General features: G+C 71.1%; 54 protein-coding genes and 4 tRNA genes (2 of these 58 running past the window's edge). 32 read left to right on the plus strand and 26 right to left on the minus strand.

The window, feature by feature from the left end; genetic code table 11:
• The 8 genes from purB to purQ form a co-directional block, all read left to right on the plus strand.
• Positions 1-353 carry the 3' end of an adenylosuccinate lyase gene (gene purB / locus AC4BGB_RS13905; protein ID WP_490547475.1) on the plus strand. 1,066 nt of this gene lie to the left of the window's left edge, so only the last 353 of its 1,419 coding nucleotides appear in the window; its start codon lies off the left edge, out of view; its stop codon occupies positions 351-353.
• Between the two features lie 464 nt (positions 354-817).
• Positions 818-958 (plus strand): hypothetical protein, encoded by a 141-nt coding sequence (locus AC4BGB_RS13910; protein WP_490547476.1) that lies wholly within the window; start codon positions 818-820, stop codon positions 956-958.
• A 102-nt stretch (positions 959-1,060) separates the two neighbouring features.
• Positions 1,061-1,966, plus strand: a complete 906-nt coding sequence (locus AC4BGB_RS13915) for a phosphoribosylaminoimidazolesuccinocarboxamide synthase (protein ID WP_490547477.1) — start codon at positions 1,061-1,063, stop codon at positions 1,964-1,966.
• Between the two features lie 7 nt (positions 1,967-1,973).
• A complete protein-coding gene (locus tag AC4BGB_RS13920) occupies positions 1,974-2,426 on the plus strand; it encodes an SRPBCC family protein (protein WP_490547478.1) in 453 nt (150 codons plus the stop codon).
• Positions 2,426-2,620 carry a hypothetical protein gene (locus tag AC4BGB_RS13925; RefSeq protein WP_490547479.1) on the plus strand — a complete coding sequence of 65 codons (195 nt, stop codon included), beginning with the start codon at positions 2,426-2,428 and terminating at the stop codon, positions 2,618-2,620. The genes AC4BGB_RS13920 and AC4BGB_RS13925 overlap by 1 nt, the downstream gene beginning before the upstream one ends.
• 121 nt (positions 2,621-2,741) lie before the next feature.
• Entirely contained in the window at positions 2,742-3,368 is a 627-nt protein-coding gene (locus tag AC4BGB_RS13930) for a hypothetical protein (protein WP_490547480.1), read from the plus strand.
• Positions 3,369-3,488: 120 nt separating this feature from the next.
• Complete coding sequence (gene purS / locus AC4BGB_RS13935; RefSeq protein ID WP_490547481.1) at positions 3,489-3,734, plus strand: phosphoribosylformylglycinamidine synthase subunit PurS; 246 nt, start codon at positions 3,489-3,491, stop codon at positions 3,732-3,734.
• Positions 3,731-4,402: a phosphoribosylformylglycinamidine synthase subunit PurQ gene (gene purQ, locus AC4BGB_RS13940; protein WP_490547482.1), complete on the plus strand. Its 672-nt coding sequence runs from the start codon at positions 3,731-3,733 to the stop codon at positions 4,400-4,402. The genes purS and purQ overlap by 4 nt, the downstream gene beginning before the upstream one ends.
• A 100-nt stretch (positions 4,403-4,502) precedes the next feature.
• On the opposite strand, the gene AC4BGB_RS13945 is transcribed toward purQ, so the two are convergent.
• Positions 4,503-5,882, minus strand: coding sequence for a glycoside hydrolase domain-containing protein (locus AC4BGB_RS13945; RefSeq protein WP_490547483.1), 1,380 nt, complete (start codon positions 5,880-5,882; stop codon positions 4,503-4,505).
• 333 nt (positions 5,883-6,215) lie between these two features.
• Here AC4BGB_RS13945 and purL point away from each other — a divergent pair, with 333 nt between their 5' ends.
• A complete protein-coding gene (gene purL / locus AC4BGB_RS13950; RefSeq protein ID WP_490547484.1) occupies positions 6,216-8,486 on the plus strand; it encodes a phosphoribosylformylglycinamidine synthase subunit PurL in 2,271 nt (756 codons plus the stop codon).
• Positions 8,487-8,572: 86 nt separating this feature from the next.
• Here the strand turns inward: purL and AC4BGB_RS13955 are convergent, their stop codons facing one another.
• Both AC4BGB_RS13955 and AC4BGB_RS13960 read right to left on the minus strand, forming a co-directional pair.
• A complete protein-coding gene (locus AC4BGB_RS13955) occupies positions 8,573-9,376 on the minus strand; it encodes an ABC transporter permease (protein WP_490547485.1) in 804 nt (267 codons plus the stop codon).
• Complete coding sequence (locus AC4BGB_RS13960) at positions 9,373-10,401, minus strand: ABC transporter ATP-binding protein (protein ID WP_490547486.1); 1,029 nt, start codon at positions 10,399-10,401, stop codon at positions 9,373-9,375. The genes AC4BGB_RS13955 and AC4BGB_RS13960 overlap by 4 nt, the downstream gene beginning before the upstream one ends.
• Before the next feature lie 62 nt (positions 10,402-10,463).
• On the opposite strand from AC4BGB_RS13960, the gene AC4BGB_RS13965 reads away from it, so the two are divergent.
• From AC4BGB_RS13965 to AC4BGB_RS14020, 12 genes are all read left to right on the plus strand, one after another.
• Positions 10,464-11,408, plus strand: a complete 945-nt coding sequence (locus AC4BGB_RS13965; protein ID WP_490547487.1) for a helix-turn-helix transcriptional regulator — start codon at positions 10,464-10,466, stop codon at positions 11,406-11,408.
• 98 nt (positions 11,409-11,506) lie between these two features.
• Entirely contained in the window at positions 11,507-11,875 is a 369-nt protein-coding gene (locus tag AC4BGB_RS13970; RefSeq protein WP_490547488.1) for a sterol carrier family protein, read from the plus strand.
• Positions 11,876-11,956: 81 nt separating this feature from the next.
• Positions 11,957-13,150 carry an AI-2E family transporter gene (locus tag AC4BGB_RS13975; RefSeq protein ID WP_490547489.1) on the plus strand — a complete coding sequence of 398 codons (1,194 nt, stop codon included), beginning with the start codon at positions 11,957-11,959 and terminating at the stop codon, positions 13,148-13,150.
• A 9-nt stretch (positions 13,151-13,159) separates the two neighbouring features.
• Positions 13,160-14,515, plus strand: coding sequence for a dipeptidase (locus AC4BGB_RS13980; RefSeq protein ID WP_490547490.1), 1,356 nt, complete (start codon positions 13,160-13,162; stop codon positions 14,513-14,515).
• A gap of 1 nt (position 14,516) precedes the next feature.
• Complete coding sequence (locus tag AC4BGB_RS13985; RefSeq protein WP_490547491.1) at positions 14,517-15,305, plus strand: inositol monophosphatase family protein; 789 nt, start codon at positions 14,517-14,519, stop codon at positions 15,303-15,305.
• Between the two features lie 33 nt (positions 15,306-15,338).
• Positions 15,339-15,464, plus strand: coding sequence for a hypothetical protein (locus tag AC4BGB_RS13990; RefSeq protein ID WP_490547492.1), 126 nt, complete (start codon positions 15,339-15,341; stop codon positions 15,462-15,464).
• A gap of 36 nt (positions 15,465-15,500) precedes the next feature.
• Positions 15,501-16,175 carry an ABC transporter ATP-binding protein gene (locus AC4BGB_RS13995; protein ID WP_490547493.1) on the plus strand — a complete coding sequence of 225 codons (675 nt, stop codon included), beginning with the start codon at positions 15,501-15,503 and terminating at the stop codon, positions 16,173-16,175.
• Between the two features lie 13 nt (positions 16,176-16,188).
• On the plus strand, positions 16,189-17,670 hold the full coding sequence (locus tag AC4BGB_RS14000) for a DUF6297 family protein (RefSeq protein ID WP_490547494.1): 1,482 nt from the start codon (positions 16,189-16,191) through the stop codon (positions 17,668-17,670).
• 49 nt (positions 17,671-17,719) lie between these two features.
• Positions 17,720-19,294 (plus strand): amidophosphoribosyltransferase, encoded by a 1,575-nt coding sequence (gene purF, locus AC4BGB_RS14005; RefSeq protein WP_490547495.1) that lies wholly within the window; start codon positions 17,720-17,722, stop codon positions 19,292-19,294.
• Positions 19,291-20,373 carry a phosphoribosylformylglycinamidine cyclo-ligase gene (purM, locus tag AC4BGB_RS14010; RefSeq protein ID WP_490547496.1) on the plus strand — a complete coding sequence of 361 codons (1,083 nt, stop codon included), beginning with the start codon at positions 19,291-19,293 and terminating at the stop codon, positions 20,371-20,373. Before purF ends, purM begins: the two co-directional genes overlap by 4 nt.
• Positions 20,374-20,541: 168 nt before the next feature.
• A complete protein-coding gene (locus AC4BGB_RS14015) occupies positions 20,542-20,748 on the plus strand; it encodes a DUF3073 domain-containing protein (protein WP_490547497.1) in 207 nt (68 codons plus the stop codon).
• Between the two features lie 418 nt (positions 20,749-21,166).
• The gene (locus tag AC4BGB_RS14020; RefSeq protein WP_027861851.1) at positions 21,167-21,379 is read left to right on the plus strand and encodes a BldC family transcriptional regulator; all 213 of its coding nucleotides are present in this window, start codon (positions 21,167-21,169) and stop codon (positions 21,377-21,379) included.
• A gap of 317 nt (positions 21,380-21,696) precedes the next feature.
• On the opposite strand, the gene AC4BGB_RS14025 is transcribed toward AC4BGB_RS14020, so the two are convergent.
• A complete protein-coding gene (locus AC4BGB_RS14025) occupies positions 21,697-22,650 on the minus strand; it encodes a patatin-like phospholipase family protein (RefSeq protein ID WP_490547498.1) in 954 nt (317 codons plus the stop codon).
• A gap of 147 nt (positions 22,651-22,797) precedes the next feature.
• Here AC4BGB_RS14025 and AC4BGB_RS14030 point away from each other — a divergent pair, with 147 nt between their 5' ends.
• Together AC4BGB_RS14030 and AC4BGB_RS14035 are read left to right on the plus strand one after the other, a co-directional pair.
• The gene (locus AC4BGB_RS14030; RefSeq protein ID WP_490547499.1) at positions 22,798-23,859 is read left to right on the plus strand and encodes a CDP-glycerol glycerophosphotransferase family protein; all 1,062 of its coding nucleotides are present in this window, start codon (positions 22,798-22,800) and stop codon (positions 23,857-23,859) included.
• Between the two features lie 69 nt (positions 23,860-23,928).
• A complete protein-coding gene (locus AC4BGB_RS14035) occupies positions 23,929-24,423 on the plus strand; it encodes a DUF1360 domain-containing protein (protein ID WP_490547500.1) in 495 nt (164 codons plus the stop codon).
• A 15-nt stretch (positions 24,424-24,438) separates the two neighbouring features.
• Here the strand turns inward: AC4BGB_RS14035 and AC4BGB_RS14040 are convergent, their stop codons facing one another.
• Positions 24,439-25,056, minus strand: coding sequence for an SGNH/GDSL hydrolase family protein (locus AC4BGB_RS14040; protein ID WP_490547501.1), 618 nt, complete (start codon positions 25,054-25,056; stop codon positions 24,439-24,441).
• 162 nt (positions 25,057-25,218) lie between these two features.
• Here AC4BGB_RS14040 and AC4BGB_RS14045 point away from each other — a divergent pair, with 162 nt between their 5' ends.
• Complete coding sequence (locus AC4BGB_RS14045) at positions 25,219-26,004, plus strand: hemerythrin domain-containing protein (RefSeq protein WP_490547502.1); 786 nt, start codon at positions 25,219-25,221, stop codon at positions 26,002-26,004.
• A gap of 122 nt (positions 26,005-26,126) precedes the next feature.
• Here AC4BGB_RS14045 and AC4BGB_RS14050 read toward each other — a convergent pair.
• The 9 genes from AC4BGB_RS14050 to AC4BGB_RS14090 all read right to left on the minus strand — a co-directional run bounded on the left by AC4BGB_RS14050 (position 26,127) and on the right by AC4BGB_RS14090 (position 31,797).
• A tRNA-Phe gene (locus AC4BGB_RS14050) sits at positions 26,127-26,203 on the minus strand.
• Between the two features lie 115 nt (positions 26,204-26,318).
• Positions 26,319-26,579: a hypothetical protein gene (locus AC4BGB_RS14055; RefSeq protein ID WP_490547503.1), complete on the minus strand. Its 261-nt coding sequence runs from the start codon at positions 26,577-26,579 to the stop codon at positions 26,319-26,321.
• Positions 26,576-28,165: a phytoene desaturase family protein gene (locus AC4BGB_RS14060; protein WP_490547504.1), complete on the minus strand. Its 1,590-nt coding sequence runs from the start codon at positions 28,163-28,165 to the stop codon at positions 26,576-26,578. Before AC4BGB_RS14060 ends, AC4BGB_RS14055 begins: the two co-directional genes overlap by 4 nt.
• Complete coding sequence (locus tag AC4BGB_RS14065) at positions 28,162-28,599, minus strand: SRPBCC family protein (protein WP_490547505.1); 438 nt, start codon at positions 28,597-28,599, stop codon at positions 28,162-28,164. The genes AC4BGB_RS14060 and AC4BGB_RS14065 overlap by 4 nt, the downstream gene beginning before the upstream one ends.
• A gap of 128 nt (positions 28,600-28,727) precedes the next feature.
• Positions 28,728-28,801, minus strand: a tRNA-Asp gene (locus AC4BGB_RS14070).
• A gap of 75 nt (positions 28,802-28,876) precedes the next feature.
• A tRNA-Glu gene (locus AC4BGB_RS14075) sits at positions 28,877-28,949 on the minus strand.
• Between the two features lie 57 nt (positions 28,950-29,006).
• The gene (locus AC4BGB_RS14080; RefSeq protein WP_490547506.1) at positions 29,007-29,354 is read right to left on the minus strand and encodes a metallopeptidase family protein; all 348 of its coding nucleotides are present in this window, start codon (positions 29,352-29,354) and stop codon (positions 29,007-29,009) included.
• Between the two features lie 123 nt (positions 29,355-29,477).
• Positions 29,478-30,626: a fatty acid desaturase family protein gene (locus tag AC4BGB_RS14085; RefSeq protein WP_490547507.1), complete on the minus strand. Its 1,149-nt coding sequence runs from the start codon at positions 30,624-30,626 to the stop codon at positions 29,478-29,480.
• A gap of 10 nt (positions 30,627-30,636) precedes the next feature.
• Complete coding sequence (locus AC4BGB_RS14090) at positions 30,637-31,797, minus strand: ferredoxin reductase (RefSeq protein ID WP_490547508.1); 1,161 nt, start codon at positions 31,795-31,797, stop codon at positions 30,637-30,639.
• Between the two features lie 86 nt (positions 31,798-31,883).
• Here AC4BGB_RS14090 and AC4BGB_RS14095 point away from each other — a divergent pair, with 86 nt between their 5' ends.
• Entirely contained in the window at positions 31,884-33,053 is a 1,170-nt protein-coding gene (locus AC4BGB_RS14095) for a PucR family transcriptional regulator (RefSeq protein WP_490547509.1), read from the plus strand.
• A 133-nt stretch (positions 33,054-33,186) separates the two neighbouring features.
• Here AC4BGB_RS14095 and AC4BGB_RS14100 read toward each other — a convergent pair whose 3' ends face one another.
• The 3 genes from AC4BGB_RS14100 to AC4BGB_RS14110 form a co-directional block, all read right to left on the minus strand.
• The gene (locus tag AC4BGB_RS14100) at positions 33,187-34,737 is read right to left on the minus strand and encodes an amidohydrolase (protein ID WP_490547510.1); all 1,551 of its coding nucleotides are present in this window, start codon (positions 34,735-34,737) and stop codon (positions 33,187-33,189) included.
• 150 nt (positions 34,738-34,887) lie between these two features.
• Positions 34,888-35,829, minus strand: a complete 942-nt coding sequence (locus AC4BGB_RS14105; protein ID WP_490547511.1) for an ATP-binding protein — start codon at positions 35,827-35,829, stop codon at positions 34,888-34,890.
• A 100-nt stretch (positions 35,830-35,929) separates the two neighbouring features.
• Positions 35,930-37,309: a mycothione reductase gene (locus AC4BGB_RS14110; protein WP_490547512.1), complete on the minus strand. Its 1,380-nt coding sequence runs from the start codon at positions 37,307-37,309 to the stop codon at positions 35,930-35,932.
• Between the two features lie 105 nt (positions 37,310-37,414).
• On the opposite strand from AC4BGB_RS14110, the gene AC4BGB_RS14115 reads away from it, so the two are divergent.
• Both AC4BGB_RS14115 and AC4BGB_RS14120 read left to right on the plus strand, forming a co-directional pair.
• On the plus strand, positions 37,415-38,890 hold the full coding sequence (locus tag AC4BGB_RS14115) for an NAD(P)/FAD-dependent oxidoreductase (protein ID WP_490547513.1): 1,476 nt from the start codon (positions 37,415-37,417) through the stop codon (positions 38,888-38,890).
• Positions 38,891-38,960: 70 nt separating this feature from the next.
• Positions 38,961-39,692 (plus strand): hypothetical protein, encoded by a 732-nt coding sequence (locus AC4BGB_RS14120; RefSeq protein ID WP_490547514.1) that lies wholly within the window; start codon positions 38,961-38,963, stop codon positions 39,690-39,692.
• Positions 39,693-39,716: 24 nt separating this feature from the next.
• On the opposite strand, the gene AC4BGB_RS14125 is transcribed toward AC4BGB_RS14120, so the two are convergent.
• From AC4BGB_RS14125 to AC4BGB_RS14140, 4 genes are all read right to left on the minus strand, one after another.
• Positions 39,717-40,388: a PaaI family thioesterase gene (locus AC4BGB_RS14125; protein ID WP_490547515.1), complete on the minus strand. Its 672-nt coding sequence runs from the start codon at positions 40,386-40,388 to the stop codon at positions 39,717-39,719.
• 43 nt (positions 40,389-40,431) lie between these two features.
• Positions 40,432-40,899, minus strand: a complete 468-nt coding sequence (locus AC4BGB_RS14130; RefSeq protein WP_490547516.1) for a hypothetical protein — start codon at positions 40,897-40,899, stop codon at positions 40,432-40,434.
• An 84-nt stretch (positions 40,900-40,983) separates the two neighbouring features.
• The gene (locus AC4BGB_RS14135) at positions 40,984-41,598 is read right to left on the minus strand and encodes a maleylpyruvate isomerase N-terminal domain-containing protein (protein WP_490547517.1); all 615 of its coding nucleotides are present in this window, start codon (positions 41,596-41,598) and stop codon (positions 40,984-40,986) included.
• 24 nt (positions 41,599-41,622) lie between these two features.
• A tRNA-Lys gene (locus AC4BGB_RS14140) sits at positions 41,623-41,695 on the minus strand.
• A gap of 449 nt (positions 41,696-42,144) precedes the next feature.
• Between AC4BGB_RS14140 and AC4BGB_RS14145 the strand changes: the two genes are divergently transcribed.
• Positions 42,145-45,726 (plus strand): M14 family zinc carboxypeptidase, encoded by a 3,582-nt coding sequence (locus AC4BGB_RS14145; protein WP_490547518.1) that lies wholly within the window; start codon positions 42,145-42,147, stop codon positions 45,724-45,726.
• Positions 45,727-45,857: 131 nt separating this feature from the next.
• Here the strand turns inward: AC4BGB_RS14145 and AC4BGB_RS14150 are convergent, their stop codons facing one another.
• Positions 45,858-47,645 carry an endonuclease/exonuclease/phosphatase family protein gene (locus AC4BGB_RS14150; protein WP_490547519.1) on the minus strand — a complete coding sequence of 596 codons (1,788 nt, stop codon included), beginning with the start codon at positions 47,643-47,645 and terminating at the stop codon, positions 45,858-45,860.
• A 261-nt stretch (positions 47,646-47,906) separates the two neighbouring features.
• On the opposite strand from AC4BGB_RS14150, the gene AC4BGB_RS14155 reads away from it, so the two are divergent.
• Positions 47,907-49,328 carry a DUF4389 domain-containing protein gene (locus AC4BGB_RS14155; protein WP_490547520.1) on the plus strand — a complete coding sequence of 474 codons (1,422 nt, stop codon included), beginning with the start codon at positions 47,907-47,909 and terminating at the stop codon, positions 49,326-49,328.
• Between the two features lie 86 nt (positions 49,329-49,414).
• Here AC4BGB_RS14155 and AC4BGB_RS14160 read toward each other — a convergent pair whose 3' ends face one another.
• Genes AC4BGB_RS14160 through AC4BGB_RS14175 form a run of 4 tightly spaced genes read right to left on the minus strand, consistent with a single transcriptional unit; the run spans position 49,415 to position 53,638 of the window.
• Positions 49,415-49,873, minus strand: coding sequence for an arsenate-mycothiol transferase ArsC (locus AC4BGB_RS14160; RefSeq protein WP_490547521.1), 459 nt, complete (start codon positions 49,871-49,873; stop codon positions 49,415-49,417).
• Positions 49,870-50,988, minus strand: coding sequence for an ACR3 family arsenite efflux transporter (gene arsB, locus AC4BGB_RS14165; protein WP_490548443.1), 1,119 nt, complete (start codon positions 50,986-50,988; stop codon positions 49,870-49,872). The genes AC4BGB_RS14160 and arsB overlap by 4 nt, the downstream gene beginning before the upstream one ends.
• 8 nt (positions 50,989-50,996) lie before the next feature.
• A complete protein-coding gene (locus tag AC4BGB_RS14170) occupies positions 50,997-52,292 on the minus strand; it encodes an MFS transporter (RefSeq protein ID WP_490547522.1) in 1,296 nt (431 codons plus the stop codon).
• Entirely contained in the window at positions 52,289-53,638 is a 1,350-nt protein-coding gene (locus AC4BGB_RS14175) for an NAD(P)-binding protein (RefSeq protein WP_490547523.1), read from the minus strand. Before AC4BGB_RS14175 ends, AC4BGB_RS14170 begins: the two co-directional genes overlap by 4 nt.
• Before the next feature lie 98 nt (positions 53,639-53,736).
• On the opposite strand from AC4BGB_RS14175, the gene AC4BGB_RS14180 reads away from it, so the two are divergent.
• The 3 genes from AC4BGB_RS14180 to AC4BGB_RS14190 all read left to right on the plus strand — a co-directional run.
• On the plus strand, positions 53,737-54,579 hold the full coding sequence (locus AC4BGB_RS14180; RefSeq protein ID WP_490548444.1) for a helix-turn-helix domain-containing GNAT family N-acetyltransferase: 843 nt from the start codon (positions 53,737-53,739) through the stop codon (positions 54,577-54,579).
• 177 nt (positions 54,580-54,756) lie between these two features.
• Complete coding sequence (locus AC4BGB_RS14185; RefSeq protein ID WP_490547524.1) at positions 54,757-55,476, plus strand: GAF and ANTAR domain-containing protein; 720 nt, start codon at positions 54,757-54,759, stop codon at positions 55,474-55,476.
• A gap of 97 nt (positions 55,477-55,573) precedes the next feature.
• A protein-coding gene (locus AC4BGB_RS14190) for a GAF and ANTAR domain-containing protein (RefSeq protein WP_490547525.1) crosses the window boundary here: on the plus strand, positions 55,574-55,786 show its start. The gene runs 507 nt beyond the window's last position; only the first 213 of its 720 coding nucleotides appear in the window; its start codon is at positions 55,574-55,576; its stop codon lies off the right edge, out of view.

The raw sequence follows: 55,786 nt of genomic DNA on the forward strand, positions 1-55,786 counted from the left end.
TGGTGCAGCGCGAGCTGGACCGGTACCTGCCGTTCCTGACCACGACCAAGGTGCTGATGGCGGCCGTGCGCAACGGCGTCGGCCGCGAGGAGGCGCACGAGGCGATCAAGGAGCACGCGGTAGCGGTCGCCCTGGAGATGCGCCAGGGCCTGGTCGTCAACGACCTGTTCGAGCGGCTCGGCGCCGACCCCCGGCTGGGGCTGGACCGTGGCCAGATCGAGTCCCTGGTGGCGGAGCCGATCGAGTTCACCGGCGCGGCCCGCGACCAGGTCGCTGCCGTCGTACGCCGGGTCGAGGCCGCTCTTGCGACCGACCCGGAGGCCGCGAGCTACACGCCGGGCGCGATCCTCTGACGGACGGCTCTCCTGCGGTCGGCGCTGCGCGAGGCGGTCCGAAATCGAAGATGGCCCGTAATTGTGGCCGAACGGGGGTGGTGCTCGTCCCTGACGTCCCTTACCTTCGGGGCTGCTTGATTCCAGCAGCGACTCGGCCCCGACTGTCGGTGGGCCATTCTTGAGGAGAAAAGTGCACCTGGCTCGAAGTGCTGACTTGGCCGTCGTGGCGTGCAACGCCGCCTCGGGGTGGGCCGAGCGCGAGCCTCGGTGGAGGTCCTGGAACCGAGCAGCAAGGGGGGCGGTGCGCTGAGTCTGCCCAGCGCGCACGTGCCTGAGGGCCGCTCCGGGGACCGGAGCGGCCCTCTCCCTCTTTCACCACCCTGAGCAGTGTCCGGTTTATGTACAAATCAGGGCGTATGTCATAGGCTGGCGACAGGAGCTCGGGCCATCGGGGCCCGAACCGAGGGGGAGGGAAACCCATCATGTCTTTCAACAGCCGCATCGTCCGAGGCGTAGTCGCCACCGTCGCCGTTGCTATCGCGGTCGCGTCCGTCCCCGCTTCCGGCATCGCCTCTGCGGCCGCCGGCGGGAAGTCGTCGGTCACCCGCGCGATCCTCAGGTAGGTCTGTGACCCGAGGGTCTTCGTGGGGTGTGTCGGCGCAAGCCGACACACCCCACAGTCGTCTGCGGACCGGGTGGACCTGACCGCTTTGTAGGGTGGCACCGTGCACAACATTCCCCCGGCGCCGGAGATCGAAGGCGCGGTCCACGTCCACTCCGGCAAGGTCCGTGACCTCTACCGGTTGCAGGACGGCAGTCTGCTCATGGTCGCCAGCGACCGGATCTCGGCCTACGACTTCGTCCTCGACACCACCATCCCCGACAAGGGCGAGATCCTCACCCGGATGTCCCTGTGGTGGTTCGCCCAGCTCGCGGACCTCGTGCCCAACCACGTGAAGTCCACCGACGTCCCCGAGTCGGTCAAGGGGAGGGCGATCGTCTGCGAGGAGCTGGCGATGTATCCCGTGGAGTGCGTGGCGCGGGGCTACCTGACCGGGTCGGGCCTGCTCGACTACCAGTCCACCGGCCAGGTGTGCGGGGTCCCGCTGCCCAAGGGGCTGGTCGACGGGAGCCGGCTGCCGTCCCCGATCTTCACCCCGGCCACCAAGGCGGCCCTCGGTGACCACGACGAGAACGTCTCCTTCGACAGCGTCGTCGGCGACATCGGTGCGGCCGCGGCCGAGGAGCTGCGCGACCTGACGCTCGCGGTCTACGCGCGCGCCGAGGGCCTGGCCCGTGAGCGGGGCATCATCCTGGCCGACACCAAGCTGGAGTTCGGGTCCCGGCTCGGACCGCAGGTGGGGGACAGCGCCGCGGTCGGCACCACGGTGCTCGCCGACGAGGTGCTCACCCCCGACTCGAGCCGGTACTGGCCGGCCAAGGACTGGGCGCCCGGGCGCACCCAGGACTCCTACGACAAGCAGATCGTGCGCAACTGGCTGCTCTCCCCGGAGAGCGGCTGGGACCGGTCCTCGGGCGAGGCGCCGCCGCCGCTGCCCGCCGAGGTGGTCGAGCGCACCCGCGCCCGCTACGTCGAGGCGTTCGAGAAGCTCACCGGCGAACGTTTCTGATGCGGCCATGAGCCGGGACGGCGCCCTGAGGACCACGGTCGAGTACGACGTGCCGGTGGCGGTGGCCTACGAGTACCTCGCGGACCCGCGCAACCGGCCGCAGTGGCAGTCCTCCCTGCGCGCGGTCGAGCTGATCGACGAGGGCGCGCCGAGAGTCGGCATGCGCTGGCGAGACCTCACCGCGGCGCGGATCGCGCCGGAGATGGAGATCACCGAGATGGTTCCCGACCTGCTCTGGGCCGAGACCGGACGCTGGCACGGGATCGAGGCGGACCTCGAGCTCGGCTTCGCTGCGAGCCCGGCTCCCGGCGAGACCGGCTGCCGGGTGACGGCCTCCTTCAGCGTGCACGGTCGCGGTCCGCTGCGACCCGTGGGCTGGGTGGCGACCCGGGCCGGACTGCCCGCCGTACGCAGTGATCTGCGGCGGGCCGCGCGCCTGGTCTCGGGGAGGGCGGGCTGATGGGGCGGATGATCGGGATCGCGCTGAGCCTGCTGATGGTGGTGGCGGGCATCGTGTTCACCCTGCAGGGCCTCGGGGTGTTGGAGGGCAGCCCGATGACCGGGGTCGAGTTCTGGGCGATCGTGGGCCCGGCGATCGCCGGGTTCGGCATCGCGCTGGCGATCGTCGTACTGCGTGGACCGTCCTCGCGCTGATCGACGGCAGCTCCCAGCCCGCACACAGGTTCTGCACGCCGTCGGCCCAGATCCGGTGGGCATCGTGTGAGGTGACCCGGTGGAGGTTCACCGGGCGATCCGAGCACTTGGAGGTTGCCAGATGAACGAGAACACCAACCCGTCCCCGAAACGCGAGCGGTCGCCGCGCAGGCGGACCATCGTGCTGACCTCGGCGGTCGGCGTGGCCGGGCTCGTGATCGGTGGCGTCACCGCCGGGGCCATCTCGGCCGCGTCCGCCGACTCCGGGAGCCCCCGTGAGAACGCGTCGTACTCCGCCAACCACCACGGTGGCCAGGACCGAGGCGAGGCGCGGGGCCCGCACGGAAACGAGGAGCCGCTCACCGGCACGAAGAAGACCAAGGTGGAGGACGCGGTCAGGGCGAAGTACCCCGACGCCACCATCGAGCGGGTCGAGACCGACTCTGAGGGCGTCTACGAGGCGCACATCGTCGACGACGACAAGCCGCTGGTCGTGAAGCTCGACAAGGACTTCAAGATCACCGGCACCGAGGAGCTCGGCGGCCCAGGCGGTCACGGACGCCCCGGCCGCGGTGGCCCCGGTGGTCCCGGCTGTGACGAGGACGGCGCCGGTCCCGGTGGCCCCGGGAAGCAGCAGGGCGAGCCCGGGGGCCCGAAGGACGGCCAGAAGGACGGCCAGAAGGACGGCCAGAGCGGGGCCCGCACCCCGGACGCCCCGTCCGGTGGCTCCACCGCGCTGAACTCGTGAGCGCAGGCGGCGCCGCCAGGGTGCAGGCACGCGCGCAGGTTTCCCCGGTCCGTCCGGGGAGACCTGCGCACCGTCGTTAGACTGGCGCCGCCCCGTACCCCGAAGCGAAAGGGGCCACCCGTGTCCCGTGTCGTCGTCGACGTCATGCCCAAGCCCGAGATCCTCGACCCGCAGGGCAAGGCGGTCCAGGGTGCCCTGCCCCGGCTCGGCTTCGAAGGGGTCAACGAGGTGCGGCAGGGCAAGCGCTTCGAGCTCGAGCTCGAGGGCGAGGTCACCGAGGCGCGGCTGGCGCAGGTGCACGAGATGGCCGCCACGCTGCTCTCCAACCCGGTGATCGAGGACTACGAAGTCCGGGTCGTCCAGTGAGGATCGGCGTCGTCACCTTCCCCGGCTCGCTCGACGACGTCGACGCGCAGCGCGGCGTACGCCTCGCCGGCGCCGAGCCCGTCGCGCTGTGGCACGGCGACCACGACCTCAAGGGAGTCGACGCGGTCGTGCTTCCCGGGGGCTTCTCCTACGGCGACTACCTGCGCTGCGGCGCCATCGCCCGGTTCGCGCCGGTGATGACCGAGGTCATCTCCGCGGCGAAGGGGGGCCTGCCGGTGCTGGGCATCTGCAACGGCTTCCAGATCCTGTGCGAGTCCCACCTGCTGCCGGGGGCGCTGATCCGCAACTCCAGCCGCAAGTTCGGCTGCCTCGACCAGGTCGTGCGGATCGAGAACAACACCACCGCCTGGACCACGGCGTACGACGCCGGCCAGGAGGTCACCATCGTGCTCAAGAACGGTGAGGGCTCCTTCGTGGCCGACCAGCACACCCTCGACGTGCTCGAGGGGGAGGGGCGCGTGGTCGCGCGCTACGTGGGGGCGAACCCCAACGGCTCCCAGCGGGCGATCGCCGGCATCACCAACGAGGCCGGCAACGTGGTGGGGCTGATGCCGCACCCCGAGCACGCGATCGAGGAGCTGTGCGGTCCGGGCACCGACGGGCTCGGGTTCTTCGCCAGCGCCGTCGCCGCCCTCCAGGACGCCTGAACCTGACCCGCCCCGGCCCGGCCTGACAGACCAGACGGGCCCGGCGGACCAGCCGGGCGAACCGGCTGGGCCCCGGGCCCTGACTGAGGACTGCCTGGGCTCAGGCGCGTCCGGCCCGCAGCGCGGCCCACGTCTTGGTGGCCGTGACCTTGGTCGAGCTGATGCCGTGGCGCCGCTGGTAGGCGCCGACGGCCTTCGCCGTGGCCTTGTTGTAGCGGCCGGTGACCTTCAGGCGCGGCTTCCCGGCTGCGTTCAGGGCACGCTGCACCCGGATCACGTCGGAGCCGAGGTTGCCGCGCTTGAGCACCCGGCCCTGGCCGCCGGCCGAGAGCAGCCGCACCCAGTCGCTGCGGGAGACGTACTTGCGGGCGGAGGTGCCGGCACTGCGCTGGAAGGCGTGCAGCGCCGAGATGGTCTGGGCGTTCCAGCGGCCGGTGACCTGGTAGCGGTAGAACCCACGCTGCTTGAGCAGGCACTGCAGCGGGACAGTGAGACCCGTGGCGACGGTGCTGCTGCTGGCGACGTAGGAGCGCCGGTTCATCGACTTCACGGTGCACTTGGCGTCGGTGGTCGCGGTGCCCGTGTAGCGCAGGCCGTTGGCGACCGGTGCCGCCGGGGCGGGCGCCGGTGCCGGTGCGGCGACGCCGGGGATGCGCGGCGTACGCAGGTCGAGGTAGTTGCGGTCGATGTTGATCTTCACGCCGCCCCAGGTCTCGTTGTGGCCGCCCTGGAACTGCTTCGCGCGGCCGTAGGGCTTCCACCCGTCGCTGCGGATGTAGGTCGAGGTGGTGTTGGCCTTGCCGTCCCAGTCCGCGATCCAGATCTGGTCGGGCATCACGATCTTGTTGCCGGCCTTGACCCGGGCGTCGTCGAGCATCTTGATCCCGGACGCGGCGCTGGAGTAGAAGCCGGAGGCGTACTTGTAGCGGTGCAGCTCGGTCGTCCAGGCGCTGGTGAACCACAGCGCGGACTGCATGCACGCCGAGGTGGTCTTGGCGCTGAATGCCTCGAGGTCGTAGAAGATCGTGCTGCCGGGGACGATCCCGAGCTCGCGTGCCCGGGTCACGGCCCGGCGTGCCTCGAGGGCGCCCTGGGCGCGAGCCGCCGCGTAGGTGTTGGTGGTGCTCGGGTTGATCGTCGGGTCGATCTTCTTCCCGTAGCGCGGGTAGCGGTGCGAGCAGGAGGCCTGCGGGCCGAGGGTGATCGGCATCAGCCGCCACCCGGCGGCGAGCTGGTTCTTGACCCAGGTCGGCGTCAGGTTGGTCTGCCGCTGGCAGGCGCGGGAGGCCCCGGAGATGTAGATGCCGGCCGCGCGGAAGGGCGACTTCTTGATCCAGGTGCTCATCGCGGCCTGGCTCGGCGCCTCGCACTGGTCGAACCCGAGTCCGCGGTAGTTGCCCGGGGTCACCGGGTTCGCGGCGTGCGCGGGGACGCTGAGCATGGTGCCCGACACGGCCAGCGCGACAGCGGTGGCAGACACGGCCACCAACCAGCGGCGTGCCCGAGTGGCGGTGCTCCGGAGTGGGGCAAGGGGAAGCATCAGAATCTCCTGGAATGTCGGAAAACTTCGTCACCCTAACCCCGCTCGTCACACCAGTAACAGGCATTCTTGTGAATTACAAATATGTAATTCATTTCCGGAAAGAATGTCGCAGGCACCCATTTCCTGGTGGTCGCCGCGGGTCGGCCGGGCACGGATCCGGCGTAGCGGTCACGGCCGCTGCCTCCCGCATCCGGTCCCGTGGCGGGCCGGCACCGCCGGCCCGGACAGGTCCGGCGAAAGGCGGATGGCCGGCGCTCATAGGATGAGCCGGTGCAACTGGACACCGTCACGACCGCCGCCAAGGACCCCGAGCGCGACCAGCCATGGGCGGAGCTGGGCCTCAAGGCCGACGAGTACGGCCGGATCCGCGAGATCCTCGGCCGCCGTCCCACCAGCTCCGAGCTGGCGATGTACTCGGTGATGTGGAGCGAGCACTGCTCCTACAAGTCCTCCAAGGTGCACCTCAAGCAGTTCTCCGAGATCCCGCAGGAGACCCGGGCCGGCAAGATGCTGGCCGGCATCGGCGAGAACGCCGGGGTCATCGACGTCGGCCAGGGCTACGCGGTCACCTTCAAGGTGGAGAGCCACAACCACCCCTCCTACGTGGAGCCCTACCAGGGCGCCGCGACCGGCGTCGGCGGCATCGTCCGCGACATCCTCGCCATGGGCGCGCGCCCGGTCGCGGTGATGGACCCGCTCCGGTTCGGGCCGCTGGACGCTCCCGACACCCACCGGGTGCTGCCCGGGATCGTCGCGGGCGTGGGCGGGTACGGCAACTGCCTCGGCCTGCCCAACATCGGCGGCGAGGTCGTCTTCGACGCGACGTACGCCGGCAACCCGCTCGTCAACGCCCTGTGCGTCGGCGTGCTGCGCCACGAGGACCTCCACCTCGCGAAGGCGAGCGGCGTCGGCAACCAGGTGATCCTGTACGGCGCCCGCACCGGCGGCGACGGGATCGGCGGGGTGAGCGTCCTCGCCAGTGAGACCTTCGACGAGTCCGCCGACGGCAGCTCCGGTCCGGCGAAGCGGCCCAGCGTGCAGGTGGGGGACCCGTTCCAGGAGAAGCTGCTGATCGAGTGCACCCTCGAGCTCTTCCACGCCGGCGTCGTCGCCGGCATCCAGGACCTCGGCGGTGCCGGGCTGTCCTGCGCGACCAGCGAGCTGGCCAGCGCCGGTGACGGCGGGATGCACATCGAGCTCGGCCTGGTGCCGCTGCGCGACTCATCCCTGGTGCCCGAGGAGATCCTGATGAGCGAGAGCCAGGAGCGGATGATGGCGGTCGTGGAGCCCGCCGACGTGCAGCGCTTCCTGGCGATCTGCGAGAAGTGGGACGTCGAGGCCACCGTGATCGGCGAGGTCACCGACGGCGATCACCTGCAGATCGACTGGCACGGCGAGCGCGTGGTCGACGTACCCCCGCGCTCGGTGGCCCACGACGGCCCGACCTACAACCGCCCGTTCGCGCGGCCTGACTCTCAGGACGCGCTGCAGGCCGACGCGGCCGAGCTCCTCCCGCGCCCGACCACGGGCGCGGAGCTGCGCGAGACCCTGCTGCGCCTGGTCGCCAGCCCCAACCTGTGCGACAAGTCCTGGGTCACCGACCAGTACGACCGCTACGTGCAGGGCAACACCGTGCTCGCCCAGCCCAGCGACAGCGGGATGATCCGGGTCGACCCGTCCACCAACCTCGGGGTCGCGGTCTCCACCGACTGCAACGGCCGGTTCGCCCGCCTGGACCCGTACGCCGGCGCGCAGCTCGCCCTCGCCGAGTCCTACCGCAACGTCTCGACCGGTGGCGCCACCCCGATGGCGATCAGCGACTGCCTCAACTTCGGCTCCCCCGAGGACCCCGCGGTGATGTGGCAGTTCGCCGAGGCCTGCCGCGGGCTCAAGGACGCCTGCGTCGAGCTCGGGATCCCGGTCACCGGCGGCAACGTGAGCCTCTACAACCAGACCGGCGAGACCGCGATCCTGCCGACGCCGGTGGTCGCCGTCCTCGGCGTGATCGAGGACGTCACCCGACGCACGCCCACCGGGTTCGGTGCGGCCGGCGAGCGGGTGCTGCTGCTCGGCGCGACCCGCGAGGAGCTCTCCGGCTCGGAGTGGGCCAACGTGGTCCACGACCACCTCGGTGGCCTGCCGCCGGTGGTCGACCTGGCCGCGGAACGCGCGCTCAGCGAGCTGCTGGTCGCGGCGACCGGCGTGATCTCCTCGGCCCACGACGTCTCCGACGGCGGCCTCGCCCAGGCGCTGGTGGAGTCCTGCCTGCGCAACGGCGTCGGCGCCGAGGTCGACCTCACCGAGGTGGCCGGCGGGGATCCGTTCCTGGCCCTGTTCAGCGAGTCCGCGGCCCGCGTGGTCGTGTCGGTCTCGCTGGAGGACGAGGAGCGCCTCTTCGAGCTCGCCGCCGAGCACGACGTACCGATCACCTCCCTGGGCCAGACCCGCGGCGACTCCCTGGTCGTGGCGGGCGCGTTCGACGTACCCCTCGAGGAGCTGGGGACCGCCTGGCGGCTCACGCTTCCCGCCGCGATGGCCTGAGCACCCCGGATAGTCCGAGACCTTTCCGTCGTACTCGAAGGCAATTGACGACGGAAACGTCTCGGACTATCCCGGCTTGGCGCTTTCTAGCTGGAGCGGTCCATCGCGCGCAGGCCCACGAGCAGGCCGAGTACGGCGACCACCGCGGCGCCGAGGAACCCGTAGGCCACGGTGTCGACCGGGAAGGTGCCGGCGAACAGGGCCCGCTCGGCCTCCACGACGTACTTCAGCGGGTTCAGGTCCGCGGCCGTCCGCAGCCAGCCCGGGGCGCCCTGGAGCGGCAGGAGTACGCCGGCCAGGAGCAGCAGCGGGAAGATGCAGGTCTGCTGGACCGTCCAGAACAGCCAGTCCTGGTCCTTGGAGACCAGCGCCAGGGCGAAGGACAGCGCGCCGACGCCGATGCTGAACACGGCCAGCAGCGCCATCCCCACCAGTACGCCGCCCAGGTGCAGCTCAAAGCTGAACGGGGTGACCACCAGCAGGATGATCGCGGTCTGCATCAGCATCGGCACGACCTCCTTCATCGCCCGGCCCACCAGCAGCGAGGACCGGCTCAGCGGCGAGACCAGCAGCCGTTCGTGGGAGCCGGAGACGATCTCCTGCATCAGGTTGGCGCCGGTGAACGAGGCGCCCATCAGGGCGGTCATCGCGACGATGCCCGGCACGAACCACTGCAGCGCCGAGCCGCTCCCGACCTCGGGCAGCAGCGGGGCGAACAGTCCCAGGAAGACGAGCGGCTGGACCATCGCGAACAGCACCGAGGCGGGCTCGCGGAAGACCGGCTTCAGCTCGCGGACCATCACGTTCCAGGTGTCCTGCAGGAAGCCCGGGTTCGTGGACCGCTCGGCGAGGTCCTCGACCCGGTGGGTCGGTGCGGCGACGGTGCTCATGCTGCTGCTCCTTCGGTGACGGGGGCCGTGCCGGGCCCCTCGGTGACGTGGTTGCTCTCGCGCAGGCTGCGCCCGGTCAGGTCGAGGAAGACGTCGTCCAGGGTGGGCCCGGCCACCTCGATGCGCTGGACGGGAGTGCCGGTGCGGGCGAGGTCCTGCACCAGCGCCGGTGCGTGCTCGGCCCCGCGGGCGGAGCGGACGGAGACCGTCGCCCCGGTGCGCTCCACCGTGGCCGTCGCATCCGGCTGGGCGCTCACTCGCCGGGCGGCTGCCGCCGCCTGGTGCTCGTCGCCGAAGCCCAGCGTGACCAGGTCGCCGAGACCGGACTTGAGGCCGGCGGCGGTGTCGTCGGCGATCACCAGCCCGTGGTCGATCACCACGACCCGGTCCGCGATGGCGTCGGCCTCCTCGAGGTAGTGGGTGGTGAGCACGATCGTGGTGCGGAACTCCGCGTGCAGCCGCCGGATCTGCTCCTGCAGGTTGGCGCGGTTCTGCGGGTCGAGCCCGGTGGACGGCTCGTCGAGGAACAGCAGCCGCGGGGTGTGCACCAGGCCGATCGCGACGTCGAGCCGACGCCGCTGGCCTCCGGACAGGGTGGAGACGGGGCGTCTGGCGTGCTCGGTGAGGTCGAAGGCCTCCAGCAGCTCGTCGGCCCGTCGCCGGGACGCAGTCCGGTCCATGCCGTGCGCCCGTGCCTGGCTGACGAGCTCGTCACGGCCGCGTTGCTGGTGGCCGGCGCCGTTGCCCTGTCCGACGTACCCGATGCTGCGGCGTACGTCGCGGCGCTGGGCCACGACGTCGTACCCGGCGACCGTGGCGGTGCCCGAGGTCGGCGCGATCAGCGTGGTCAGCATCCGCAGCGTGGTCGACTTGCCCGCTCCGTTGGGGCCGAGGAACGCGACGAGCTCGCCGGGCGCGACCTCGAGGTCGAGGCCGCGCACCGCCTCGACCGTCTTCTTGTGCCGGGTGAAGTGCCTGGTCAGGCCCTGGGTCCTGATGACTGTTGTAGTGGTGTGTTCGCTCATGGATCCCACGCTAGGAACCATTGCGGCCAGATCCTGACCGCAATCGGAATTAGTCTGGGCAGATGAACCCGAGCGCGCGGATGCTGCGACTGCTCTCGCTGCTCCAGACCCACCGGCACTGGCCCGGCGACGAGCTCTCGGAGCGGCTCGCGGTCAGCCCACGCACGCTGCGACGCGACGTCGAGCGGCTGCGCGAGCTCGGGTACGACGTGGACGCGACCCGGGGCGTGGCCGGCGGCTACCAGCTCCGGCCCGGCGGCTCGCTGCCGCCGCTGCTCCTCGAGGACGAGGAGGCGGTCGCGATCGCGGTCGGGCTGCGCACCGCCGCGGCCGGCGGGGTCACCGGGATGGAGGAGACCTCGGTGCAGGCGCTGACCAAGCTCATCGCGCTGATGCCGCCGCGGCTGCGCCGCAGGATGGACGCCGTCCGGTCCCAGACCGACAACCCGGTGTGGGGCGGTGGACCGGTGATCGACGCCGACGTGCTCACCACGCTGGCCCAGGCCTGCCGCGACGACGAGCTGGTCCGCTTCGACTACACCGCACGCGAGTCGGAGACCACGCAGCGGCGGGCGGAGCCGTTGCGCCTGGTCTCGCTCGGACGGCGGTGGTACCTCGTCGCCTACGACCGGGACCGGCAGGACTGGCGCTCGTTCCGGCTGGACCGGATCGCGAACGTCGTGGCGACCGGGCAGCGCTACCGGCCGCGCGAGCTCCCCGCGCAGGACGCGGTGGCCTTCGTGCAGGGTGGGATCCGCCGGATGCCGCAGCGCTACGAGGTCAGGGTGCGCTTCGCGACCTCCCCCGAGAAGGTCGCCGCCGCGGTCGGACGCTGGGGAGAGACGGAGCCCGACGGCGACGGCTGCCTGCTGACGATGCACGTGGACTCGTTGCAGTGGCCGCTGATGGTGCTGGCCGACCTGGACGCCGAGTTCACCGTCGAGCACCCCGAGGAGCTGCGCGAGCTGGTCGCCCGGGTGGCCGGGCGGTTCGCGGCATCGGGATAGTCCGAGACGGAACCGTCGTACTTCGGCCCGATCGGCAACGGAAACGTCTCGGACTATCCGGTCGGGTCCCGGGTCCCCGGCGCGGATACCGTGGTCCAGTGCCCACGCATCTGCAGCTCCAGGACCCGGTGGCCGTCGCGGAGGCACTGGGGCGGGAGGAGCGGACGCGGGCTGACCTGAAGCTGTTGAGCAAGCACTTCCTCGCGGTGCTGGCGGAGCGGGCGCCGGGGAAGTCGGTGGAGGTGCGGGTGCCGCCGTACGCCGCGGCGCAGGTGATCCCGGGCGTCCGCCACACCAGGGGTACGCCGCCTGCGGTGGTCGAGCTCGACGCGGTCACCTGGATCGGCCTCGCGACCGGCACTGTCTCCTGGGCCGACGCGATGTCCGAGGGCAGGATCCGGGCCTCCGGGCAGCGGGCGGACCTGTCGGCCTACCTGCCGCTCACGAGCCCGCCGGCCGAGGACTGAGGCGCCGCCCCGGCGGGTGCGCGTTGTGGGCCGCTGGGCCTGCCTGACACCCTCGGGTACATGAGTGCGAAGGATCGGGCCGTGTCCGAGACGACAGTGCCCGCGGCCGCCGACCCGCCCGGGCTGAAGCAGCGCGAGCACGTGATCGGGGACGGGATCGCCTGGACCGCCCGCTGGAGCCTGCGCTGGGTCTCGATCGCTCTCGGCGTCGTCCTGCTGGGCCTGGTGATCCAGAGGACGTGGGGGATCGTGCTCCCGGTGCTGCTGGCCCTGGTGATCACCACCGTGCTGGCGCCCCTGGCCGCGATGCTCCGGGACCGGTTCCGGTTCCCGGCCGGCCTCGCGGCCGCGGCGGCGCTGCTGGGCACCATCGCGGTCCTGGTCGGCGTCGGGTTCGCGATCGCGCCGTCGGTGGTCGGCCAGTCCGACCAGATCGTCTCCGACACCACGGCGGGCCTGCAGCGGCTGGGGGACTGGGTCAAGGAGAGCGACTTCGTCTCCGCCGCGCAGGTGAACACAGCCCTGGAGAGCCTCCAGGAGAAGGTGACCGGGTCGGCGGGCAAGATCGCCTCCGGCGTGCTCACGGGGGTCTCCGCGGTCGGCAACGCCGGCATCACCCTCGTGATCAGCCTGATCCTCACCTTCCTGTTCCTCAAGGACGGACGTCGTTTCATCCCCTGGCTGCGCCGGCTCGCCGGTCCCTCCGCCGGCCCCCACCTCGCCGAGGTCGTCACGCGCGCCTGGTCCACGCTGGGCGGCTTCATCCGGACCCAGGCGCTGGTCTCGGCCATCGACGCGGTCTTCATCGGGACCGGGCTGCTGATCGTCGGAGTGCCGCTCGCGATCCCGCTGGCGGTGCTCACGTTCTTCGGCGGCTTCGTGCCGATCGTGGGCGCGTTCGTGGTCGGCGCCGTGGCGGTGCTGGTGGCACTCGTGTCCAACGGGGTCACCGGGGCGCTGATCATCCTGGGCGTGATCGTCGTGGTGCAGCAGCTGGAGGGCAACGTGCTCTCCCCGTGGCTGCAGTCGCAGTCGATGAACCTGCACGCCGCCGTGGTGCTGCTCTCGGTCACCCTGGGGTCCACGCTGTTCGGCATCACCGGCGCCTTCCTGGCCGTGCCGGTAGTCGCCGTCGCGGCCGTGGTGGTGCGCTACCTCGACGAGCAGGTCACCAGTCGCAGCGCACCGCCCGCGGGGCCGCCACCACCTCCGGAGCAGGAGGAGAATCCCATCGGCGACGCCGCCGATGAGGTCCCGGGCGAACCCGCGACCTAGGCTCGGAGCATGGAGAGAGACGACCTGCGCTCCCGAGTGAGCGCCGAGCTGCCCCGCATCCGGCAGGACCTCGAGGACCTGGTCCGGATCCAGTCCGTGAGCGCGGACCCGGCGCGAGCGGCCGAGGTGAGACGCAGCGCCGAGGCCGTCGCCGAGCTGTTCCGCGGCGAGGGCTTCCAGGACGTGCAGGTCGTCAGCGCCCACGAGGACGGTCGCGCGCCCGCCGTACTGGCCCGCAAGCCCGCGCCCCCCGGGAAGCCGACGGTGCTGCTCTACGCCCACCACGACGTGCAGCCCGAGAACGACCCCGCCGAGTGGGACTCGCCGCCGTTCGAGCCGACCGAGCGCGGGGACCGTCTCTACGGCCGCGGCGCCGCCGACGACAAGGCCGGGATCGCCGCGCACCTCGCCGCCGTGCGCGCGCTCGGCGAGGACCTCGACGTGGGCGTGACGATGTTCGTCGAGGGCGAGGAGGAGGTCGGCTCGGAGACGCTGCCGGCCCTGCTCCAGCAGCACCACGACTTCCTGCGCTGCGACGTGATGGTGATCGCCGACTCCGCCAACTGGGACGTCGGCGTCCCCGCGCTGACCACCAGCCTGCGCGGCCTGGCCACGATCGACGTCGGGGTACGCACCCTGACCCACGCGGTCCACTCGGGCATGTGGGGCGGGCTGGTGCCCGACGCGCTGATGACCCTGACCCGGCTCCTCGCCACCCTGCACGACGACGAGGGCAACGTCGCCGTGGCCGGGCTGCACGCGGGCCCGGCGGCGGACGTGGACTACCCCGAGGAGCGGCTGCTGGCCGACTCCGGGATCGCGCCCGGCGTGCAGTTCATCGGGTCCGGCACCGCGGTGGAGCGGTTGTGGACCAAGCCCGCGCTGACGATCACCGGTCTGGACGCCCCCAGGGTGGACGGCGCCAGCAACACCCTGAGCCCGACCGCCCGCGCCGCGATCTCGGTGCGGGTCGCACCGGGGGACACCTCGGCGAACGCGATCGAGTGCCTGCGCCGGCACCTGGAGGCCCACGTCCCCTGGGGCGCGGAGCTCTCGTTCTCGGTGACCGACAAGGGGGAGCCCACCCTGATCGAGGCGGTCGGGCCGGCGTACGACGCGGCTCGCGACGCCTTCGCCGAGGCCTGGGACGGCGTCCGCCCGATCGACATGGGGGTCGGCGGCTCGATCCCGTTCATCGCGGAGTTCCTGCAGAGCTTCCCCGACGCCAGCGTGCTCGTCACCGGCGTCGAGGACCCGGACACGCGGGCGCACGGCGCCAACGAGGGACTGCACCTCGCGGAGTTCGAACGCGTCTGCCTGGCCGAGGCGCTGCTCCTCGCCGACCTGGCCACCCTCGAGGTCTGAGGTGGCACTCACGACCGAGGCGGTCCTCGAGCTGATGCAGTCGGTCGCCGCCGAGGTGATCACCCCCCGGTTCCGCTCGCTCTCGGACGCCCAGATCGACGAGAAGAACCCCGGCGACCTGGTCACGGTCGCCGACCGGGAGGCCGAGGAGCTGATCACGCAGGCCCTGCTGGAGGCCTACCCGGACTCCGTGGTGCTCGGCGAGGAGGCCTACTCCGAGGACAAGGACCTGCTGCGCCGCTTCCGGGAGGCCGGGCACGGCTTCACCGTGGATCCCGTCGACGGCACCAAGAACTTCGTGCACGGCTCTCCCGACCACGCCGTGATGCTCTCCGAGGTGGTCGACGGCGAGACGGTCCGCGGCTGGATCTGGCAGCCCGAGCACAAGATCGCCTGGGTCGCCGAGCACGGTGCCGGCGTACGACGCAACGGCGAGCCGCTCCACCGCGCCCCTGCCGGTGACCAGCCGCAGGGCGCCACGTCGATCTGGTCGCGCCGTGGCCGCCAGCCCGCGGGCCTGCCCGCCCTGATCGGCTCCTGGGTGTGCTGCGGGATCGACTACCCCAAGCTGATCGAGGGGGACACCGACTACCTGCTCTACGGGCACACCTTCCCGTGGGACCACCTGCCCGGGACCCTGATGGTCCGGGAGGCGGGCGGCGCCAGCGCCCACCGGGACGGCACGCCGTACGACGCCCGCTCCGGCGGGGCGGGCCTGATCGTGGCCGCCGACCCGGCCACCCTGGAGGCCGCGCGCGAGGCCTGCGACGGGCTCTGGCCGCAGTCGTAGGACCCCGGACCGCGACGTCGTCGGCCTCACCGGGTGGCCGACATCGCGCCCACCGACGAGGTCACCGACACGGACCTCGATGAGATCCGCAACGTGTGCCGCTGCGGCACCCACAACCGGATCCGCGAGGCGATCAAGGCCGGCGCCGAGAACAGGTGACCTGCTCGCCCCGCCCCCTCTGGCACCCTGTCGGTCGTGCCCCCGAAGAAGAAGAAGAAGACCCCGAAGGCAACGGCGGCTCCTGCGCTGCTCCAGGTGCGGGGGCTGGTGCGCAACTTCGGGGACGTCGAGGTGATCACCGGGCTCGACCTCGACGTGCACGCGGGGAGCGCGGTCGCGCTGGTGGGGCGCAACGGGGCCGGCAAGTCCACGGTGCTGCGCTGCATCACCGGGGCCGACAAGCCCACCGCAGGCACGATCGAGCTCGACGGCGAGCCCCTCGACGAGCGCTCGCCGCGGGTGCGGTCGGCGTTCTCGGTCGTGATGGACGACATGGACTTCTTCCCCGACCTGAGCGTGGTCGAGCACCTCGACCTGTTCGCCAAGGCCCACCGGGTCCCGGACGCCGAGCAGGTCGTCGACGAGGTCCTCCACGAGCTCGGCCTGATGCCGCAGTCGGGCCAGCTCCCCGGCACCCTGTCCTCGGGCCAGAAGCGTCGCCTGGCACTGGCCAGCGCCTTCGTCCGGCCGAGGCGGCTGCTGGTCCTCGACGAGCCCGAGCAGCGCCTGGACACCGCGGGCCTGGAGTGGCTGGCCGCCCGGCTCAACCGGGAGAAGGCCGACGGGCTCGGCGTCCTGATGGCCAGTCACGCGCCGGAGCTGGTGGAGGCGGTCGCCGACCGCGTGGTCGTGATCGGCGAGCCCGCGTGACCCCGGCACGCCGATGAGCGCCGCGAGCAAGGAGGTCAAGGACCTCCGCGGCGACATCCGGCACTGGCGGCGCGGGCGGGTGGACACCAAGATCAGCGAGGCGATCGAGGACGCCTACGTGATGATCTTCTCCGCCCTGGTGCTGGGCTCGATGGTGGTCAGCGTCATCGTCAACCTGCGCCTGGTCACCGAGGAGGCGTGCACGGTCGGCGGCTGCCAGGAGGCGCGCGCCGCCCTGCCGTGGCTGGTCGCGCTGGGCGTCCTGGTGCTCGTGCTCACGCTCTCCCGGATCTTCGGCCCGGTCTTCGTCCCCCCGGCCGTCGGGTCCTGGCTGCTCAGCGCCCCCGTGGACCGCGCCAGCCTGCTGCGCCCCCGGCTGCTGCGGACCACGGCGATCGCGGCGGTCCTCGGTGGCCTGTTCGCCGCCGCGGCCAGCACGCTCGGCGGGTTCGGCCTGCACCCGCTGCTGGCGTTCAGCGTCGCGGCCGCGCTGCTCTCGCTCGCCGTGGTCTGCCTGGCGGCGCTGTCCCAGTCGGGCTCCGGCACCGGCGCGCGGCTGCTCACCTGGGTGCTGGGCGTCCTCGTCTGGACCGGCCTGGTGCTGGTGGCCGCGGGTGCGTGGCCGCGCTGGTCGCCGCCCACCGCGATGGACACGGCCTCGTGGTCGGGGATCGCCGTGATCGGGCTCGTGGCTGCCGCTGCGCTGGTCCTCGCCGTACGACGGGTCGGTCGCCTCGGCCGGCACGCCGTGGCCCCCGGCGGCTCCCTCGCCCCCGGGCTCTCCGGTGCCCTGGCGACCCTGGACCTCGCGCTGTTCTACGACGTGCTCCTCGCGCACCGCTGGAACCGTCACGACGCCGTCCGTCCCCGTCGGGGCGGGCCCAGCGGCCCGGCGGCGCTGGTGTGGTGCGACCTCAGCCGGGTGCGCCGCAGCCCGCAGACCCTGGTGCTGCTGGCCGGCGCCGTCGCCCTGCCGTACGCCGCCGAGACGGCCGGCGCGGGCCGGGTGCTGCTCCTGCTCGGCGCCCTCGCCGGCTTCCTCGCCGGGCTGCCCCTGCTGGCCGGGATGCGGGTGCTGACCCGCACGCCGAGCCTGGTCCGGGCAATGCCGTTCCCGGACTCCACCACCCGGTCGAGCACGCTCGTCGTACCCGGTGTCGCCCTGCTGCTGTTCGGCCTGGCCACCGCTCCCGCACTGCACCGCGGCCTCGACGTCCTCTGGGCCGACGCGGTCGTGCTGGGCCTGACCATCGGCGCGTGCGCGCTCGCCGGGGCCGTGCGCTGGGTCACCGGGCGCCCACCCGACTACTCCCGGCCGCTGGTCTCGACGCCCGCTGGTGGCGTGCCCACAAACCTCTACGGCAGCGTGGTCCGCGGCTTCGACATCCTGCTGCTCACCGCGGCGCCGGTGCTGTTCTCACCGACGCTCACAGGGGCGTTCGTCTCGGTGCTGCTCGTCGTCGCGGTGCTGTCCTACCTGACCGGACGCGAGTAACCCGGACCGTCGGCGCGAGCCGGGGCCGTGGGCACGTACACTCGGCGACGTGGTCAGCCCAGCGAACCCCGGGGCACGCCGTCGTGGAGACGGACGCCTGAATCACGACCTCGATCCGGCCGAGCGCGGACCACAGGACGCCTGCGGCGTCTTCGGTGTCTGGGCCCCGGGTGAGGACGTCGCCAAGCTCACCTACTACGGCCTCTACGCGCTGCAGCACCGTGGCCAGGAGTCGGCGGGCATCGCGGTCAGCAACGGTCGCCAGATCCTGGTCTACAAGGACATGGGCCTGGTCTCCCAGGTCTTCGACGAGTCCACCCTCGCGGCCCTCCAGGGGCACCTCGCGATCGGCCACTCGCGCTACTCCACCACCGGCGCCAGCATCTGGCACAACGCCCAGCCCACGTTCCGGCCCACGGCCGACGGGTCCATCGCGCTGGGCCACAACGGCAACCTGACCAACACCGGCGAGCTCCAGCAGCTGATCGCCGACCTGCCGGCCGAGGGCAACGAGCTCGACTTCAACGCACACAAGCTGCAGACCAGCACCAACGACACCTCGCTGGTGACCGCGCTGCTGGCCTACCACCCCGACACCACCCTCGAGGACCGCGCGGCGGAGCTGCTGCCCAAGCTCAAGGGTGCCTACTCGTTCGTGTGGATGGACGAGAACACCCTCTACGCCGCCCGGGACCCGCAGGGCATCCGGCCGCTCGTGCTCGGCAGGCTGGAGCGTGGCTGGGTGGTGGCGAGCGAGACGGCGGCGCTCGACATCGTCGGAGCCTCCTACGTCCGCGAGATCGAGCCCGGTGAGATGGTCGCCATCGACGACCAGGGCCTGCGCACCCGTCGCTTCGCCGAGGCCGCGCCAAAGGGCTGCCTGTTCGAGTTCGTCTACCTGGCCCGTCCGGACACCCGCATCTCCGGACAGCGCATCCACAGCGTGCGCGTCGAGATCGGCCGCCGGCTGGCCCAGGACTTCCCCGCCGACGCGGACCTGGTGATCCCGGTCCCGGAGTCCGGCACCCCCGCAGCCATCGGGTACGCCGAGGCGAGCGGGATCCCCTACGGCATGGGACTGGTGAAGAACTCCTATGTGGGGCGCACGTTCATCCAGCCCAGCCAGACGATCCGCCAGCTCGGGATCAGGCTCAAGCTCAACCCGTTGCGCGACGTGATCGAGGGCAAGCGGCTCGTGGTCGTCGACGACTCCATCGTGCGTGGCAACACCCAGCGTGCGCTGGTGCGGATGCTGCGCGAGGCGGGTGCCCGCGAGGTGCACGTCCGGATCGCCAGCCCGCCGGTGAAGTGGCCGTGCTTCTACGGCATCGACTTCGCCACCCGGGCCGAGCTGATCGCCAACGGCCTCGGCACCGAGGAGATCCGTTCCTCGATCGATGCCGACTCCCTGGGCTACATCTCGCTCGAGCAGCTCATCGAGGCCACGACCGTGCCCGCGGAGAAGCTGTGCCGGGCGTGCTTCGACGGTGTCTACCCGGTGAAGCTGCCGGAGCCGGAGTTCCTCGGCAACCACCTGCTCGAGAGCGCCCCCCTGCTCGACTCCGACGGCCTCGCCACCTCCCTTGCCGGTGGCGGAGCCCCTGACGCACTGAGGCGACCATGAGCGGTACGACGTACGAACAGGCCGGTGTCTCCATCGATGCCGGTGACAAGGCTGTCGAGCTGATGAAGGTGTGGGTCGAGCAGGCGCGGCGACCCGAGATGATCGGCGGGATCGGCGGCTTCGCAGGCCTCTTCGACGCCACCCTGCTCAAGGCCTACGACCAGCCGCTGCTGGCCAGCTCGGCCGACGGCGTGGGCACCAAGGTCGCCATCGCACAGGCGCTGGACAAGCACGACACCATCGGGTTCGACCTCGTCGGGATGCTCGTCGACGACCTGGTCGTCTGCGGCGCCGAGCCGCTGTTCCTCACCGACTACATCGCCACCGGCCGGGTCGTGCCGGAGCGGATCGCAGCCATCGTCAAGGGCATCGCCGAGGCCTGCGTGGTCGCCGGCTGCGGCCTGATCGGCGGCGAGACCGCCGAGCATCCCGGCCTGCTGGGTCCTGACGAGTACGACGTCGCCGGGTCCACCACCGGAGTCGTCGAGGCCAGCCAGCTGCTCGGCCCCGGGCGGGTGCGCCCGGGCGACGTGGTGATCGCGATGGCCTCCAGCGGCCTGCACGCCAACGGCTACTCCCTGGTGCGCCACACGCTGTTCCCCGACGGCCTCTCCGGCCCCTCGCAGTGGAAGCTGGGTCAGCACGTCGACGACCTCGGCCGCACCCTCGGCGAGGAGCTGCTGGAGCCCACCAGGATCTATGCGAAGGCCTGCCTGGACCTGGCGCGGGAGACCGAGACGCACGCGATGTCGCACATCACCGGCGGTGGCCTCGCGGCCAACCTGGAGCGGGTGCTGCCGGTCGAGCTCGCCGCGACGCTGGACCGCACCACCTGGTCGCTGCCCCCGGTGTTCCGCCTGGTCGCCGAGGCCGGCGACGTCCCGCGCGACGACCTCGAGCGCACGCTGAACTGCGGTGTCGGAATGGTCTCCCTCACCGCTGCGCACGACGTCGACCGGGCGATCTCCCTGCTCGCCGGGCACGGCATCGAGGCCTGGGCGGCAGGCACGGTCGAGCTGGCCGAGAGCACCGCGGACGAGGACCAGGCACGCGTCACGCTGCACGGCAACCACGTCTGAGGTCCGAGACTTTCGCCACGCCGGCAGCGGCGCGGAGAAACTTCAGGCTGCCCACTTCGCGGGCCGACGTGCGGGAATCACCACCGGCCGGTTAGGGTTGTCAGACGAACAGACAACTCCGACCGGCAGCCCTCGGCGGCGCCGGCCAAACGTGCGAGGGGGCCACCCATGGGGCGCGGCCGGGCAAAGGCGAAGCAGACCAAGGTTGCTCGCGAATTGAAGTACCAGACCCACGAGACGGACTTCGCGTCTCTGGCTCAGGAGCTCCACGGGAGCGAATCGGCACCGGCCAGGCGTACCGAGCCGGTGGATGCCGTCGACCCCGACGAGTACGACAAGTGGGCGGACTACTCCGACACCACTTCGCGAGACTGACTCCAACCAGCCGTCACCCTGGTCCCACCTAGGCCCGTCCTCGACGACGGGTGTGGGGCCCGGGTGACGGACTCGCGCTGAGGAGACTCTCTCCGGAACCCGGGGACCTCGGGACCTCCTGCGTTCCCCGGACCCCCGAATCCGCGGCGTTCGATGCCGCCTGCCCGGCCCTGTGCCCGAGGCGGGCCGGACGCGACCTGCGCTGCTCCGGTGCTATACCATGAGATATGTCGGTCTTGGGCCGATTGCACGGTTTAGGTAGCTCAGTCAAGGGTGGATCCTGACTGGTCTAGACTGGATCGCCCGATTTACGGCCGTTTTCGGGAATCCGGACATTTCATGTTTCACGCCATCAGGCCCGATGGCACACTCGAACCAGAGCAGAGAGCTCCGATGTCAAGTACCAAAGGGGAGCGCCGTGGTAACGCGACCGACCGAAACAGAATCCCTCCTCACACCTGCTGAGGTGGCTGCAATGTTCCGCGTGGACCCGAAGACGGTCACGCGCTGGGCCAAGGCAGGCAAGTTGAGCGCCATTCGCACGCTGGGCGGCCACCGCCGCTACCGCGAGTCCGAGGTCAAGGAGCTGCTGGGCGACGTCATCCCGGCTCAGCGCAGCGCACGCGACTGATCGAGCCGTTTGCTCGGTCTCGATCAGTACGTACTTTTCTCGGGTAGGAGTCACCCCTCGGCCAGGCGGCCGGTCCTCGTGCCGGCCGCACCACGGTCGGATCGGGTGGCTCCGGCGAAGGTGTGGAACCCAGTGAGACCCGCTCGTGGGGAAGCTCGCGCGATCGTCGTGATCTCCTCCTAGGGGCACCACTCCTCTCGCCGGCCGGACAGCCGTATCTCCGGGTCGGCCCGATCGCACCGCCACCGTCGGGACGACCCGGTCGTCATGTCCGGGGGCGGTCGACCGGCTCGCTCCTGGCGTGCGGTGACCGGCGCTCAGACGAGCTTGCGACGGTCCCAGAGCCGCAGGGCGGGGCGTCGGGGTGCCACCGGTGGCTCGACCCGCACCTCGCGGGTCTCGGCGATCTGGTCCAGCACCCGCATCGCGGCGGCCCGGCCGTCGGCGATGTGCCGTGCGGTGCAGGAGAAGTCGGTCATGCGCACGCCCCGGTCAGGGGTCCGCATCCGGTGCACGGCCACGTGCAGGCCCAGGTCCGGCTCCGGGCGCACGCGCGTCGCCACGCCCAGGCTGGCGACGAGCACGTCCACCGGCGTACGCCCGCTGGGCAGCCGTGCCGGAACGCTCGCGTCCAGGACGAACACGCGCGTCGGCGCGAGGTCGGCGGCGCCAGTGACCGGGACGAGGTCGGCCACGCCTCCGTCCACGTGCGGTCCGGGGTGTCCACAGCTGGCGGGGAGCACGACCGGCGGGAAGACTGCGGGCACCGCAGCCGAGGCAAGCAGCAGCCGGTCGAGCCTGCCGTGCCGGTGATAGACCGCCGCGGAGCCGCCCAGGGGCGTGGTCACCACGCGGACCGGTGTGGCGAGGTCCTCCAGGTTCCTCGCCGGCACCCACTCGGCGATGAGCCGGGCCAGGGCGGCGGAGGAGAACAGGTAGGGGCGCTGTCGCAGCAGGTGGCCCACCCGGGTGAGGGTGCCTCCGGGGAAGATGTCGCGGGTGCCCAGCGCGAGCCAGCGCGAGGTGAGCTCGCGAGTCCGGTCGTGGTCGGCGCGGTAGCCGAGGAAGGCGGCGTTCAGGGCGCCGACCGAGGTGCCCACCAAGGCGTGGGGGACGATCCCGTGCTCCAGGAGCACGGCCAGCATCCCGACCTGGACGGCGCCGCGAGAGGCTCCTCCGGAGAGGACGAACACGTTGCGTTCGGTGGGGGACGGGTCCTGCGGGCACGCGTCCTTCGACGGGGAACCGCTGGAGCCGGGCCAGGTCCTCATCAACGCCTCCCCGCGTAGTCGACCGCTGCCGCCCCCCGGTCTCGCCACTATGACGTAAACCATGTCCGGTATGAGGCGAAATAAGGGAAGTAGTGGAGTTGGGGTTGATGTGACACCTGCGAGACTGCGCAGGAAGAGAGGTGGTCCGTGCGCATCGTCTACAACAGCTTCCATGGCCGGTACTCCGACAGCCCGCGAGCACTCCACGAGCGGCTCCGGTCCAGGCAGGACCTGGAGCACGTCTGGCTGGCCGACCTCGAGCACCTCGGTGCCTTCCCCGAGGACGTCGAGACCGTCGACATCGACGGACCGCACGCACGGAAGGCCCTGGAGTCCGCGGACCTGGTGATCGCCAACACCCATACCGAGGTGGAGTGGTCCAAGCCCCGGCACGCGACCTACCTGCAGACCTGGCACGGCACGCCGCTCAAGCGCATCCACTACGACGTCCTGTGGGCTCCGCCCGGCAGGCTGGACCGGCTGGACCAGGACATCGCCCGGTGGGACCTGCTGCTCTCGCCCAACCCGGTGAGCACCCCGCGGCTGCGCGGCGCGTTCGGCTACACCGGCGAGGTGCTGGAGTCGGGCTACCCGCGCAACGACCTGCTCGGCTCGCCGGACCTCGCGCAGATCGGCGCCCGGGTGCGGGCCGAGCTCGGCATCGCCGAGGACGTCACCACGGTGCTCTACGCGCCCACCTGGCGTGACGACCAGGTCTTCGGCGACCCGACGAGCGAGCTGCCGTTCGCGCTCGACCCGGCCGCGTTCGCGGCCACGCTGGGGCCGGGTCAGGTGCTGCTCGCGCGGGCGCACAACCTGGCGACGGGCCGCTCGCGGATGCCCGAGGTGGCCGGCGTGCACGACGTCTCCTACTACCGCGACGTGCGCGAGCTGTACGCCGCCGCCGACGTGCTGGTCACCGACTACTCCTCGGTGATGTTCGACTTCGCGATCACGGGTCGCCCGATCGTGTTCTACCCCTATGACCTGGACCGCTTCCGGGACTCCGTGCGCGGGTTCTACTTCGACCTCTTCGAGAACGCCCCGGGGCCCGTCGTACGCACGCAGGAGGAGCTGTTCGAGACCCTGCGGCGCCTGCCCGTCGGCCTCGAGGCGCACGCGGAGAGCTACGCCGGGTTCAGGGACACCTTCACCGCGCTGGAGGACGGTCACGCCACCGACAGGGTCTTGGCCCACCTCGGCCTGTGAACCTCTGATGTGACCTTCGCCGCGTGCTCTCGCGGCGTGCTCCCCGGCTGCTGGGGTACCCACCCCGCCATGACGACTTCCTGGTTCCTGAACGGGGACTACGACTCCACGGGTGAGGTGGACCTGGCGGGGTTCACCGGCACGATGGCGACCTACGGCACCGGGGTGCTGGGGCTCCTCCTCCTCGCCCGCGCCAGCGGTCGCGAGCTGCCGGAGCGCTACTCCGTCCAGGACCTGCTGGTCGGCGGGGTGGCCACCCACAAGCTGAGCAGGATCCTGTCCAAGGCCTCGGTGACCAGTCCGCTGCGCAGCCCCTTCACCGAGTTCCAGGGACCGGCCGGCTCCGCCGAGCACGAGGAGACCGCGCGCGGCTCCCACGGGGTCCGGCACACGATCGGTGAGCTGCTCACCTGCCCGTTCTGCCTCGGCGTGTGGGTGGGGACCGGGTACGTCGCCGGGCTGGCGGCGGCGCCGCGGCACGCGCGGGCCGGGGCCGCCGTCCTGGCCGTCGTCGCCCTTTCGGACGCCCTGCAGCAGGCCTACGCACGGCTGCGGGCCGACTGAGCCGCACGTGACCGCTCAGGTGCGGTGCTGGGCCTCGTGGTGCTCGGCGACGGCCGCGAGCACCTCGGGCAGCAGGGCCGAGGCGATCACGGCGTAGCCGGCGCTGGAGGGGTGGAATCGGTCCGCGGAGAACAGCGACGGGTCCGCGGCGAAGGCGACCGAGGTCGCACCGACCGAGTCGGCCACCCGCCCACCCTCGGCGAGCACCGCCTCGGCCTGCAGGGCCCTGAGCACGTTGCTCGCCTTGCTCACGGCCGGGCGCAGGACGGTGGGGACGTAGGGCACCGAGCTGAGGTCGGGAGCCGGTGCCACCACGACCTGTGCGTCGGCGTCCCGGAGGCGGCGTACGGCGTCGCGGAGCTGCTGTGCCGCCAGCTCCGGGGGCACCCGGTGGCTCACGTCGTTGGATCCCACCACCACGACCGCCACGTGGGGCGACCACCGCAGGGCACGGTCGACCTGCTCCGAGAGCCAGCTGCTGCGCGCACCCGAGCTGGCGAACACCCCCGCGGTCGCCTCCACGTCGTGCTCGGCCAACCCCGCGACCAACCGGGGGCCGAGGGTGTCGGCGGGGCGGGTAGCGCCCTGGCCCGCAGCGATGGAGTCGCCGAGCACGGCGAGATAGACGGACACGCCGATGAGTACCCCTACGGGTGGGCGCTCATGCGCGGTGTCGCTGCGGGGCCTCCACGGGACGGAGGTCCCCGGTGGCATGCCGGCATCGGCCATGGGTACGACGGCTGCATCCCGACCCTTCGCGACCCCGGACCGTTCTCATCCCAGGAGGCAGGGCCCATGCAGCAGTACCCCGAGGGCCGCAGCGCGCCGCGCGGCACGTCCCTCGCCGACCAAGACGAGGCCCAGCTCGGTGGACCCCTCAGCGTCCTGGTGCGGCAGAAGCGGGAGCACATCAGGCTCGAGTGCCTGCTGACCCGGCTGGAGGCCGCCAGCGGCGCCGAGGAGGACCGGATCCTGATCCGCATCCACCGGCTCGTGTTCCCGCACGCCTTCGCCGAGGAGTACGTGCTGTGGCCGGTGATCCGCCGGGTGCTCCCGGACGGTGAGGCCCTGACGCTGCAGGTGGAGCAGGAGCACCAGGAGGTCAACGAGCTCGTCACCCAGCTGGACGGTGGTGGGCTGGACGGTGGTGGGCCGGACGGTGGCGGGCTGGACCCCGAGGCGCGTCGCCGGCTGATCGACCGGCTGGTCGCCGTGCTGCGCGAGGACGTCCGGGACGAGGAGGACACCCTGCTGCCGGGCCTCCAGGAGCGCCTGAGCGTCGTACAGCTGCGCCGGCTCGGTGTCGCCTGGGAAGCGGTACGCCGGACCGCACCCACCCGGCCGCACCCAGTGGTGGCCCGGCGCCCACCCGGGAACGCCATCGCCGCGCTGCCCCTCACCGTGCTCGACAACCTGCGCGACCTCTGCGAGGTCACCGCCCACCGGGCTCCCCGGTCGGCACCCACCCTGAGGCGGGCCAGCAGAGCCCTGGGACGGGCAGCGGGCCGGGTCGAGCAGGTCCCGGTGATGCGCCACGGCGAGCACCCCAGCACCCGCGTCCCGGAACCCTCCCTGCACTGACGACGCGTGAGCATTCCGGGACTACCCGTTCCAGCACGATCCCGTCTCGGCCCGGAGCTGCTCGTCACGCGGGTGGACGCACGAAACCCGCTGGCCAGGTGTCTGGCCAGCGGGTTTCTCGGTGGTGGCCAGGCGCGGGGTCGAACCGCGGACCTTCCACTTTTCAGGCGGACGCTCGTACCAACTGAGCTACCTGGCCGTACCTCTTCCTGCACCCCGGCCGGAGCCGCGGAACAGGTCAGCCGCTGTTTCCAGAGGCGAGCGAAACCCTACCGGACAGGTTCGGCACCCGCGAACCGGGACTGCCCGAGGGCTCATGGCGCCGACGTGCGCTCCCGCAGCCAGGACAGCGTCCCCGGAGCCAGGCCGCGCAGCTTGGGCGTGGCCGCGAGGGGGGCGACGAACAGGGGTGCGTCCTCCTCGGGCAGCGCCCACTTGAGCTCGTGGAAGACCCGGGAGAGGGTGTCGTCGCTCTCCACGAGGAGGAGCCCCGGGGCGGCCTCGCGGATCTCGGTCCACGGGCCGGGCAGGTCCTCCTCGGGCAGGGCCGTGGTCCAGGCGACGTAGACCGTCATCCCCGCCGTCCGGTGAACCGGCGTACCCGGTGGTGCGCCAGCGCCGCCCGGGCCGCGTTCATCCCGGCAGCGCCGTGCACCCCGCCACCGGGGTGGGCAGACGCCCCGCCCAGGTAGAGGCCCGACACCCCGGTCTCGGCCCGGCCCAGCCCGGGGACGGGCCGGAAGACCAGCTCCTGGTGCAGCTGGGAGGTGCCGCCGTTGATCGCTCCGCCGAGCAGGTTGGCGTCCCTGCTCTCCAGCTCGGCCGGACCCAGGATCCGGCGCTCGGTCACCAGGGAGCCGAAACCGGGCGCGAGCCGCTCGAAGCGGTCCTGCATCCGGTCCGCGAACCGCTCGAGGTCGTCGTGGCCCCAGGCCCCGTCCAGGCCCTCGTCGCCTGCGTCGCCGTCGGTCTTCTGGGGCACGTGGGTGTAGGCCCACATCGACTCGGTGCCCGCCGGGGAGCGAGTGGGGTCGGTGGTGGTCATCTGGCCGGCCAGCATGAACGGCTTCGCGGGCACCAGACCGGTCGAGACCTGGCCGAGCGAGGCTGCCATGTCGGCGACGCTGTCGGCGATGTGCAGGCAGCCGGGGTCGGCCGCCGGCCGGCCCTGCCACGGGACGGGGCCGCTGAGGGCCCAGTCGACCTTGATCGTGGACGGGTCGAGCTGGAAGGTCTTCATCCCGCGCTGGACCCGGTCGGGTACGTCGGATGGCGCCAGCAGGTCGCCGTACAGCGTGGGAGCCACGACGGTGGCCACCACGGCCCGCCGGGCGTGGACCGTCTGGCCGTCGGCGGTGCGCACGGTGCTGGCTCGCCCGCCAGAGGTGCCGATCCGCTCCACCGGGGCCGAGCACCGGATCTCCCCGCCGTTGGCCCGCAGACGGCGTGCCAGGGCCTGGGTGAGCTCTCCGGCGCCGCCCTCGGGGGCCGGGAAGCCGACCGTCTGCCCCATCATCGTCATCAGGATCGCGAACAGGCCCGAGCCGGGGGAGTCCAGCGGGATGTCGCTGTGCCCGGCGTTGCCGGCCAGGAGCAGCCGTGGGCCCTCCCCGCCGAACCGGTTGCGCCCCAGCTCGATCACGGGCATCAGCAGCGTCCTCACGAGGTTCAGCCCCCCGGCCCGGGGCAGGCGGAGCAGGCCGGACAGGCCGGCGCGCACCGGTGGGAACGGGGACAGCAGTCCGCCGATCAGCTGGTCGCCGATGACGTCCCAGACCCGGCACAGCTCGAGCCAGGCCTCTCCGTCACCGGGGTGGTCGTCCTCGAACCTGCGCGCGGTGAGCTCCCGGTCGCGGTCCAGCAGCGCCCACGCCCCGTCGGGACGCGGGTGGCCCAGCACGGCGGGTGCGTGCCGCCAGGTGAGGCCGTGGTCCTCGAGGTCGAAGGACTTGATCGTGGGGGAGGCGGCGGCGAGGGGGTAGAACGCGCTGAAGGTGTCGTGCACGAAGTCCGGGTGGACGTCGCTGGCGCTGCGTACGGCGCCGCCGAGGTCCGGCTGGGCCTCCAGCACCAGGACCGACCACCCTGCGTCCGCGAGGTGGTTCGCGGCGACGAGGCCGTTGGGCCCCGAGCCGATGACGACGGCGTCGTACGACGTCACCGACGCCGCTCGGCGACGTAGGCCAGGCGGCGCAGGCTCTCCACGTTGCGCCACTTGATGCCCGGAGCGCGGGCGGGCATCGGGACGAGCTTGCCGGGGCCGGAGACGGCGTCCTCCTCCATCACCACCCGGGTCCCGCCGCCCTCGGCGGACAGGTGCATCCGGACCTGGGCCTCGCCCAGGAGTGGCCACCCCTTGGCGCGCATGCCGAGCGTCTTCATCGGCTCGCAGTCGGTGACCTCGGTGTCGTCGTTGATCAGGCCGGGCCAGACCCCGACCGAGTGGTGCAACTGCGATCCGACTGCCGGCCAGTCCTGGTCGACGTCACGCATCCGGGAGGCGCCGACGACCCAGAGGGGGTAGAGCCAGCCGTCGCACAGGACGTCCCACACGCGTTCGGGAGTGGTGTTGATGACACGCTCGACACTGATCATGGCGGGACCGTACCCGCGGCCCGGGGGACCCACACCCGAGCTGCGTCGATGAGGCGAAGGCCACGTCGACCACACCCCGGAAACGCAGGAAACCCCCACCGGGTGGTGGGGGTTTCCTGTTGTCTCTGCGACCCCGACGGGACTCGAACCCGCGGCCTCCGCCGTGACAGGGCGGCGCGCTAACCAACTGCGCTACGGGGCCTGGTTTTGGTGCGTTGCTCGCACGTTTGCGCAGCCCCGGAATGCTAACCCACAAGGGGCTCTCATTCCGAATCGGCACCCCCAACGGGATTCGAACCCGTGCTACCGGCGTGAAAGGCCAGCGTCCTAGGCCACTAGACGATGGGGGCTTGTCGCCCGCGGAGGATCCCGCGAGCAACCGGGACAGCATAGGCGAGAGGGGACGTTCAGGCGTAGCCGAGGTCGTGCAGCGCGGCGTCGTCGATGCCGAAGTGGTGCGCGATCTCGTGCACGACTGTGATGCGGACCTCCTCGACCAGCTCTTCGGGCGTCTCGCACATCCGGGTCAGCGGCCCGCGGTAGATGAAGATCCGGTCCGGGACGTGGAAGGTGTAGTTGCTGTCCCGCTCGGTCAGCGGGATCCCGTCGTACAGCCCCAGGATCTCGGGCTCACCGGGGGGCGGCTCCTCCTCCACCAGCACGACGACGTTGTCCATCAGGTCCGCCAGCTCTGTCGGCACCCCGTCCAGCGCGACGGCCACCAGCTGCTCGAACTCCGTCTCCTCGATGTCCATGGGCTACAGCCTGCCCGAGACGTGGGTGGGGGTCGCTCCAACCCCACAAATGTTGGATCGGGACGTCGAGATGCGCGATCTGAACGTCCCGACCCAACATTTGTGGGGGTTGCGGCTGCGACCTCAGGCAGCCAGCGACTGCTCCACGGGCTTGGGCTCCCGCGGCGGGGTGGCGTTGGTGCCCATGAAGTTGTTGGGCAGCGAGAGACGGATCACCTTGTGCCAGGCCGAGGCGACCTGGCGGGGGAGCGAGCCCTCCTTGTAGTCGAGGCCGTAGCGCTCGAAGAGGTCCCTCACCTTCGGGGCGATCTCCTGGTAGCGGTTGCTGGGCAGGTCCGGGAACAGGTGGTGCTCGATCTGGAAGGACAGGTTGCCGGTCGCGATGTGCATCGCCTTGGAGCCGGAGATGTTGGCCGAGCCGAGCATCTGGCGCACGTACCACTCGCCCTTGGTCTCGCCCTCGATCGAGTGCTTCTCGAAGGTCTGCACGCCCTCGGGGAAGTGACCGCACATGATCACCGAGTGGGTCCACAGGTTGCGGGCCAGGTTCGCGGTGAAGTTGGCGCCCATGGTGTGCAGGAAGGACGGGCCCGACAGCAGCGGGTGGATCAGGTAGTCCTTCTTGAACTGGTTGCGGATCTTGCGCATCGTCACCGCGGCGCGGGCCTTGAACTCCGGCGACTTCAGCGTCTTGCGCTTGACGTTCTTGCCGATCTCGAGGTCGTAGGCCGCGATGCCGTACTCGAAGAAGCAGGCGTTGATGAAGTTCCACAGCGGCTGCGCCAGGAAGACCGGGTGCCAGCGCTGGTCCTCGTCGACGCGCATGATGCCGTAGCCGAGGTCATTGTCCTTGCCCACGACGTTGGTGAAGTTGTGGTGCAGCTCGTTGTGCGAGTGCTTCCACTGCTCCGAGGGGGAGGCGTTGTCCCACTCCCACGTCGAGGAGTGGATCTTCGGGTCACGCATCCAGTCCCACTGGCCGTGCATGACGTTGTGGCCGATCTCCATGTTCTCGAGGATCTTCGCGACGCTGAGGCCGGCGGTGCCGACGATCCACGCGGGCGGGAACAGCGAGAACAGCAGTACGGCGCGCGAACCGAGCTCGAGCTTGCGCTGGGTGTCGATCACCTTGCGGATGTACTTCGCGTCGCTCTCGCCTCGGACGGCGATGACCTCGGCGCGGATCGCGTCGAGCTCCTTGCCGATGTTCTCGATGTCCTCGGCGGTGAGGTGGTCGATCGGGCTGACGGGCTTGCGCTGTAGGACGGTCATGGTGACTCCTTCAGGGGGTCTGTGCGGGGTCGGTGTGCAAGTGGTCGAGCTCACAGCTGCCGGCGGCAGCGTTGATGCAGGTCTGGATCTTGACGCCGTCGCCGTCGACGGCCGTGGTGATCTCGCCGGTGCGCAGGTCGCGCACGCTGCCCTCACGCATTGGCAGCACGCAGCCGTAGCAGATGCCCATCCGGCACCCGCTCGGCATCAGTACGCCGGCCTCCTCGGCCTCGTCGAGGATCGAGCGTGCGCCGTCCGCCTCGACGATGGTGCCGTTGGCGAACTTCACGGTGCCGCCCTCGCCGGTGACGATCGTGGCCACCCGGAACTGCTCGGTGAGCAGGGTGAGCCCGCGCTCGTCGTGGTGCGCCTCGAGCGCGTCGAGGAGCCCGGCCGGACCGCAGGCGAACGTGGTCCGCTCGGACAGGTCGGGGACGAGGTCGGCGAGGTCGGCCACGTCGAGGACGCCGTGCTCGTCGTCGTAGCGGGCGACCAGGTCGATCATCCCGGCCTCGTCGAGCTCACGCAGGTTGGCCAGGAAGATGGAGTGCGGCTCGCTGGGGGCGACGTGCACCACGACGATGTCGTACGCCGCACTGCGATCGAGCCTGACAACGCCGGAGTCGGCGACCGGGAACAGGTTGCGCAGCATCCCGATCACCGGGGTGATGCCGGAACCGGCGGTGACGAAGAGGAACTTGCCGCCCTCGGTGGGGAGCACGAACTCGCCGGCCGCCTGCTCGAGGTGGACCAGGGTGCCGACCCGTGCACGGTGGACGAGGTGGTTGCTGACCTTGCCGTCGGGCACCGCCTTGACCGTGATCGAGATCCGGCCGTCGGCGCGGGGGCCGTGGGTCAGCGAGTAGGCGCGCCAGAGGCGGACGCCGTCGACATCGATGCCGATGCGGAGGTACTGGCCGGGCACGTGGCCGGTCCAGTCGGCGCCGGGCCGGATCACGATGGTGGCGGCGTCGGCGGTCTCGGGGTGGATCTCCTCGATGCGCCCGCGCAGGTCCGCTCCGGCGCGCAGGGGGCTGAACACGTCGAGGTAGTCGGCCGGGACCAGGGGGGTCGCGGCCAGCTCGGCGACGCGCAGCAGGCGCTGACGCAGCGACTTCTTGAGCACGCCGGGTCCACGCTTCGCGGGAGCTAGGAAGGTCGTCGTGGCCATGTATCAACACTGATGTGTCTTCCGGCTAAAGTCATGACCGCAGGGCGTGAATCCCCAGCAGTGTTTTGTTCGCAAAGGATGAAAAAGTGACTCTCTCGTCTCCGCAGTCCCCCAAGTTGCAGCTCAGCAGCTCCACGATCAGCGACCTGCGCGACATCCTGCCCGAGGTGGCCGGGAAGACGGTGTCGGCGATCACCGACGACGTACCCAGCTATTCGGACGCCCTGAGCGGGCCGATGGGGGAGACGATCCGCAACGCGGTCGAGCTGGCCCTGGGCGGGTTCATCTCGCTGGCCGGCCGGTCCCGGGGCGGGATCTCGCAGTCACCCACGGCCCCAGCGGTGGACGGGGCCTACCAGCTCGGCCGGGGCGAGGCCCGCAGCGGCCGCTCGGTGGATGCGCTGCTCGCGGCGTACCGGATCGGCGCCCGGGTCTCCTGGCGGGAGCTGTCCAAGACCGCGGTGCGCAACGACGTCGACGCCGCCACGCTGGCCCGGTTCGCCGAGCTCGTCTTCGCCTACATCGACGAACTGTCCGCCGCGAGCGTCGCCGGCCACAACGACGAGCTCGCCACGACGGGACGGGTCCGGCACCGGCTGCTCGAGCGGCTGGCCGCGCACCTGCTGGACGGTTCCTCCCAGGAGACCGTCGAGGCGGCCGCCGAGCGCGCCGACTGGACTCCGCCCTCCACGCTCACCGCCGTGATCGTCCCGGAGTCACAGGTGCGCACGGTCTACAACTCGATCTTCGGTGAGACCCTGCGGGCGAGCGAGACCCCGCCGATCGAGGGGGGCGAGGGGATGGTGCTCCTGCTGGTGCCGGACGCGCACGGCAGGACCCGGACCACGATGCTGAGCGCGCTCGCCGGCATCGGCGGGATCGCCGGCCCGGCCCGCCCGTGGCTGGACGTGCGGTCGTCGTACCAGCGCGCGCTGCGGGTCCGCGGACTGGGCCGCGGCCCCGACACCGAGGAGCACCTCGTCGAGCTCGTGCTGACCGCGGACGCCAGCGCCCTGGCCGACCTGCGGGCGCGGGTGCTCGCGCCGCTGGACGAGCTGAGCCCGACGAGTGCCGAGAAGCTCACCGAGACGCTGCGGTCCTGGCTGCTGCACCACGGGCGCCGCGACGCCGTGGCGGCCGAGCTGTTCGTGCACGCCCAGACCGTCCGCTACCGCCTCGGGCAGCTGCGCGAGCTCTACGGCGACCGGCTCGAGGATCCACGCACGATCCTGGAGCTGACGATCGCCCTGGCCTGAGGGGTGGCTGGGGCTGCGGCAACTCCACAAATGTTGGGTTGGAACGTCCAGACGGGCCGTGCGGACGTCACGATCCAACATTTGTGGGGATCGGGCACGAGATGGGGCCACGAGATGGGGCACACCCCCGACCTCACAGATCCTGGTGCGCGATCCGGCCGTCGACCCAGGTGGCCGCGACGTGCATCGAGCGCAGCGCGGCGGCCTGCTCCTTCGACGAGCCGCGGGGCAGCGGGTCGGCGTCGAGCAGGGCGAGGTCGCCCGGGTGGCCCACCGCGACCGTGCCGAGGCCGTTGGTGCTGGCCGCCAGCGCCTCGTGGACGGTGAGCGCCTGCTCGGGGTGCCAGGGCTCGCGGTCGTCGGCGCTGCGGTGCACCGCTGCGGCCATCGCGTCCCACGGGTCGAGGCGGGAGACCGGTGCGTCGCTGCCGAAGACCACCTCGACGCCGTCGTCGTGCAGCCAGCGCAGCGCGAAGCAGCGGTCGGTCCGGTCGGGCCAGAAGGCCTCGCTGACGTCGCGGTCGTCGAGCAGGTGGGCCGGCTGCACGCTCGCGCGGATGCCGAGGCGCGCCATCGTGCGGCTGTCCTCGCGGCTGATCAGCTGCGCGTGCTCGATGGTGCCGGTGGCGCGGGTCTCCTCGTAGGCGGCCAGCGCCTCGTGCGCCGCGGCGTCGCCGATCGCGTGCACGGCCACCTGCAGGCCGTGCCGGGTGGCATGGGCCATCAGCACCCGCAGGCCCGCGGGTGGCAGGTTCGCGGAGCCGTAGTCGCCGGTGTCGGCGTACGGCGCGCAGCACCAGGCAGTGTGGGTGTTCAGTGACCCGTCCGAGATGATCTTCAGCGGTCCCATCGTGACCAGCGGGCCGCAGCCGGGCAACGGATCGCCGCTCTGCAGGCCCGCCGCGAGGAACTCCGGGAGGGTGTCGGAGTACGCGCCGACCTTGATCCGGAGCAGCTCGGCACCGGCGGCCTCCCGCTCGGGCCACGCGTCCAGGGCCTGGTCGAACTCCAGGTCCACGAGCCCGACGAGGCCCTTGGCCGCCGCGGACCGCAGGGTGCGCAGGTAGGCCTCCGGCGAGGTGCCCTCACTGCCGGTGACGTCCACCAGCCTGGGGTAGGTCTGGAACCACTCGGCCTCCGCCACCACGCCCTCGCGCAGGGGCAGGCGCAGGTCCCGCAGCGCAACGGAGTTGAGCCACGCGTTGTGCCCGTCGCCGCTGATCAGCACCACTGGGCGTGAGCCCGAGACGGCATCGAGCTCGGCGACCGTGGGCTGACGGGTCCATCCGGCGGAGCGGTGACCCCAGCCCATGACCGGGCCCTCGGGCCCCTCGGCGATGCGACGGGTGACCCGGTCGAGGACCTCCTCGACCGAACGGGTGCCGGTGAGGTCCAGCCGCTGGGAGACCATCGTCCACTGCCCCAGGTGCACGTGCTGGTCCCACAGGCCGGGGATCAGCCAGCGACCGTCGGCGGCGTACTCCTCCATGCCGCTGGGCCGGGAGAGCCGCTCGCCCACCTCCACGACCCGGCCGTCACTGACCAGCACGTCCATCGGGGTGTCGCTCGGGATCTCGATCGGGGTGCCGGGGCCGGCGTGGCTCGCACTGCCCAGGATGGGGACAAGACGCGCCTGGCGCACCAGGAAGCTGGCCACCGATGCGGGTCGGCGTCGCGATCGCATTGCACTCCTCGGTCCCGGTCCTCACCGCTGGCCGCGGCGCCCGGCGCACCCGGACCCGTCCACACTAGGACAGCCGCGGGCACCGGCCGCCCGAGGGTGGCGCTCACCCGGAGCGTGAGGCGAGGCCCACGGCGTACGCCGTCGCGCGGCTCAGCCGGCTGACGGCATCGAGGTCGGACCGGTCCAGGGCAGGGGCTCCTCGCCCCGGCCCTGCCGCTCGAACTCGGTGAAGTACCAGGTCTCCAGCTCCACGATCAGGTCCGGCGGCCGCAGCGCCAGCAGGTGGTCGTCCGAGAGCGCCCGGTAGACCTCCGCGAGCAGGTCGCGGATGGTGGCCATCGTCTCGGCCGCGGTGACGGGGACGTGGTACTCGAGGTCGACCCGTTCCACGCCGTCGGCGATCGCGCGGTCCAGCCGGGAGATCCCGGCGCTGGAGCGACGCTCGCGGTCGGCCTGGGAGCTGATGTCGGTGAACTTGTTGGCGAGCGGGTACTCGTCGGGTGCCGTGATCGCGAGCAGGCGGAGCTCACGGCGTACCTCGAAGTGGTAGCGACGCATCTCGGCGAACAGCTGCGCCGGCAGCCCGATCAGCTTCAGCAGCCTGCGCCGGGAGTCAGCGATCGCCGGACCGTCGGCGAGCTCGGGGTCGAACTCGAAGATCTCGCCCTCGAGATGGCTCTCGTAGCGCGCCTTGCCGCTGGGCTCGAACCACACGGACTTGCTGCGCCCGTCGTGGGCGAGATCGGAGCCCCACCGCCGCGACATCATCGCGACCAGGTCCAGGCCGCGGCCGAACGTGGTGACGTTGTAGTCGTCGACGTCGTCGATCTCCGGGGCCACCGACGCCCGCTGCGGCGGGACGGGGGAGGAGTCGACCACCTCGATGCGCGGGTGGTCGACCGTTCCGCGGACGCGCACCGACAGGGGTGGCTCGGAGTGGATCAGGGCATTGGTGACCAGCTCGGAGACCCCGAGCTGGGCGGCGTCGACGAGGTCGTCGCGGCCGATCTCCTCGAGCACCTTGGAGACCCAGGAGCGGGCGAGCTTGACCGACGGCGGGCTCGCGGGAAGGACGAGGGAGCGCTTGGTCAAGGGCACCTTCCCTCGCTCTAGAGCCGGAACGACGAGGCCTGACGGAACAGTTGTGCACTCGTCTGCGGATGAGGTTAGGGGAATACGGACTCGCTGACACTCATTTCGGGACCATTTTCAGCAAGGCGTTCTCCACCACCTCCGCGAGGGAGGGATGGATCCAGTACTGCCCGCGGGCCATCTCGACCGGGGAGGTGCCCAGGCTGATCGCCTGCACCAGCGGCTGCAGCAGCAGGCTGGCCTCCGGCCCGATGATGTGCGCGCCGAGGAGTCGCTGCCCCGTCGGGTCCCCGAGGAGCTTGACGAAGTGCTCTCCGGGAGCACTCTCCAGGGCCCATCCGTAGGCGACCTCGGAGTAGTCGTGATAGCTCTCGAGGTGCTCGACGCCCTGCTCCCTGGCGGCCTGCGAGGTGAGCCCGACACTGGCGATCTGCGGTGAGGTGAACACCGCCTGGGGCACGAAGCGGTGGTCGCTGGCGACGAGGTGGTCCGGGTGGAGCAGGTTGTGCTGCACCGTCCTGGCCTCCAGGTTGGCCACGTGCTTGAGCTCGTACTCGCTGCTGATGTCGCCCAGGGCCCAGACACCCGGCGCGCTGGTGCGCTGGAACTCGTCGACCAGGACGCGGCCCCCGGTGCTCTCGATCGTGGTGTTCTCCAACCCGAGCCGGTCCCCGTTGGGGATCCGGCCGGTGGCGATCAGGAGCACGTCGGTCTCGATCTCCGAGCCGTCGGAGAGGACCAGGGCGATCTCCTGGCCGCGGGGGCCGACCTCGGTGACGACGGTGTCCAGCCGGAGGTCCCACTGCCTGGCCGCGGCTCGGGTGAACTGCTCGGAGACCGCCTCGTCCTGGTCCCGCAGGAGTACGCCGCTGCGCTGGACCTGGATGACCTCGGTGCCGAGCGCGGAGAAGACGTGCGCGAACTCGGCGGCCACGTAGCCGCCCCCGACGATCACCATCCTGCGCGGGAGGTCGGGGAGGTGCATCACGGTGTCGCTGGTGTGGAACTCGACCTGGTCGAGGCCGGGGATCGGGGCCACGTCCACCCGGCTGCCGGCGGCGATCACGATCTGGTCGGCGGTGAGCTCCGTGTCCGGACCGCCGTCCGGCGACGCGACGGCCAAGGTGTGGTCGTCGAGGAAGCGCGCATGCCGGGCGTGGACGTCGACGTTGGGCTGGCGTTCGCGGTAGCCCCGACCGGACGCGGCGATCGGGTCGATCCTGGCGAAGATGCGGTCCCGGATCTCCGGCCACCTGGCTCCGCCGTACGCCAGGTCCACGCCGAGGGCGCGGGCATGCGCCGCCTCCCGAGCGAGGTCAGCGGGGTGGACGAACATCTTGGTCGGGATGCAGCCCACGTTCAGGCAGGTCCCGCCGAAGGTGCCCTCCTCGAGGATCGCGACCCGCCAGTCCACGAACCTCTCGTCGAGGATGCTGTTGCCCGAGCCGGTGCCGATCACGGCGAGGTCGTAGTGGGTCACTGCTACATCGTGCCGGATGCCCTCACGGGCCCGGGAGTCGTCCGTGTGACGGAAGGAACGGCCTGAGATGTCTCAGCGGGGACGGAACCGGGGAGAATACTGGTTATGTCTGCCGTGAACACGAACAGCACGCCTGTCAAGGATCCGAGCCGGCACCAGGTAGTGGTGATCGGCTCCGGTTTCGGCGGCCTCTTCGGGACCAAGGCCCTGAGGCGGGCCGACGTGGACGTCACGATGATCGCGCGGACGACCCACCACCTCTTCCAGCCGCTGCTCTACCAGGTGGCGACCGGCATCCTCTCCGAGGGCGAGATCGCCCCCTCCACCCGTGAGGTCCTGTCCAAGCAGGACAACGCCACGGTGATGCTGGGCACGGTGCAGTCGATCGACCTCGAGGCCAGGACGGTCACCCACCACGTGCTCGGACGCGAGTCCGTGACGCCGTACGACTCGCTGATCGTGGCGGCCGGGGCCGGCCAGTCCTACTTCGGCAACGACCACTTCGCCGAGTTCGCCCCCGGGATGAAGAGCATCGACGACGCCCTGGAGCTGCGTGGCCGCATCTTCGGCGCGTTCGAGCTGGCCGAGAACCTCGCCGCCAAGGGTGAGGACGTCAGCCACCTGCTCAGCTTCGTGGTCGTCGGCGCCGGCCCCACCGGTGTGGAGATGGCCGGGCAGATCGCCGAGCTCGCCCACCGGACCCTGCGCCGCGACTTCCGGTTCATCAACACCCAGCACGCCCGCGTGATCCTCGTCGACGCCGCGCCCCAGGTGCTGCCGCCCTTCGGCGCGAAGCTGGGCGAGAAGACCAAGGAGACGCTGGAGAAGCTCGGTGTCGAGGTCCAGCTCGGCGCGATGGTCACCGACGTCGACGAGCGCGGCCTGGTCGTCCAGGACAAGGACGGCACCAAGCGCCGCATCGAGGCCGTCACCAAGATCTGGGCCGCCGGGGTCCAGGCCAGCCCGCTGTCGAAGACCCTCGCGGAGCAGTCCGGGGCCTCGCTCGACCGGGCCGGGCGCATCGGGGTCAACCCCGACCTCACGCTGCCGGGTCACCCCGAGGTGTTCGTGGTGGGCGACATGATCGCGCTGAACAACCTGCCCGGGGTCGCGCAGGTGGCGATCCAGGGCGCGAAGTACGCCGCCAAGGAGATCCGGAACCGGGTCGAGGGCAAGGCCCCGCAGGAGCCGTTCAAGTACTTCGACAAGGGGTCGATGGCGACCATCTCCCGCTTCGACGCCGTGGCCATGGTCGGGAAGCTGCGTCTCAGCGGGCTGATCGCCTGGCTGATGTGGCTGGCGGTCCACCTGCTCTACCTGACCGGGTTCAAGAACCGGGTCACCGCCCTGCTCCACTGGGCGGTCACGTTCCTGAGCAACGGCCGTTCCGAGCGTACGGCGACCGAGCAGCAGATCTTCGCCCGGAGGGCGCTCGAACTACTGCCAGGCGGTGCCACCGAGCTGGTGAGCTCCGCCGAGCCGGAGGCCGACCGGCGTGCGGAGCTCGAGGAGATGGCGGCCGAGCAGTCCAGGCTCACCGACACCGGTCAACGCGGCAAGGTCTCCGACCACACGGCCTGAGCCGGCCGACACGCGGCCCGGAGGCCCTAATCGGGGTGATCCACTTGCGACCGTGTGAAACTCCCCGGTCATGAGCTTCTTCCCCCGTGCGGCTCGCGTGTTCGTCGTGCTCGCACTCGCCGGCACCGTCGTCGTGCTCCCCTCGACCGCGGTCGCGTCCCGGGAGAAGAAGGCCCAGCCGCGGACCCAGCAGCCGCAGGCAGGCCGGGCAGCCGTGGCGGTGAGCGGCGCGGCGCTGCTGCGGATCCGGAAGAACAAGCGGATCCCGAAGCGGGCCGTGATCGAGTTCGACAAGAACTGGAAGAACCCGTTCGACTCACGGATCACGTTCCGGGCCTGGGCGAAGGTGGGCCCGAAGAAGGCGAAGCGCTGGGTGCGCATCGAGGAGGCCTCGTGGCGCGCCGGGTCCGGCCTGTCGCGCAAGGTCGCCACCGACGAGTGCCGCCGCAACAAGGGGTGGCTGCCGAACGGGAGCTACTCCTTCGTCCAGCACGACCGCCGGAAGGCGCCGATGATCAACGGTCGAGTCTTCGAGCTGGAGTCGAAGCTGTGCCGCAACGGCACCCGGCGCCAGCTGTTGTTCATCCACACCGAGCAGACCCAGTTCAACACCCAGTGCCGCAACCGCAAGGGCGACGACCGGTGCCGCTGGGAGGTCCCGGCCTACAACGACTACCGCTCCAACGGCTGCATCAAGATGTCTCCGACCGACCTGCGCGACCTCACCAGGCGTTTCCACCGGTACTTCAAGGCCGGGGTCAGGTACCCCACCAGCGTCGTGAAGGTGCGCGTCCGGAGCTGAGCAGGGCGGTGGCCCCGCCTCCGCTCACTCGAAGCGGTGCCGGGCCGACGTCTCGTCGATCGCCTCGCGCGCCCAGCGCGGCAGGATGAAGACGCCCTCGGCGATGGCAGTCGTCTCGCCGTCGGCGCGGCGCAGCTCACCCTTGACGAAGGTCTTGATCCCCTCGACCCGGTCGATCCACGCCTCCGCCGAGCAGGCGCCGAGGGGGGTGTTCTGGGTGTAGCGGACGCTGAGCGTGCCGGTCATCCCCGGAGCGCCTCCCGCGGCCGCGGCCTCGCCGAGCATCTGGTCGAGCACCAGGGCGGCCACGCCTCCGTGCACCATCCCGGGCGGTCCTTCGTAGACGGCTCCCAGCTCGAAGGACGCCCACGCCCGCCCCTCGGGCGCACGCTCCACCTCCAGGGGAGGGGCGATCGGGTTGCGCATCCCGACCACGGCATTGCCGTGGCCGCGCACGGTCCCGCCCGATCCGATGGTCACCCCGAACGAGCCGGGGATCTGCTCCGCGCGCAGACGTGCGGTGAGGCGCTCGATCTCGGCGTGCACCTCCGTGACCACGTCGGCCGGGACCGTCGTACGCAGGGACGCGTCGGCGAGCTCTCGCACGCTCTGCGCGAGACCGCCGAGGAGGACGCGCTCGGCCTCGAGCTCCTCGGGGGTCATGTCGACGACGGTGTAGTTCATCGGCGGTGCCATGTCCGCAGACTAGGTCAGGGTCGCCGTACGCCGTCGCGCTGGGTCAGCGGTCGACGTACGGAACCGGCGCGCCCGCGACGCGCAACCGCACCACGCACGCCGTGGCGGCCACGACGGCGCACACGATCGCGCTCGCCAGGACGAGGAGCCACCCGGTCAGCAGGAAGCCGATCACCGACAGGCCGGACAGCCCGGTGCTGATCACGGCAGTGCGGAACGCGCTGCGGCCGACGTCGGAACGGCGCATCACCCGGGCGAAGTCGATCTCCGGCGCCGGGGGGCGAACGAAGGTGGGCTCCGGCTCGTCGTCGTCGTGGTGCGGCACGGGCTGGACGGGCACGTCGGTCTCCTCCGATGGGGTCACGGGGAGCACGAAGGACTTCTCCAGCCAGGCCGGGGTCTGGAAGCCGTCGCTCTCCGGTGGCGCTGCGGGGTGCAGTCCACGAGCGGAAACGCGCATCCGCTCGCGACGGTCGCCGCGAGTGGTCTCGTTCCTCGACCCCTGTTCCATGGGCCCTCCCTGGAGTGCTCGGGAGGAAGTCTGCACCCCGTGGACGCCGGATGGACAGAGTCGGAAGAAAATGTTCCCGAGGACTCAGAGCACGGTGTACCCGGCGGGGAGCTGTGACCGGCCGGTGGTGGCGAGCAGCAGCGGCAGCACCCGGCCGGTGAGCGTGGCGAGCTCTGCCACCGTCCCGAGGGTCTGGGTGGCCGCCGACGCGGGGATCTCGAGGCTCTCGCCGAGGGCGGTGGCCAGGTCGGCGCTGTGGACCGTCAGCTCGAAGGTCCGGGTGGGCAGGTAGTCGCGCAGCCGCATCCCTCCCACGACCGTGGTCAGCAGCTCGTCCCCGTGCCGGGTCGCGATCATCGCGATCACCCGGGCGCTCATCTCCGCGACCTTCTCCGCGGGTGCCGGCCCGAGGGCGCGCCCCGCCTCGCGGCCGCGCTCGGCCACGTCGGGGCCGGCGGCGATCGTGCGCGCCGCGCGGAAGTAGCCGGCCGTGGTGGCCACCTCCACCTCCGCGGCGGGCTGGTCGAGGTAGGTCTCCACCGTGAGGAACGAACGGCTGGTGTGTCCCACCAGCGCGCGCACGTCCCACTCGCCCAGGCCCGGCAGCTCCCACCGGTCGCCGACCCGCGCGACCAGCCCCACGAAGGCGTCCCCGGCCTCAGCGAACGCACGGCGAGACTCGTCCCAGTCGAAGCTCATGCTTCGAAATCTAGCCAGCAACGGTGGGCCCCGTGGGACTCGAACCCACAACCCGCGGATTAAAAGTCCGCTGCTCTGCCAATTGAGCTAGAGGCCCCGGGGAATCTGGGGTTTGGTCCGGAGAACCGCCTGGACACCAGCGTGGCTTCGCGGGCATCCCAGACCGCCAAGACGAGAGTCTAGGGGGCCACGGTCAGTGTGTGGGGACCGCGTCGATACGACCGTCAGGGCCCGGAAGTATTGCGCAATGACCGGCGTGGGGCGCACGCCCGCATGCCCGGGCTCGGTGTCCGACCCGACCACGCCTGCGGGGTCGACGTATGACGAGGGCGATCACCGATGTCGCCATTTGGCCCGGTAGCGGAACAACGCCCGGACTTTCACCGAAATGAGAAAACATTCGGGGATTCCGCTGACGCGGTCCAGTGGACCTGATTGGTTTTCTCTACCCCCGGACACTCGCTGGGCCACTGCTCCTTCACGAACCGACCCCTCGGCCGTCGGCGCGTAGTGGTGCGCGCGAAGTTTCCCCACTGAAGGAGAACCATGTCCCTACCCCACCGACGGCACGGCCAGAGGAGGCGCGGGCTTGCCCTCGCCGCTTCGGCGGCCCTCGTGCTCGGCACCCTCTCGTTCGCCGGTGCGCCGTCCAGCACGGCCGCGCCCGCCGACCCCGATGTCGTGCTCGAGCGGCTCCCCGACGAGGAGGCGATGGTCGTCGAGGTGCGTCTCGCCGACACCGCCGAGCTGGACCGCCTGGTCGCGACCGGCGTCGACCTGGAGCACGGCGTCGAGCAGGGTCAGGACGGCCTGACCGTCCGTGCCGTCGTCACCGACAGCGAGATCGAGGCACTGAAGGCCGGCGGGTACGACGTCGGCGGCACCCTCTACTCCGCCGACGACTCGGCCGCGGCCCTCGCCGTGCGCGAGGACACTCTCGCCGCCGACCGTGCGGCCAACGCCGCGCTCAAGCGCGGCAAGCTCTCCGGTGTCCGCTCGCTCGCGGGCTCCACGCCGGTGGACTCCTCCGACGTGCGGATCATCCGCGCCGACTACTACACGAGCTTTGGCGACGGCGTGCTCTCGGTCGAGGCCAAGTGGGCCGAAGGTGCCACGTCCAACAGCCCGCTCGTGGTGCAGCGCGACAGCGGCCCCGGGACGCCGATGGGCTCCGGCGGGACGCAGAACATCGCCCGCTTCGTCGACGCGGGCGTCTACCTCTACCACCTCGGCGCGACCAACGTGAACGTCGACGTGCGCGGGGAGTCGATCCGTCCCGACCGGATCCAGATCACCAGCCCGAGCGGCGACGTGGCGATCGCGAAGGTCTCCGACTGGCTGCCGACCGGCTCCGAGAAGGACCCCTTCAAGGGCGCCGGCTACCAGGAGGACTTCGTCAGCAAGTACCTCGTGCCCACCGAGCTCTACCAGCGCGTCCAGCAGCTGGCCGCGTCGTACCCCCGCCTCGCCGAGGTCGTGACCCTGCCCAACGCGTCGCAGGGCTACCGGCGCAAGGCGCAGGCGATGCTGGAGCCGACCAACCGGCTGACCGCCAGCATCTCCGGCAAGGATGTCGACCTGCCCTACGCGGCGGCGAGCAGCGGCGCCTGGGGCGCGCTTGCACCGACCTCCACCACGACGCCGGTTCCCGTGCGACGGGTCAGCGCGGTGGCGAACTCGGCCTGGCCCGCCGCGACCCCCAGCATGGGCTGCGGCGCGATGACCGGCGTGAGCGGTGCGATCGCGGTGATCGACCGCGGCGAGTGCACCCTGGCCGACAAGGTGCTGAACGCGCAGAACGCCGGCGCCGCCGCCGTCGCGCTCGTCAACGCCACCCCCGGACTGGCGTCCGCCCCGAGCGGCTCGGCCACTCCGACGACCGGAGGCCCGCTGACGATCCCAACGGTCGGCATCTCCCTGATGGACGCAACCCGTATCCGCAACGGCGGGACCACGGTCACCGGTCGGCTGATGCCGGTCGCCGCCGTCCCGAACAACTCGCGCGTAGGAATCGAGTCGCTGGCCTGGGGCCACGAGGGCGGCAACGACATCACCGCCCAGATCGTCGACCCGGGGGTCGCGAGCTCGCCGCTGTCGGTGAGCGTCTCGGGCACGGCCATCACGGTCAACGCCGCGACCCGCGCTGACGGCCTGATCACCAGCACCTCCGCGGAGGTCATCGCCGCGCTGCTGGCCACCCCCGCTGCGGCCGCGCTGGTCGACGCCTACCCCTACCGCACCGAGCCGGGCACCGGCATCGTGCGCGCGACGCCGGTCGTCCGGCTCAGCGACAACCTCAACGCGCCGGCCTGGGTCTCCCGTGACCCGCACCCGGTCTACGCGCTGAAGATCGGCAAGACCCGTGACGGCTCCAAGCCGGGCGTCCTGGCCTACGCCCAGGAGCACGCCCGCGAGTGGGTGCCGCCGCTGGTCACGCTGGAGGCTGCGGAGCGCCTGCTCCGCAACTACGCGACCCACGCCCCCACCCGGGAGCTGGTCGACAACCTGGAGATCTGGATCGCCCCGTCGGTCAACCCCGACGGCGGGCACTACTCGTTCTTCGACTACGCCTCGCAGCGTCGCAACATGACCCGGCACTGCGCCAAGGGCGGCGTCTACGACGCCACCGGCCGCAACAGCTGGGGCGTCGACCTGAACCGCAACTTCACCGAGTACAGCGCGCACGACGGCTACTCGGGTGCGTCGGCGACGAACTGCACCAGCGACACCTATGCCGGGCCGGCCGAGCTGTCCGAGCCGGAGGCGCGCAACGTCGACTGGATGATGGCGAAGCCCAACATGCGCTACTCGATGAACATGCACTCGTCGGGTGACTACTTCATGTGGGCGCCCGGCGCGTACAAGGACGCGGGCCGCGAGACGGCTCCCCGCCCGAGCGTCGGCGAGGAGGCGTACTTCTGGCAGGCGTCGAGCCGGATCCTCACCGCCATCAAGCGCGAGCGCGGCATGACGGTGACCCCGGCCCGCACGGGACCGATCATCGACGTGCTCTACTCGGCAGCCGGCAACTCCGGTGACCTCGCCTGGTACAAGTACGGTCTCTACGGCTGGAACTTCGAGGTGGGCCGCACCTTCCAGCCTCCGTTCGAGTCGCTCACAAAGACCGGTCCGGGCGCGCACCAGGAGGCGCTCGAGTACGCCAACGGCCTGATCGAGCTGCTCCGCGTCGCCCGTGACCAGGACCTGGACGCCAAGGCGCCGACCACGGCGATCGAGTTCATGGAGACCAGCGACCCCGAGCAGGTGGACTTCAAGTTCACCTCGAGCGAGGCCGCCGAGATCTACTACACGCTCGATGGGTCCGCTCCGACGAAGGGCAAGGCCACCCGCTGGGAGTCCGGTGGCGACCGTGAAGGTGGCAAGCGCCTGCGCGTGGCCAAGGGCACCCCGATCTACTGGTACGCCGTGGACCCAGCCGACAACGTCGAGGCCGGCTACGACCCGACCAAGGCCGGGGACCGGCGCTACCGGAAGTGGATCGCGGACCCGTCGTGGTCGCCGAAGGCGGCCAAGCCGACCGTGAAGCTGGGCCTGTCGCCGACCAGCGTCAAGCAGGGGCAGAAGACGACGGCCACGGTCAAGGTGACCTCGGTCAACGACTTCAAGCTCGCGCCATCGGGCACGGTCAAGCTGACCGCCGGCGGCGACACGATCGGCACCCTGCCGCTCGGCGCCGACGGCACGGCCACCGGCCCGGTGCGTCCGTTCACCAAGCCCGGGTCCGTCCGGGTCGTGGCGACGTACTCGGGTGACGACGTCACCGCGGGTGGCTCCTCGACGGCGGTGCCCGTGCAGGTCACGGCGGCGCCGGTGGTCAAGGTCGCCTCAAGGGTCGCCGTGACCAAGGTGGCTCCCAAGCGGATCACGCGGAAGAAGCGTGCCCGCGTGACGATCACGGTCACCGCCAGCGCGCGCGTCACCGGCCAGGTGGTGGTCCGCTCCGGCGCCAAGGTGGTCGGCCGCGGGACGGTCGGCGCCAACGGCCGGATCGTGCTGACCCTGACCAAGCTGCGCAAGGTCGGAAAGAAGACCCTCGTGGTCAGCTACGCCGGCAACGCAGCGGTCAAGCCGTCCACCACCCGCAAGGTGGTGCGCGTCCGCCGCTGATCGGTAGCGAGGGCGGGGCCGGTGGCACCTTCGGGTGCTGCCGGCCCCGCTTGCTGTGGTGATCCTGGGGTTTCGAGCAGGACCTCGTGGTGGATGCAAACGGTGCCGAGGACCCGGGAGCGAGACGGCGACTAGGTCGCTGGGACGCTGATGCGCGCGGTGACGGGGTAGTGGTCAGACCCGGTGGAGCCCGGGGGAGCGGCGTCGACCTTGAAGCTCTTCGCGCCACCCATGCCCTTGGTGAGCACGTAGTCGATCTGCGTTCCCCAGGCCTCGTGCCATGCGTCGAGTGCGCCGGTGCCGGACATGCGCGTGTTGTAGCGGACCCCCGCGTTCTTGGTGTCGACGAAACCGTCGCCGATCATCGTCGCCTGCGGCTGGTTGCCGTACGGCGCGTGACCTTGCGCGGAGTTGAAGTCTCCGGCGAACACCGTCGGCGTCCCCGAGCACGCCGCGCCGACCCGCACCCCGACCCGCTGAACGGTGCTCCCGGCGTTGTTCAGCTCCGAACGCACCTGCGCGATCTCGGCATTGCGGTGCTCAGCCCACGTGCGTGCGTTCGAGTCCATGTTCGAGATCAGGTGCGCATTCAGCACGCACATCTCCACAGCGAGGTCGGTGGTCGACCGGAGCTTGACCCACGAGACCCAGCGGTCCACGTTGACCCCTTCGGTCTGCCCACTGACAGGCACGTGGGTCAGCAGCGCACCGCGCGCGACCTGGTCCCACTCGGCGGCCTTGTAGAAGGTTCGCGTTGCCTGCGTCGACCGTGACCGCGGCAGCCCGAGCTCACGGTCCCAGTCCCGGTCATCGGCGAGAACCCACCCGTGGGGGGCAAGGCGGGCGGCGAGGTCGGCGTACTGCCCGCCCCCGGAGGCGACACCGGTCGGGGAGTTCGAGTTCTCCTGCGTGGCCACGACCGAGGCGCCGGTCGCGTTGATCTGGTCAACGACCTTGGGTGCGCGATCTGCCCACGAGGGCCCGCCGGAGGAGGCCGCCAGGACGTTGAACGAGGTGACGGCGACGTCGAGGCCCTGCACAGGGGGCAGGGGAGCGGGCATCTGAGCACTGGGGGACAGGACCCAGTCGACAGTCTCCGTCCGTTCGGGGGTCACCCACGAGTCCCACGGGTAGGTGATGCCCGTCGAGTTGAACTCGGCTCCGTTGTGGGAGAAGACCTTCAGGTGGACGCTGTTGCCCGACGCAGACGACACGAGGTTGCCGGGGGTCGACAGGTCCACCGAGGACAGCGTCATGGCGGTCGCTTTGGTCCAGCGGCTCTTGCACGGGTTGACGCACGCATTCGGGCTGGAGGGGATCGTCGCGGTCGTGGGGGACCAGGTCGCCGTGTACCCGGTGGCGCGGGCTCGCGCCGGCCACTGGATGCCGATCGAGTCCTGGCCGCGGGTGGTGGTCACCGTACGCCGCACCCACCCCTCCGGGCGTGCGGCCGCAGCCCTCACCGCCGCAGCCTTTGCGGTGGCGGCCTTCTTCTTCGCGGCAGCAGCCTTCGCGGCAGCAGCCTTCTTCTTCGCGGCAGCAGCCTTCTTCTTCGCGGCAGCGGCCTTCGCGGCAGCAGCCTTCTTCTTCGCCGCCTTCGCGGCAGCGGCCTTCTTCTTTGCGGCCTTCTTGGCGGCCTTCTTTGCGGCAGCGGCCTTCTTCTTCGCCGCCTTCTTCGCCGCAGCGGCCTTCTTCTTCGCGGCCTTCTTCGCCACAGCCTTCTTCGTCGCAGCCTTCTTGACCGCGACCTTCTTGACTGCGGCCTTCTTCACAGTCACCTTCTTGGCCGGGTGGCTCGCCGCAACTGCCGCCTGTGGTGTTGCGATGCCCGGAACGCCGACGCCGAGCAGGACGCTCAGGACCAAGGCTGCCGCGGCCAGAAGGCCGCGGCGCTGCTGCCGCCTCGTTTCCGCACTCACCAAGCACCTCGCGTGGCCGACACCCGCACACGGCGGGGTCAGGTCACTCGGGTGGCTCATACAGAGTGACATCGGCCGTCGGCGCACAAACCTGAGCATAACGGACATCTTCAGTTAGGGGCGAACTCGTCAGGTTCTCCGGACCAAACGGCCCTCGAGACGTCGTTCAGCGGCAGATGCGTGCCTTGGGCCGAGTTCTAACCTTGATTGGAGGTCGTCCCTGCCGGCCCGCGCACGACGTGCGACTCAGAGGAGGACCCGATGTCGGCTGCATTCACTCCGCCGGGGAGCGCGTCGTACCCCGTGCACGTCGACGCCGAGCTCGACCCGCAGACCTCGCGGGGCCTCTGGCTGGTGAAGTGGCTGCTCGCGATCCCGCACTACGTGGTGCTGTTCTTCCTGGGGATCGCGTTCATGGTCATGACCGTCCTCGCCTTCTTCGCAATCCTGTTCGCTGGGCGGTACCCACGGGCGATGTTCGACTTCAACGTCGGGGTGCTGCGCTGGTCGTGGCGGGTCAGCTTCTACGCCTACGGCGCCCTGGGCACCGACCGCTACCCGCCCTTCTCGCTGCACGACGTGGCCGACTATCCCGCCCATCTCGACGTGGACTATCCCGAGCACCTGTCCCGCGGGCTCGTCCTGGTCAAGTGGTGGCTGCTGGCCATCCCGCAGTACCTCGTCCTCGGCGCCCTCCTCGGCGGAGCGGGGTACGCCGCCACCGACGACAACTTCGCCTCGTCCTGGGGCCCGGGGCTGATCGGGGTGCTGGTGCTGGTGGCGGCGGGCTACCTGCTCTTCGCCGGGCGTTACCCCGAACGGCTGTTCGACCTGGTGATCGGGCTGAACCGGTGGGTCTTCCGGGTCGTGGGTTACGCGACCCTGATGACCGACCGGTACCCGCCCTTCGCGCTGGACCAAGGTGGGCGCGACCCGGTGACGCCGAGGCCGCCGCCGGCGGCGACAGGCTGGACCGCCGCTCGCGCGGTGGCGTTGACGGTCGGCTCAGTGCTCGTGACCATCGGGCTCACGTGCGCGCTCATCGGGGCGGCGCTCGGCCTGGTCAACGTCGGAGCCCAGGACCGGGACGGCTTCCTCATGAGCGAGCGCACGGAGGTGTCCACCCGGACCAGCGCGATCACCTCGACCAGCGTGGACCTGCACAGCGAAGAACCCGGAGACTTCCTGCCGGACGCGCTCATCGGCAAGGTCCGGGTCACCGTCGAACCGGATTCTGGAGCCGAGCTCTTTCTCGGGCTCGCCCGCACCCGCGACGTCGAGGACTACCTGGCCGGGGTCGACCACGTCACCGTGACCGGCTGGGAGGACGGACGGCCGGTCTACCGGACGCAGGCAGGCTCGGGCAGCGTCGCGGCCCCTGGCGATCAGGACTTCTGGACGGTCCAGGACTCTGGCGGAGGACGGCTGCGCGTCGACTGGGAGCCGGCCGACGGCGAGTGGAGCTACGTGCTCATGAACACTGACGCCAGCCCCGTGGTCCGGGGCGACGTCGCGGTCGGAGCCGAGCTCCCGATCGTCGCGGCGGTCGTCGTCGCGCTCGCGGTGACGGGCCTCGTCATGATCCTCCTCGGGCTCGCCCTGGCGGCCCTCGCTCTCCGCGCCGCCTCCCGCGATGGCCGCGGCAGGCTCCGGGCGCCGCCGACCGGGACCCCCACCCGATGACCGCGACCGGCTGAGAGCTCGCGTCCCACTGGCCGAGTGTCAGCGGGGGATACCAACCACTCTTGCCCCGTGCGTGGCGACACCGGTCAGGTCACTCGGCTCTCCAGGACCGAGGGGGGCAGCTCGAGGTCGGGGACGAGCTCGAGGAGCAGCGCCCGGACCCGACCGTCGAGGTCGGCGACGATGCCCCGCACGGTGCTCTCGTCCTGGCCGCCGGGGTCGGCGACCGGCCAGTCGACGTACTTCACGCCGGGGACGTAGGGGCACTCCTCGCCGCACCCGAGAGTGATGGCCATGGTGCTCGCCGCGATGGTCTCGCGGGTCAGCAGCTTGGGCAGTTCCGTGGAGGTGTCGAGACCGAGCTTCTCCAGCACCTCGGCGACCTCGGGGTGGATCTGCTCGCCTGGTTGGGTGCCGGCCGACAGTGCGGTCACCCGGCCCTGGGCGTAGTGCTCGGTGAGCACCCGGCTGATCACCGAACGTCCGCCGTTGCGCACACACGCGAACACGACCTGCGGTGTGGTGCTGGCGGTGCCTTGGCTCATCGGGTCCCTCCGGTGTTGCTGGTGGTGGCGCCGGTGGGGGTGGAGCGCTCGCGGTAGAACCTCCGGGCCCAGAGGCTGACGTAGACCAGTCCGACCAGGGCCGGGACCTCGATCAGGGGGCCGACGACCCCGGCGAGGGCCTGTCCGGAGGTGACGCCGAAGACGCCGATGGCCACCGCGATGGCGAGCTCGAAGTTGTTGCCGGCAGCGGTGAACGAGACGGCGGTGGCCCGCTGGTAGTCGAACCCGAGCGCCTTGGTGAGCAGCATGGAGCCGCCCCACATCAGGGCGAAGTAGGCCAGCAGCGGCAACGCGATCCGGGCAACGTCGAGGGGCTGGTTGGTGATGGTGTCGCCCTGGAGCGCGAAGAGGATCACGATCGTGAACAGCAGGCCGTAGAGGGCGGCCGGCCCGATCCTGGGCAGGAACCTCGACTCGTACCACTCCCGGCCCTTGGCGCGCTCTCCGAAGGTGCGGGTCAGGAATCCGGCCAGGAGTGGGATGCCGAGGAAGACCAGCACGGACTTGGCGATGCCCCAGATCGAGACGTCGAGCTGGGTCTGTTCAAGGCCGAGCCAGCCGGGGAGGACCTGGAGGTAGAAGTAGCCGAGCAGGGCGAAGGCGAGGATCTGGAAGACGGCGTTGATCGCGACCAGGATCGCGGCCGCCTCACGGTCCCCGCAGGCCAGGTCGTTCCAGATCAGGACCATCGCGATGCAGCGGGCCAGGCCGACGATGATCAGGCCGGTGCGGTACTCCGGCAGGTCGGGGAGCAGCAGCCAGGCGAGGGCGAACATCAAGGCGGGACCGAGGACCCAGTTCAAGAAGATCGAGGTGCCGAGCATGCGGCCGTCGCGGGTGACGTGACCGAGCTCGTTGTAGCGGACCTTGGCCAGCACGGGGTACATCATGATCAGCAGGCCGATGGCGATGGGCAGGGAGACCGACCCGATCTCGACCGCCGCGAGTGCGTCGTCCAGGCCGGGGACGAGACGACCGAGCAGCAGCCCGACGGCCATCGCCACACCGATCCACAGCGGCAGGTAGCGGTCCAGGGTGGAGAGACGCCGGAGGACGGGGTCCTCGGAGACGTTCGCCTCGTGGTTTCCGTGCATGGCCTGGTTCACAAGGACCCCTCGTCGAGCGGATCGGGACTCCCGGCGCCGGCATCGACGCGGGAGGGGGGAGGTGGTGGCGTGGCCACCGCCATCAGGACTGCGGCGAGCACGGCGACTGCTGCGAGCACGAGGAACGCGTCGGCGTACGAGCCGAGGACGTGGGCCAGGGCCGCACCCACGAAGGGTGCCGCAGCGGCGGCGACCAGGGCGGGCGCGGACAGGATGCCGTTGAGGGTGCCGTAGGCGGTCGGCCCCCACCGGTCGGTGATGGCGGTGGCCTGGACGAGGGTGTACATCCCGCGGGCGAGCCCCAGCCCCATCCCCACGATGATGAGCAGGCTCGCCGAGGCCGGCGCGAGCGCCAGGGCCGCAGTGCCCGCCGCGACCGAGGCGGCCACGATGACACCTCGCGAGGTGACCGAGGTGGCGGCGGCGAAGCGGGCGTAGCCCAGCCGTCCCAGCACCTGCCCGACACCGCCGAGGCCCAGCGCCACCGCGGCCAGGTTCCGGGTCATGCCCTGCTCGACCAGCATCGGCACCAGGTTGATCACCACCGCGAAGACGGCCAGGGCGGTCATCGCGTTCGCCAGCATCAGGGCGAGGTAGGCGCGGCTGCGGATGACCGTGGCCACCGCGTCGCGGCGCCCACCGGGGACTCGGGTGAGGTCCGCGTCGACGTGGTGCGCCCGGCCCCAGGGGTGGTCGAGTCCCCACCAGTGCAGCGGCACCGTGATCAGGGCCAGCGCGGCAAGCAGCACCAGGTAGGCGCCGCGCCAGCCCAGCCAGTCCTCGAGCCCGGAGGCCAGCGGCGCGAACACGGTGCTGGCCAGGCCGGCCACCAGCGTCAGCGTCGTCAGGGCGCGCACGCGGCGCTCCCCGCCCCACCGGGTCAGCGCGGCGAACGCCGGTGGGTACAGGGTGCCGGCCATCGCCACCCCGACGACCGACCAGCCGAGGTAGAACACGAGCAGGGTCGGTGCCGTCGCGACGGCCAGGACTCCCGGTACGGCGAGCAGCGAGGCCGCGGTCATCACCCGGCGCGGACCGAACCCGTCGATGTGGCGCCCGACCCAGACGCCGACGCCACCGGAGAGGAGCTGGGCGAGCGAGAACGCGCCCGTGACCGCGACGCTCGACCAGCCGGTGTCCTCGGTGATGGAGGACTGGAGCGCGGCGAAGGTGTAGTAGAGGACGCCCCACGACGTGATCTGGACCGTGCTGAGGACCAGGACCACCTGCCGCAGGCCGGCGCCGTCGAGCGCTCCGGTCTCCGGCGCCGCCGACCGGGGCTCGGGGGTCACTCGCCCGGGCGCCCGAGGGTGACCAGCTGCGGCTGGGAGGCGGCCGGGGCGCCGCAGCAGCCGCCCGCGTCGGCGACGGCGTCCGGCGCGTCGAAGGCGCCGGCGCCGTTGCACACACCGGTCTCGGGCAGCACCAGCTCGACCCGCTCGGCCGACTCCAGGTCGCCCGCCAGCGCCGCCATGACCGACCGCACCTGCTCGTAGCCGGTCATGGCCAGGAAGGACGGCGCCCGGCCGTAGGACTTCATCCCGACCAGGTAGAGATCCCGCTCGGGCTGCGCGAGCTCCTTGAAGCCATGGGGCTGGACGTCACCGCAGGAGTGGTGGTCGGGGTGGATCTGCGCCGCGAGCACGCGCGGGGCGCCCAGTGCCGGGTCGAGGTCGAGTCGCACCTCGGAGAGGAAGTCGAGGTCGGGGCGGAACCCGGTCACGACGATGACCTCGTCGACGTCGTCGACCTGCTGGCCGTCGACCGAGGTGAGCGTGAGGCGTCCGTCGCTGCCCGCGACCGCGGACTCGGTGCGGAACCGGGTCACGCTGGTGACCACACCGCTGGCGGCGGCAGCCCTGGCGTCCTGGCCCAGCTTGCCCCGCTCCGCGAGCTGGTCGTTGTCGCCACCGCCGAAGGCGTCCCCGACCCCGGCCCGGCGCAGCAGCCAGGAGACCCGGGTCGCAGGGTCCTGCTGGGCGAGCCGGGTCAAGCCGATCAGGACGCCCTGGGCCGAGGCGCCCTTCCCGGCGACGGCGACGTGCTTGCCGGCGTACCGCGCAGCCACCGCGGGGTCCTCGAGGTCCGGGATGCCGTAGCTGATCCGGGCCGCGTTCTCCTCCTCGCCCAGGGCCGGGTAGCCGTCGGCACCGAGAGGGTTCGGCCGGCTCCAGGTGCCGGAGGCGTCGACGACGGCGCCGGCGAGCATGCGCCGGCGACCCCCTGGGGTCTGGACGTGGAGCGCGAACGCATCGGACTCCCGGCCGGAGTCGACGAGCAGGTCGCGGCCGGACCGGCCCACTGCGACGACACGCGACTCGTAGTGGATGGCGCCCAGGGGAGAAGCGGCGAGGAGGTCGGCGAGGGGGAGCAGGTAGCGCTCGCGCCACTCGGCGCCGGTGGGGTAGGCGTCGTCGTCCGGCGCCGCCCACCCACTGGCCTCGAGGAGTCGACGGGCCGCGGGGTCGATGAGCTCGCGCCAGGCCGAGAACAGCCGCACGTGACCCCACTCGGCGACGGCGGCACCGGCGGCGTCGCCGGACTCGAGTACGACGAAGGCCAGGTCGCGCTCGGTCGCGTTGGCAGCGGCGGCCAGCCCGATCGGACCGGCTCCGATGATGGCCACGGGGTGCTCCATTGCCAGCTCTCCTCACACACTGAGATCCATCGACAGCTGTCGATGCATCGCTACAGTATCGATCAGAGTCGATGGAGCAAAGGTAGGCTGTCCCCGTGATGTCATCGCCGGCGCGCCCCGCCCCGAGCCTGACGAAGCAGGACGCAGCCACCTACGCGGAGTGGTTCGCGGTTCTCGCCGATCCCACCCGGGTCCGGGTGCTGCACGCCCTCGCCACCTCGCCCGCAGGCGCGATGAGCGTCGGCGACCTCGCCGAGGCCGTGGGGGTGAGCCAGTCCACCTGCTCACACCATGTCGAGCACCTCCGCAAGGTCGGCTTCGTGGTCGTCGACAAGGTGGGCACCTCGAGCATGGTGTCGGTCAACGCGGCCTGCTGCACCGGTCTGCCGCACGCTGCCGATGTCGTGATGGGGACCTTGGCGTCACCTCCGTGCTGCCCCGAGGACTTGCCCGCCGACGTCAGCACCCGGCCGGTGTCCGACAAAGACATGCAGGCGGTCCTGGCCATCTACGAGGAAGGCCTGGCCACCCGCAACGCGACGTTCGAGACCAAGGTCCCCACCGCCAAGCAGCTCCGCGCCAAGTGGGTCCCAGGCATGGCCTGGGTCGCTGAGCTCGAGGGTGTGGTGGTCGGCTGGACCGCGGTGATGCCCGTCTCGGGACGCGACTGCTACGCCGGAGTCGGCGAGACGTCGGTCTACGTCACAGAGGCTGCGCGGGGTCGCGGTGTCGGGAAGGCGCTGCTGTTCACCCAGGTCAACGAGGCGGACAAGGCCGGGATGTGGACGCTGCAGGCCTCGATCTTCCCCGAGAACCGCGCCAGCCTGGCGCTGCACCACTCGGCCGGCTACCGCACCCTCGCCGTACGCACCCGGATCGCGCAGCTCGACGGGGCCTGGCGCGACGTCGTCCTGCTCGAACGCCGTAGCGAGATCAACTGAGCAGGCACACCGGGTATGGTGCTGGAAATGCACTTGTCGTCCCAGACCCGGCGGCCCTGTTGAGGGAGCGCGCGGTATGTGGAACGACAGAAGTGCTGTAGTGGCGCCCCGCCAGGCTGCGCGGACCACCGTAGGCGTCGGTCCCGGTCTCATGGGGCGATCCGACATGGTCGTGCCATGACCTCAGCACCTGATCAAACGGCGCGGGTGCGGGAGCTGATCGCGCAGGAGTCCGCGGCCGATGGAGACAGTGCTGGGGTCACCGGATGGATGCAGCGTGCCTGTCGTGCGGCAAGTCGCGAACTGTCGGCGATGGGCGTCGGCGTGTGCGTTCTCTCCGGCGGGAGGGAACCGATCAACGCCGCGGCTTCGAGTCCGGCCAGCTTGTTGATCGACGAGCTGCAGTTCGTCATGGGTGAAGGGCCCTGCATCGACGCCTACGCATCGCGTAGCCCGGTCCTCGTGCCCGACCTCCTGGCCAGGGCAACCACCACGTGGCCTGGATATGCGCCGGCGGCGCACCAGCACGGGGTGCGGTCAGTGTTCGCCTTCCCGCTCCAGGTCGGTGCTGCCCGACTGGGCGCTCTGGACGTCTATCGCGACCACACGGGGAGCATGTCCTCGGGAATGCTCACGCGGGCTCTGACCTTCGCCGAGATCGTGATGGAAGGGCTTCTCGACGCCAGAGCAGGGTCTGACCCCGGCGGCTTCGTCGAGGAGCTCGATGACAGCCGCGTCGAGGTCTACCAAGCCCAGGGAATGCTGCTGGTCCAGCTCGGCGTCAGCGCCGAGGAGGCGCTGGCCCGGCTCCGAGCCTTCGCATTCGCCCACGAGCGGCGCCTCATCGACGTTGCCCGCGACGTTCTCGACCGTAGACTCACTCTGGAGTCGGACTAGTGAGCACGAACTTGGCCTGTCCTCGACAAGCCACCACCAGCCCACCCGGTCCGGCACCGCTCCCAGCTGAAGGGGACAACCGCACATGGCAACGATAATGTCTGACCGACTTGCACTAGTGCTCGTCGAAGTCGCCGACACCCTTGTCGATGAATTCGATCTGATCGAGTTCCTGCAGCTGGTGACAACACACACCTCTGACCTGGTCGAAGCGCGAGCCTGTGGGCTCATGCTCGCGGACCACCGCGGGCGACTCCAGCTGATGGCAGCCTCCGACGAGCGCACCAAGATGCTCGAGCTGTTCCAGGCC

It is taken from the genome of Nocardioides sp. Z30_9, from assembly GCF_058215735.1.

Coding starts and splice junctions, on each gene's coding strand:
- AC4BGB_RS13910 (WP_490547476.1), top strand. CDS start 818: ATGTCTTTCAACAGCCGCATCGTCCGAGGCGTAGTCGCCACCGTCGCC.
- AC4BGB_RS14100 (WP_490547510.1), bottom strand. CDS start 34,737: ATGCGATCGCGACGCCGACCCGCATCGGTGGCCAGCTTCCTGGTGCGC.
- AC4BGB_RS13920 (WP_490547478.1), top strand. CDS start 1,974: ATGAGCCGGGACGGCGCCCTGAGGACCACGGTCGAGTACGACGTGCCG.
- AC4BGB_RS14175 (WP_490547523.1), bottom strand. CDS start 53,638: ATGGAGCACCCCGTGGCCATCATCGGAGCCGGTCCGATCGGGCTGGCC.
- purM (WP_490547496.1), top strand. CDS start 19,291: ATGAGCGGTACGACGTACGAACAGGCCGGTGTCTCCATCGATGCCGGT.
- AC4BGB_RS14135 (WP_490547517.1), bottom strand. CDS start 41,598: ATGAGCTTCGACTGGGACGAGTCTCGCCGTGCGTTCGCTGAGGCCGGG.
- AC4BGB_RS14025 (WP_490547498.1), bottom strand. CDS start 22,650: ATGAGGACCTGGCCCGGCTCCAGCGGTTCCCCGTCGAAGGACGCGTGC.
- AC4BGB_RS14055 (WP_490547503.1), bottom strand. CDS start 26,579: ATGACGGTCTACGTCGCCTGGACCACGGCCCTGCCCGAGGAGGACCTG.
- AC4BGB_RS13965 (WP_490547487.1), top strand. CDS start 10,464: ATGAACCCGAGCGCGCGGATGCTGCGACTGCTCTCGCTGCTCCAGACC.
- AC4BGB_RS14045 (WP_490547502.1), top strand. CDS start 25,219: ATGCAGCAGTACCCCGAGGGCCGCAGCGCGCCGCGCGGCACGTCCCTC.
- AC4BGB_RS14160 (WP_490547521.1), bottom strand. CDS start 49,873: ATGAGCCAAGGCACCGCCAGCACCACACCGCAGGTCGTGTTCGCGTGT.
- AC4BGB_RS13955 (WP_490547485.1), bottom strand. CDS start 9,376: ATGAGCACCGTCGCCGCACCGACCCACCGGGTCGAGGACCTCGCCGAG.
- AC4BGB_RS13960 (WP_490547486.1), bottom strand. CDS start 10,401: ATGAGCGAACACACCACTACAACAGTCATCAGGACCCAGGGCCTGACC.
- AC4BGB_RS14090 (WP_490547508.1), bottom strand. CDS start 31,797: ATGGCCACGACGACCTTCCTAGCTCCCGCGAAGCGTGGACCCGGCGTG.
- AC4BGB_RS14015 (WP_490547497.1), top strand. CDS start 20,542: ATGGGGCGCGGCCGGGCAAAGGCGAAGCAGACCAAGGTTGCTCGCGAA.
- AC4BGB_RS14185 (WP_490547524.1), top strand. CDS start 54,757: ATGACCTCAGCACCTGATCAAACGGCGCGGGTGCGGGAGCTGATCGCG.
- AC4BGB_RS14065 (WP_490547505.1), bottom strand. CDS start 28,599: ATGATCAGTGTCGAGCGTGTCATCAACACCACTCCCGAACGCGTGTGG.
- AC4BGB_RS14125 (WP_490547515.1), bottom strand. CDS start 40,388: ATGGCACCGCCGATGAACTACACCGTCGTCGACATGACCCCCGAGGAG.
- AC4BGB_RS14080 (WP_490547506.1), bottom strand. CDS start 29,354: ATGGACATCGAGGAGACGGAGTTCGAGCAGCTGGTGGCCGTCGCGCTG.
- AC4BGB_RS13925 (WP_490547479.1), top strand. CDS start 2,426: ATGGGGCGGATGATCGGGATCGCGCTGAGCCTGCTGATGGTGGTGGCG.
- AC4BGB_RS13980 (WP_490547490.1), top strand. CDS start 13,160: ATGGAGAGAGACGACCTGCGCTCCCGAGTGAGCGCCGAGCTGCCCCGC.
- AC4BGB_RS14085 (WP_490547507.1), bottom strand. CDS start 30,626: ATGACCGTCCTACAGCGCAAGCCCGTCAGCCCGATCGACCACCTCACC.
- arsB (WP_490548443.1), bottom strand. CDS start 50,988: ATGCACGGAAACCACGAGGCGAACGTCTCCGAGGACCCCGTCCTCCGG.
- AC4BGB_RS13930 (WP_490547480.1), top strand. CDS start 2,742: ATGAACGAGAACACCAACCCGTCCCCGAAACGCGAGCGGTCGCCGCGC.
- AC4BGB_RS14120 (WP_490547514.1), top strand. CDS start 38,961: ATGAGCTTCTTCCCCCGTGCGGCTCGCGTGTTCGTCGTGCTCGCACTC.
- AC4BGB_RS14035 (WP_490547500.1), top strand. CDS start 23,929: ATGACGACTTCCTGGTTCCTGAACGGGGACTACGACTCCACGGGTGAG.
- AC4BGB_RS14180 (WP_490548444.1), top strand. CDS start 53,737: ATGTCATCGCCGGCGCGCCCCGCCCCGAGCCTGACGAAGCAGGACGCA.
- AC4BGB_RS14000 (WP_490547494.1), top strand. CDS start 16,189: ATGAGCGCCGCGAGCAAGGAGGTCAAGGACCTCCGCGGCGACATCCGG.
- AC4BGB_RS14115 (WP_490547513.1), top strand. CDS start 37,415: ATGTCTGCCGTGAACACGAACAGCACGCCTGTCAAGGATCCGAGCCGG.
- AC4BGB_RS14145 (WP_490547518.1), top strand. CDS start 42,145: ATGTCCCTACCCCACCGACGGCACGGCCAGAGGAGGCGCGGGCTTGCC.
- AC4BGB_RS14130 (WP_490547516.1), bottom strand. CDS start 40,899: ATGGAACAGGGGTCGAGGAACGAGACCACTCGCGGCGACCGTCGCGAG.
- AC4BGB_RS14155 (WP_490547520.1), top strand. CDS start 47,907: ATGTCGGCTGCATTCACTCCGCCGGGGAGCGCGTCGTACCCCGTGCAC.